This window comes from Streptomyces sp. NPDC090798 (genome assembly GCF_044768965.1).
In the GTDB taxonomy this organism is placed as follows: Bacteria; Actinomycetota; Actinomycetes; order Streptomycetales; family Streptomycetaceae; genus Streptomyces.
Map to the genome: position 1 here is coordinate 1 of NZ_JBIVXA010000014.1, position 57,260 is coordinate 57,260.

Genomic DNA, 57,260 nt, shown 5'->3' on the forward strand with positions numbered 1-57,260 from the left:
GCCTCGAACAGCTCCGGCAACGTCACATCCGGAACCTCACGAGCCGTGTCGTTCCAGTCGACGAGCACCCGCTGCCGCTCCTCGGCACCGAGAACATCGATCTCACGAACCAACCGGTCGGGTGCAGCAACGACCGCCTCCAGCACCCGCACCAGACGCTCCGCAAGGCCACGAACAGTGCCCTCCGCGAACAGATCCGTCCGATAGTCCAGCTGCCCCTCCAGACCGGCAGGCTCCCCACCGCCACCATGGGTCTCCCCCAGGCTGAACGACAGGTCGAACTTCGCCACCGCACCCTGAACGGATTCCACGTCAGCCCGGACACCAGGGAGGTCGAGACCCGATCGGAGATTGTTCTGGAACACCAACATGACCTGGAAGAGGGGGTGCCTGGCCATGGAACGGGCCGGGTTGAGGACCTCCACCAGCCGCTCGAACGGCACATCCTGATGCGCGTACGCCGCCAGATCGGCCTCCCGCACCCGCTCCACCACCTGCCGGAACGTCGGGTCACCAGCGACATCCGTCCGCAGGACCAGCGTGTTCACGAAGAACCCGACCAGGTCGTCCAGCGCGTCATCGGTGCGTCCCGCGACCGGGGTCCCGATCGGGATGTCTTCGCCGGCGCCCATCTTCGACAGCAGCACCGCCAGCGCGGCCTGCACCGTCATGAAGACACTCACACCACACGAGCGCGACAGCTCCACCAGCCGGGCATGCACCTCCGCCGGCACACGGAGCCCGACCGAACCGCCCTCGTGCGAGGCAACCGCCGGACGCGGGAAATCGACCGGCAGCTCCAACTGCTCAGGAAGGTCAGCAAGAGCCTCCCGCCAGAAAGCCACCTGCCCCGCAATCACACTCTCCGGGTCGTCCTCGTCACCCAGAACCTCACGCTGCCACAGCGTGAAGTCCGCGTACTGCACCGGAAGCAACTGCCACGCGGGCCCACGCCCCTCACGGCGAGCCGCATACGCCTCCGACAGGTCCTTCGCCAAAGGCGCCATCGACCAGCCATCAGCCGCAATGTGATGGACCACCATCACCAGCACCCACTCATCGGCAGCGTCCGCCACCTCCAACAGCCGCACCCGCCACGGCAGATCCCGCTCCAGGTCGAAGCCGTTGCCGGCCAACCCGGTCACGGCGGATGCGACACCATCGGCAGGCACCGATTCCACGATGACGTCGGGGACACCCGCGGCGCCATGCCGAATCTCCTGCCGCGGCTCACCGTCCACCTGCGGAAACACCGTCCGCAAGCTCTCATGGCGGACCGCGACGTCCGCCAGCGCGGCCCGCAACGCCTCCACATCCAGCGCCCCGCTCAGCCGCAGCACAAGCGGGATGTTGTACGTGGCCGACACGCCTTCCAGCTGACCCAGGAACCACAGTCGGCGCTGCGCGTAAGACAGCGGTAGGACTTCGGGCCGCACCCGCACACCCAACCGCTCCCTAACCCGACCACCCTCATCAAGCCGGTCGACGAGCCCTGCCACCGTCGGAACGTCGAACAGCGACCGGATGCTCACCTCGGCGCCCAGCACCGACCGGATCCGACTCACCAGCCGGGTCGCAAGCAGCGAATGACCACCCAGCTCGAAGAAGCTGTCGTCGATCGACACCGAATCCACACCCAGAACCTCGGCGAACAGACCGCACAGGATCTCCTCCCGCGGCGACCGCGGCCCGCGGCCCAAGCCGTCCATGGCGTACTCCGGCGCCGGCAGCGCCCGCCGGTCCAGCTTCCCGTTCAGGGTCAACGGCAGACCGTCCAGCACCACGATCGCCGAAGGCACCATGTAGTCCGGCAGCCGATCCCCCACGTACGCGCGCAGTACCCCCGGGTGCACGCCGGCCGGGTCCGTGCCGGCAGGCGGGACCACGTAGGCCGTCAGCCTCTTGTCGCCTGGGGTGTCCTCGCGGAGGATCACTGCGGCCTGCGCCACCTGGTCGTGCCCGGCCAGGATCGTCTCGATCTCGCCCGGCTCGATGCGGAAGCCACGTACCTTCACCTGGTCGTCGACGCGGCCGATGAAGTCCATGGTGCCGTCGGCGAGCCAGCGGACCACGTCTCCCGTGCGGTACATCCGCTCGCCCGGCCCGCCGAAGGGGTTGGCGACGAAGCGGCTCGCGGTCAGTTCGGGGCGGTTGAGGTAGCCGCGCGCCAGGCCGTCGCCGGCGATGTAGAGCTCGCCACTGACACCGGGGGCGACCGGCCGCAGTGCGTCGTCCAGGACGTAGAGCTGGGTGTTCCAGAGGGGCCGCCCGATGGGGACCGCGTTGTCCGGTACGTGGCCCGGGTCGCGGAGCGGGTTGACGGCGGAGAAGACGGTGGTTTCGGTGGGCCCGTACTCGTTCGCGACGACCGTGCTGGGACAGGCCTCCAGGACGCTGCGGACGGCGGTGGCCGAGACCACGTCGCCGCCGGCCCAGATCTCTCGGACGCCCTGGAAGCAGGCAGGGTGTTCCTCGGCGAGGACCCGGAACAGACCTGCGCTGACGAACAGACCCGTCACGTCCTGGTCGGCGATCACCTTGGCCAGATCGGCAGCGTCCAGCAGCCCCGCCGGTGCCACTACGACGCATCCGCCAGTGAGCAGCGGCGTCCATATTTCGAAGGTCGACGCGTCGAAGGCGTAGGGAGAGTGCATGAGCACTCGCTCGTGCCGGCCCGAGCACCAGTACTTGTCGGCGGCCAGGTGGACGACGTTGCGGTGTGTGTTGGCCACGCCCTTGGGTACTCCGGTCGAGCCGGAGGTGTACATCACGTACACCAGCTGCTCGGAGTCGACCTTGGCCCTCGGGATGTCCGCAACGCTGTTCGCCGCCGCGCCGACATCGACCGTCGCGGCGTCGGCCCCGTCGGCCTCGGGTGCCGCCTCTCCCTGGTCCGTGATCCGGATGACGGGTACGTCCGCGGTGAACCCGATGTCGTCCGGAGCCCTGTCGGTCAGCAGCACCATGGCGGCGGTGTCCCGCAGGATGAACTCGGAGCGTGTGGCCGGCTGGTTCGGGTCGATGGGTACGTACACGCCGCCGGCCTTGAGTACCGCGAGGGACGAGACCACCACGCCCACAGAGCGTCCTTGGAGGACCGCGACCCGGGATTCGGTGGTCACGCCGGCGCGGAGGAGTCGACGGGCCAGGCGGTTTGCCCTGGCGTCCAGGTCCTCGTACGTCAGGACGGTGTCGCCGCTGGTCACGGCGTGGGCGTGGGGTGTCCGCGCCGCCTGGGACTCGAAGAGTTCGTGGACGGCGACGTCGTGCGGGTAGTCGACGGTGGTGTCGTTCCAGTGGACGAGCATCCGCTCGCGCTCGTCCGGTTCGACCATGTCGGCCTGGCGCAGGGGGGCGCCGGGGTCCGTGATGAGCTGGTCGAGCAGGTGCAGGAAGCGGGCCTGGTGGCGGGCGACCTCCTCGGGGGCGTAGAGGTCGCGGTTGCCGTCGAAGTCGATCGTCGGTCCCCGGCCCTCGTCGGGGTCGCGGACGACGATGCAGAGGTCCGGCACCGGACCGCTCGAGAGGTTGTGCGGGACACCGTGGAGGTCGCCCAGGGATATGCCGTCGTTGAACGAGATGAAGTTGGCGACGACGTTCCAGATCCGTTGGGCCTGGTTTCCCCCGCGGATCTCGCGGATCAGGTTCTCGGACCGGAAGCGCTGATGGCGCAGTGCCTGGTTGACCTCGATCGTGGCTCGGCCGAGGAGATCGCTGAAGGACTCCTCGCCGGAGACCTTCAGGCGGAGGGGCAGTACGTCCGAGACCGTGGTGAGGGTTTTCCGGGCATGCGGCGACTTGCGCCCCATGACCGGAAGGCCGAGCACGATGTCCTGTTCGCCGGTCATGCGGCTGAGATAGACGAAGACAGCCGCGATGAAGACCACCGAGCGTGTCGTTCTGCGGGTGTGGGCGAGTTCGCCCAGCGTGGCGCTGTCGGCATGGTCCAGTTGAGTCGTCACCCGGGTGAAGCGGCCGTTGACGCTGGGCTCGCGGGACGCGAGCGTCGTCGGATGCGGGCGGTCCGCGAACTTGTTGAGCCAGTACTCGCGGTCGGCGGCGAACTTCGGGGAGGTGAGGTACTTCTCGTTCTCCTCGCGGAGCGGGCCGAGGTTCCTCGTGGCTTCGTCCGCGACCGGGGCGGCAGTCCCTGACAGGAGGGCCGCGTAGATCTCCCCCACGCGCTGCTGGAACAGTGCGCCGCCGTAGCCGTCCATGAGGATGTGGTGGAACCGGGCGTACCAGAAGTACCGTCGGCTGGATATCTCGAAGAGGGCGAAGGTCCAGAGCTGATCGGTGAGGATGTCCACACGCCGAACGAGGTCGGCCTGCATCCAGTCCCGCGCCGCGGTCTCGGGGTCGGGTTCACCGGAGACATCGATGAGCCGGACGACCGGCACGAGGGAGGGGTCGACGGTCTGCCGCACTCCGTCCGCTCCCTCGCTGAACCGCAGGTGCAGGGCCTCGGATTCGCGGAAAGCCTGCCTGCAGGCCTCCTGGAACAGGACGACGTCGATCTCGCCCCGGAACTCGACGTACTCGGCGATGTTGTAGGCATGCCCCGAGGGGTCCAGCTGGTGGCCGAACCAAATACCCGCCTGAGCAGCGGACAACTCCCAGTGCGCGCTCTGCTCCTCGGACACCCTCATCACCTCAAACTCGAAGCCAAAAAACTGGTACGGACAGCACGACGGCACCTTCGTGTGCTGGGTGTCGCCCTCGGACCTTCGTCTCGCGCTCGGCGACCTGCCGGACAGTCGGTCGGTCGGCCAGTCGGTCAGCCGGTCAGTCGAGGACTCTGCGCGCCTCGATCACGCTGAAGAACGAGTCCGCGAGTGGAGTGACGTTCGAGATGTGCAGGCCCGCGAGCCGGAGCAGGGCGCGGTACTGGCCGAGGGTGCGTTCCCGGCCGCCGAGGACGACCATCATTCCCAGGTCGCTCCACCACGCCGGATGCGGTTCGTTCGACTCCGGCAGGAGCATTTCGCAGATGAAGAGGCGGCCGTCCGCTTGCAGCGCCTCCCGGCTTCTGCGCAGGATCTCGATGGCTTCGTCGTCCTCCCAGTCGTGCAGGACGCTGCACATCAGGTGTGCGTCCGCCCTGGTCGGCAGGGCTCGGAAGAAGTCGCCCGCCGCGGTCTCGCAGCGGTCTCGCAGCGGGGACAGCTCTCCGGACAGCTCTGCTCTCTCCACCACGCTGGGCCGGTCGAAGAGGATTCCCCTGATGCGCGGATTCGCCGTCAGGATCGCCGCGAGGACCGCGCCCTTGCCTCCTCCGATGTCGAGGACGCACCGCACGCCGTCCCAGGCGGGGAGTGCGGCCAGGCCTGCGTAGAGACGGCTTGCCCGCTCCCGCATGCGCTCGTCGAACGTGGCGCCCACCGCGGAGTCGTGGTCCTTGTGCGCGAAGAACCTGGCCCCGAACTCGCTGTCGAAGGCCGGCCGGCCGGTGGACATCGTGTCGGCCGCACCGAGCCAGGCACGGTACGAGTCGACGTTGCTGAGAGTGGCCCGCATCGAGACGGGAGAGTCGCTCTGCAGCAAGCGGCCCAGCTGGGTGAGAGAGAACCGCCCCTCGCTGTCCTCGGTGAAGAAGCCGCAGCTGGCGAGGGTCCTCAGGAGCCGCTCCAGGGCCCCGGGGGCCACGTTGAACACCCTGGCCAGGTCCTTCACGTTCTTCGCCGAGTCGGAGAGCTCGTCCGCGATCGCCAGGCGTGCCGCGACGGAGAGCACGTACGGCAGTACGGCGACGATGCTGTCGTCGGCCATGCGGAGGAATTCGCGAACAATCGGGTCAGTCGCGGTGGCGATGACACGCTCTCGGTCCGTACTCACCCAGCTGTGCCTTTCGGTCATGACGTCAGTTCAAGAGGTCGGTTCAGGAGTGGGTGTCGCCCATGGCGTCCACCAGGCTCTTCGGGCGCATGTCCACCCACTTCTCGTTGATGTAGTCGAGGCAGGCCTGACGGTTGTCCTTGTCGTGGACGACGGTCCACCCTGCGGGCACTACGGCGAACGCGGGCCAGAGGGAGTGCTGCCCCTCGTCATTGACCAGAACTACGTAGGTGCCCTCGGGGTCCTCGAACGGGTTGGCCATGGTGAATTCCTTCCTTGCAGAACGGATTCCTCGGTGCCTGAACGAATCCAACGGATCTGTGCACCAGGTTCTCTATCGACCGACCGGCAGCAGGCGAAGTACCGCGCCGGCCACCGCTCCGTCGGGATCGACGGCGGTGACGACCGCGAGGTGGTCACGGTCGTCGCTGCGGCGCTGTGCAGTGCACAGCAGCGCCACGATTTGGAAGAGGGAGGCGGCGGCGGACGTGTCCCCGATCAGTGAGCCGATGTCGGGGCGGACGACCGCCTCCACGCCGAACACCTGTGTGAGGACCCGGGTCTCCGTCGACTCGGACGTGCCGCCGCAGCTGCTCGGCATGGCGGCCCGCACGTCCTGGGCGGACACCTCGGCGGCCTCGAGGGAAGCGGACACACAGCCATGGAGGGCCTCGGCGGGATCGCCGTTCACGTCGACGCGCGACGTGACCGACAACACCTCGGCCAGCACGGCGCGCCCTGCGGCCACCGCCTCCGCCTCCGATCGCTCCAGCAGCAGTACGGCCGATCCTTCACCCAGCTCCACCCGGTCCTCGGAGCCGGCTCGCCGGTGGTGTTCTAGCCAGGAGCGGGCTTGGGAGTACTCCTCGGTGGCGCCGACCACCACGGTGTCCGCGCGGTGCTGGATCAGCAGCCGCCGGCCGTACTCCAGGGCCATCAGGCCCGCCACCCGTCCGGCGGCGATGGTGCTGTTGGGCCCGCGGACGCCGTGGAAGATGGCACTGGCGGAGGCCGCCCTGTTCATCGCCATGTTCGGGATGGCCACGGGCGGTACGTCCTGGGGGCGGCGACCCTCGAAGGAAGCACGGGTCAAGTCCGCGTAGCCCTGCGCGCTGCCGGTCGTCGTGCCCAGCACCACGGCGGTGTTGAGGCCTCCGTCAAAGGCGATGTCGGGTACGTCCCGCAGCAGTTCCCGCACCGCGGTGATCACCAGTCCCGTGGCCCGGTCGAGACCCCTGGTTCCGGTTTTCCCCAGGACCTCCCGGACATGGAAGTCCGGCACCAGCCGGGCACCGGCGTCTGCCACGACCCCCCATTCGGCGGTGTCGGGGGGACGGGCGGTCTCGTGGCCGGCCGACAGTCCCCGCTCGAAGGCCTCGCGTCCGACACCGAACGGCGACACGGCCGACCAGGCGGTGATGACCGGACCGGTCGCCCGGTTCGTCTCGGTCCTTAACACGGCTGCTCCTTTGGTGGCTTCGGCGTCATCCCTGTTGTCTGCTTCCGCGCGCGCCGCTAGTCGTCGTGCCTGCCGAGGACCACCACCGCGTTGTTGCCGCCGAACGCCAGGGCGGTGTTCTGGACGATCCTGACGTCGGCTTCGACCGAGCGGTTGGGTACGCAGTCGACGGCGCATTCCGGGTCCGTCTCCCGGTGATTGGCCGTGGGCGGAATGAAGCCGTGGTGAATGGCGAGGGCGCCCGCCACCGCGCCGAGGGCACTCGCCGCACCCATGGTGTGTCCGATCATGGACTTGACCGCCGTCGTGCGCGGCATGCCGTCGCCGAAGACGTCGCGCATGGCCTGGACTTCGGTGATGTCGTTGGTCTTGGTTCCGGTGCCGTGCGCGGAGACGAGATCGACGTCCCCGGGCTTGATCCCGGCGTCGTCCAGGGCCAGCCGAATGCACCTCCCCACGCTCTCCCGTTCCGGGGCCACGGGGTGGTGGGCGTCGCAGTTCAGTCCGTAGCCCATGACTTCCGCGTAGACGCGTGCGCCCCGCGCCCGTGCGGATTCGGCGTCCTCCAGTACGAGCATGCCGGCGCCCTCGCCGAGCAGCAGGCCGTCGCGTTCGGCGTCGAACGGGCGGCACTCCGTCTCGGCGACCAGGCCGAGCCTGGTGAAGCCGGCCAGGTTCTTGCGGCACAGTGCGTCCGCTCCGCCCACCAGGGCGTACGCGCACTCTCCGGACCGCACGGCGTCCAGCCCGGCACCGATGGCGTAGTTTCCGGCGGCACAGGCGGTGGCGATGGATATCGCTTCCACGTCGCCGAGCCTCAACTCGCGCGCCACGTGCACGGAAAGCTGGGAAGCGGGCACCCGGCGGGCCAGCTCTGCCGGCATGTCTTCGAGGCTTCCGGGGAGGACCGCCTCGACCACGCCGTCCAGGTCCGGGATCCCGCCGTCCGTCGTTCCGACGGCGATGAAGCCGCGTCGTCGCTCCTGCAACTCGGCGGGGCTCAGACCGGCATCGGCCAAGGCCATGCGGGTTGCCGCGATGGCGAACCGGGCCGCCGGCCCGACTTCTTCGGGCGAGAGGTGAAGAATCCAGTCCTCCGGTGCGAACCCCGCCACCTGGTGTCCGCGTCGGTACGGAAAGCCTTCGGTGTCGAATCGCGTTATTTCCGTTGTGCCTACCCGGCCTGCCCGAAGTGCTCCGGCGAACTGCTCGACTCCGTTGCCGATGCTGGAAAGTACGCCCATGCCGGTGATGACCACACGTCGGCCCCTGCCGTCTGTCCTGTCCCCCGTGCCTGCCATTACCTGGCCTTGGCCGTATCGAGAAGCTCGAGCACCGTCTTCAGATCGACCATGCGCTTCAGATCCTCCCGGGCTATTTCGATGTCGAATTCGACCTCTATGTGGCTCTGTATCTCGACGGCGTTCATGGAGTCTGCGCCGTAGTCCTCCCGAAGCCGGCCGGTGAGGGTCAGCTCGTCTTCTTCCAATTCGAGAATGTCGCAGATGATTTCACGAACCCTGGCCTCGCGCTCGGCAGAGAGCACAGCCGCCCCTTCCCTTCAGTCCCGTGACAGCAAGAGAGTTACCGTTGACCAGAAATAGCCAAAATCATTTGGCCTGGAACGATCGCTCATAGGCGTCGCTGTGCAGGCCGTGCCGATAGGTTTCCACTCTGAGTACTTCTTCCAGGCGTACGTTGCCCAGCGCGACGTCGGCCCCGAAATGATCGAGCAGCGCAAACTGGCTCGGCTTGGTGGGCGCCTCGAAAATCAAGCGCTGCAACCCGAACTCGTCGGCCAGGGTGTCGGCCAGTTGGCCGTTCAGCCTGCCCCGGGAATCGAAGAGCCCCACGTCGGCGGCATTTTCCCGGCCCTCGACGACCAGGTGAGTGGCGCCCTCACTCAGCCACTGCGCGCCTTCCTCGATGAGTTCCTTCACCGTCACCTCGTCGAAGGAACCGGTGTGCTTTCCGCCTATCTCGTAGCTCACCGTGAGGCCGCGGGAGGCCGCCGCCTCCATCACGCGTCCGGGGTGGAGATCGGTGCGGGTGAATCCCTGGCCCGCTTCGATGGCCGTCAGGCCCAGCCGCCGGCACAGGTCGAGGTACTCCTCCAGGTGTCCGCGGTCCGCTGCTATCTCGAACATTCCGCCGCCGACCGTCACCGGCAGGTCGTGGTCCCGGGCGGCACGGATCTTCTGCTGCAGGCTGCTGTCCTCGATGAGCAGCCACGTCGCCATGGAGAGTTTGAGGCCCGCCATCAGCGCATGGCTCTGGCTGATGTGGCTCGCCACCGTCCCGACGTCGTAGCCCGGGTCGAAGGGGTACGTGCGGGGGGCTCGCCGGACGACGCCCAACGACTGGAGGAAAGCCCGTTGTGGGGAGGCCGCATCGTTCACTTCGGACACCATTGATCTTTCCTTCATTGAAAGGGGTCACCTTTCCAGACGAGTGCCCGCGCCGTTGTCGACCGCTCGTTTGTAGACCGCGGCGGCGCAGGCAATGTCTCCGATGGCTTGTCCGATGGGGTTGAAAAAGATGGTCTCTTCGGGTTTCTCCCGCCCCGGGCGCGAGCCCGTGACGAGGTCGGCGAGATCTGCGTGGCAGCGCTCGGGCCCGAAGGTGCCTTGCTGCGCCATGGTGTGCAGCAGCTTCCCGGGCCGCATCACCTGCTCGTAGCGGTCGACGACGATCTTGTCGCTCGTGAGGACCACGTCCGGCATCGGGTCGGCGAGCGAGATGTTCAGGAACAGGGAGCCGCGCGGTACCCATGCGGCGGGGATCCACGGCTCGGGCGCGGTGGTGACCACGAGGATGACATCGGCCCGGCGCAGGCACGTGGCGGCGTCGCCGTGGACCGTGACGGGGAGCTGGTGCTCATTCTGTGCCCAGCGGGCGAAGGCCTCCGCCTGCTGCGGGATGACGTCGTGGACGTCCACGGCGTCGGGCCTGCCCCACGTCTCGCAGAGGAGGGAGAGGTGCGTTCGCGCCAGGAGTCCGGTTCCCAGGACGGCGAGGCGCCTGCCCTCGGGCGCCAGGTGGCGGCAGGCCAGGGCGGAGACCGCCGCGGTCCGCCACGCGCTCACGACGGAGCCGTCCATGATCGCAACGGGGTAGGCGCTGTCGGCGTCGTTGAGCACGATGACGGCCGACGCCCGGGGGATCCCGCGGACTTTCTGGTTGTCGTGGGCGCTGCCGATCCACTTGATGCCGGAGAGGCGGACGTCGCCGCCCACGTATGCGGGCATGGCGATGATGCGGTCGGTCGGATGAGGGCGTTCAGGGCGCCGCAGGTAGGGCTTGAGCGGCTGCACCACGTCGTCCTCGGCCTGGGCGCGCAGAGCGGCTTCCATCGCCTCGACGAAGAGGGTGTACTCGCGGCCGACGGCGCGTTCGACCTCGGCGGCCGACAGGTACAGCAGCCCATCACGAGCGATGGGGTCCAACGCGTTCAAGATTCCCCCTGTATCCCGTTCCGTTCGCGGCCGGTTCGATCGCTCAGTTCTCGGCATTCGACCCGAGAGGTGAACGTTCCCCGCTTTCACCGGTGAGCCGGCGGATGGTGCGGTTCACCTCGTGCGCGAGTTCCCTCTCGTGCTCCACCAGATAGAAATGGCCACCGGGGAATCTGCGGGACGCGTAGAACCCTGTCGTAGCGTCCTCCCATCCCGCAACCTTATTCCAGGGAACGTCGGCATCGTCGATGCCGGCAAACGCGGTGACGGGCGTGGAGATCCTGCGCAGCGGCTGCGGAGAGTACTCCCGCACGAGACTGAAATCCGAACGAACGGCGGGCATGACCAGTTCGCGCAGTTCCGGCTGCAGCATCGGGGCGATGTCCGCACCACCGATCCTGCGCAGTTCGGCGATCAGCCCTTCGTCACTGTCGTCCGGCCATTCCCGCTCCGACGGCAGGTGGGGCGCCACCTGGCCGGAGACGATGAGTCCGAGCGGCCGGTGAGCAAAAAAGATCTCCAGGCGCCGCACCACCTCGAATGCGACCCAGGCGCCCATACTGTGACCGAAGAGGACAAGAGGGGGATCGTGAGCGAGGTGTGGTTGGAGAGCTTGGGCCACTTGGGCCGCGAGGTCGTCCATCCTGGATATGGGCGGCTCGGCGATGCGGTCCTGACGACCGGGATATTGAACGGTCAGCAGCTCGACTCCGGCGGGCAGCCACCGGGACCAGGAGTTGTAGAAACTGGCGGCGCCACCGGCATGCGGCAGGCACACGAGACGTAAGCGCGTGTCATGAGATCGTCCGACACGCCGGATCCACTCCGCTCCGGGAGTGAGGTGGTCAACAGGCATGCCCAACACGACATATATCTGGCGGAGTCCTGAGTTCACAGGGAACTTCCGCAATCGTTCCGGATGAACTCTCACCTAACGCCATACAGAGCGGCGAGCTGACGCTAGCACAGCGACGAACCATGCCATTCACCCCCGTGTGAGTCGGCACATGTGATGTTGCGGTTGTTAACCGGTGAAGATCATAGGCGAGTTGGGGCGACGAGGGCAACGATGTTCGACGCGCAACCACCGGTCACCTGTCGCGCCGATGACGCTCGGCGAACGGTCCCGACGCATGCCTGCCGTCAGAACGCCTTCCTCGTCCCGCCTTCGTGGATACGCTCCAGCACGCGCACGGCCTCTTCGAGGGCGTTCTCCGTGCTCAACTGCTCAGCGAGCCGCTCGGCGTTCCGGGCGATGCCGCCGTCGGTGGTCGTCGTGACGATGGTGGACGCCAGGGCCTCGCCCGTCAGCTCCCGGAACTTCACGGGCGCCGGCGACACTCCGAGCCCGTGGACGTGATCAGCCCACATCTGCTGCTCGTTGTGGAAGGGGCAGGCCATCTGGGGGATGCCGGCCGCCAGTGCGGCGTTGTACGTTCCCACCCCTCCGGCGTGCACGGCGGCGCGCACCCGCGGGAAGAGCCAGTCGTAGGGGACGTCCTCGACCACCATGATGTTCTCCGGCGGGTCGCTGATCCGCACGCCTCCCCAGCCCTCCACCACGACCGCGCGCTCCCCGGCTTTGTCAACCGCCTCGACGACCAGCTCACCGGTCTTCTCGGGGTCGCCGCCGAACATGCTGCCGAAGCCCACGGAGATCGGCGTCGTGCCGTCTGCCAGGAACTCCACCAACTCTGCCGGGGGCTGCCAGTCGGGGTGACGGGGAAGCGTCCAGAAGCCGGTGGTGTGCACCCAGTCGGGCCAGTCGGAGGCGGGCTTGAGGACGTGCGGGCTGAAGCTGTGGAGCACTGGTGTCGGGTTGCCGTGGGCATCGGTCCTGAAGTCGGTGGAGCCGTCCCGGGGCGGCAGCCCGAGCACGTCCGAGCGCCACGCCGACACCCAGTCGGAGATCGGCGGCGCGAGGGGCCCGTTGGCCCTGGCGTGATCCTCGAGGTTGGTCGCGGTGGGCCGCAGCCCCGGGCCCGGCGAGTACTCGCGGGAGACGACGTAGTGCGGGTAGAGGGAGGCCAGGACGTGCGGCACACCGAGCCGCTCGGCGATCTGGTGGACCACTTGCCGGGAGGACGGCGAGTAGACGATGACGTCGGCCCCGTCGGCCGCCACGTCCCACATCTCCCTCAGCATCACTGGGAAGACACGGGGAAAGAGCGCGGTCGTGGACTCCTGGAGCCGGCGCTGTACCGCGGGATCGTCGTTGTGCAGGTACAGCCCCCTGATGTCCGGGCGGGACTGAAGTCGGACCAGTTCGTCGTTGAGCGGGGCGAACGGCACACCGTACGTCTCGACGAAGGGGCCGTAGAGGCGCGGTCCGACCAATACGGCGGTGTGCCCCGCCCGGTTGAGTCCGTACGCCAGCGCCAGATACGGCTGAATGTCGCCGCGGCTTCCGTCCGCGACATACACCAAAACCTTCAATTCCATACCTTCCTGAACCGGACCTGGAACCGCACGCACGAAGACAGGCCGCAGAAGGAATCGAGGTGGTGTCTGCAACCGGCCGCCGCGTGGGAGGGAGAGGCGGCGCGGGCGCCGCACATGTGCTGCGATGCGCTGCGGCCCCGCCCGAAAACGTCCCGGCCTACTCTCCGGCGGGATCTTCTGAATCGTACAGACATTCCCCGGGAGAGCCACGAGATCGCGCCAACTTGGCTGCCGGGCGTGGTTGTTGGACGTCTCGCGGCCCGGGTGTCCGGGCAGACCGCCCGTGGACGGTTCCCGCCCGGACTGTGTCTGTGATCACTTGCAAAATGCCTCGACCGCAGGTCGAATCAAGGAGTTATGGTGCCATGGGCCACGGGGGCACACGAGGGGACAGGGCCATCCCCACCACGGGCGTCGCCGTCTTCCGGCACTCGTTCCCCCTGCGTGCTCCACCGGCTTCCGCCCCTCCCGGGGAGGCGGATCCGAGCATGTGACAACCGTCAAAGTGCCAGAGGGAGTCAGGAAACAGGTGCATCAGAGCGAAGGGCGGGTGGGTGAGGCGTCGGCCCCGATACACCATGGCGAAGTGCTCCAGGGCTTGTTTCCCGACCGAGGCACACTGCGCCGCGGCCTCGTGACCCTTCCCTGCCCGCTCCATTCCGTGCATGCACGGTTCACCTCGAACACCCGGGCCGATGTCGCCGTTTTCCCCGCCTGGCGGAACAAGGCGCGTACGGCCGCCCGGCTGACCCTGGCCGCCTACGGCTTACCCGTCGGCGGCGACCTGCGCATATCGAGCGACGTACCGCTCGGGCGCGGGTTCGGATCCTCCACGAGTGACGTACTGGCAGCGATCGGCGCCGTCCAGGACAGGTATGCGCTGCGCCTGTCCTCCGAGGCGAAGGCCCGGCTGGCAGTGCGCGCCGAGATCGCGTCCGACTCACTGATGTTCGACTCGACGGCCGTGCTCTTCGCCCATCGGGACGGCGATGTCATCGAGGACTTCGGCCATCCCCTTCCGGCGTTGCAGGTCCTGGGCTTCGGGTCGAGGCCGAGTCAGGGGGGCCGCGGAGTCGAGACCCTGTCCCTGCCTCCCGCCCGCTACACCGATGACGAGGTGCTGCGGTTCGCCGAACTGCGCGCCATGCTCCGCGAGGCCGTACTCGCCAAGGACGTGGAGCAGCTCGGGCGCGTGGCCACCGCCAGCACCGTGCTCAACCAGCGCCACCTCCCCATCCCACAGCTCGACCGGATCCTCGAGATCGCCGAGGAAGCACGGGCGTTGGGCCTCCAGATCTCGCACAGCGGGGACGTCGCGGGATTGCTCTTCGACCGCGACGACCCCGCACTCGACGTCCGCTCCACACATGCCGAGGCGTTGCTGCGTGACATCGGCATCGTCGAGTCATGGAAGTTCACCACAAACGGATGAATGGGATCATGTCAACCCATCAGTCAAGCGCTTACCCCTCGGTGATCGAGGCGGTGGAACTGCCGAAGATCATCCATGTCGGCGGCAACCTCTACGCCGCCGCGTTCACTTTGATGAAGCTCCTGCCGGCCCGCTACATCATCGACAGGGCCATGGCCGCCGGAGACCTGGCGCCGGGCACGCCGGTCATCGAGACGTCCTCCGGCACGTTCGCCCTGGGCCTCGCCCTGGTCTGCCGGCAGCGGGGGTTCCCGCTCACCATCGTCGGTGACCGGTCCATCGACGACGACCTGCGCAACCGCCTGGAGATGCTCGGCGCCGAGGTCGAACTCGTCGAGGACCGCGGGCAGCCCGGCGGCATCCAGGGGGCGCGGCTGACGAGGGTGGAGGAGCTGCGCCGGGCGAGACCCGGCAGCTTCGTCCCGCAGCAGTACACCAATCCTGACAACCCTGCCGCCTACGCCCCGGTGGGCCAACTGGTGTCCCGGACTCTGGGAGCGGTCGACTGCGTGGTCGGACCCGTCGGTTCGGGAGGTTCCACGTGCGGCATCGCCTCGACCCTGCGCTCGGACACGCCCGGGCTGCGCCTGATCGGCGTCGACACGCACGGCTCCGTCATCTTCAAGGCGCCGGAGGGGCCACGGCTGCTCAGGGGCCTGGGCAGCAGCATCGTTCCGGGGAACGTCGTGCACGCGGCGTACGACGAAGTCCATTGGGTGGTGCCCGGCGATGTCTTCCACGCCACCCGCGAACTCTACCGACGCCACGGCCTGTTCATGGGTCCGACCAGTGGCGCCGCCTTTCTGGTCGCCTCGTGGTGGGCGAAGCGGAATCCGGACGACAAGGTGCTGATGGTGCTCCCGGACGAGGGGTACCGCTACCAGTCGACCGTCTACAACGACGTCTGGCTGCGCGAACAGGGTGTCCGGTCCGCGCCGGCCGCTGCGGGGCCGCGGCTCGTGGAGCGGCCCGGCGAGGACGGCGGGAGCTGGTCCAGGCTTCTGTGGAACCGCCGTACGTACGACGACGTGGGCTCCTTCACCGACCTGGAGACGCAGGGGAGCATCGCATGACTCGGCCGATGCTCCTGCTCGTCGAGAGCAACACGACAGGAACGGGACGGCAGTTCGCCCAGCGGGCCAGGAGCCGGGGGATCCGGCCCGTCCTGCTGTGCGCGGACCCCGGGCGCTACCCGTACGTGGCCGAGGACGACGTGCGCACTCTCGTCGTCGACACCGCGGACGAACACGCTGTCCTCGCCGCCGCCCGGCGTCTGCAGGAGGACGGGGCGATAGCGGGGGTCACCTCCAGCTCGGAGTACTACGTGGCCACGGCCGCCGCCACCGCGCGCGCCCTCGGCCTGCCCGGCCCCGACGCCGACGCGGTGCGCGACTGCCGCGACAAGGCACGGCAGCGGCGCCTCCTGAGCGATGGAGGCGTGGCCGTCCCCGAACACGAGCGGGTCCGCGGCGCCGACGAGGCGCGCGCCGCCGCCGAGCGGATCGGGTATCCCGTCGTGCTGAAGCCGGTGCAGGGTTCCGGAAGCCTCGGGGTGCGACTGTGTGCGGATGGCGACGAGGTCGCGGCCCACGCCGCCGTCCTGACGGCCGCGGCGGTGAACGAGCGGGGTGTCCCGGTGCCGCGGGACGTCCTCGTCGAGGAGTACTTGCGCGGCGACGAGTACTCGGTGGAGGTGTTCGGACACACGGCGGTGGTCGTCGTCGCGAAGCATCTGGGCCCGTTGCCGGACTTCGTCGAGCTCGGCCACGACGTTCCCGCCGCGCTACCGGCGGCCGACGCGGCCGGTCTGCGGGAGCAGGCCGTGCGCGCGGTGAAGGCACTCGGACTCGGCTGGGGCGCCGCGCACGTCGAGCTGCGCATGGAGGACGGCGACGTCCGCGTCGTCGAGGTCAATCCCCGGCTGGCCGGCGGCATGATCCCGGAGCTGGTGCGGCACGTCCTCGGCGTCGACCTGGTGGACGGCCAGGTCTGTGCGGCCGTCGGTGCCGACCCAGCCGTCACACCGCAGTCAGCCTCAAGGACGGCGGCCATCCGCTTCCTCACCGCGGACCGCCAGGGATTTCTCGGCGACCGCATCCGGACCGAGCGCGCGCTGGCCGCGGCCCGTGGCGTGCCGCACACGGAGACGGCCGTGCTCTACCGGGCCCCCGACGCGCCCGTGGAACCTGCCCGCGACTTCCGGGGCAGGCTCGGACACGTCATCGCCACGGCCGGCGAAACGGCGCTCGCCCGAGGAGCCGCCGAGGGCGCGCTGCGCGAACTGGCAGGCGCACTACGACCGACGACCGGGGAGCCGCCCGCATGAGCACCCAGCACACCACCGGTACGGCAGCTGCCGCGGCGGGCTCCGGCGTGGACACCGGGAGACTGAGCACCGGACTGAACGACGAGGCCCATGCGATCGTCTACGACCAGTACCTGCCCGCCGACCGCACGGCCGACGGGCTCCACGAGGAGCTCCGCCTCATCAGCGAGGTCGACCGCGCCCATCTGGTGATGCTCGCCGAGCGCGGCATCGTGGCCCCCGCCCACGCGGCCGCGCTGCTCCAAGCGATCGACGACCTGCGCCGCACGGACTTCGCGACGGTACGGGCCAGACCCATGCCGCGGGGCGTCTACCTCGCGTACGAGGGCACCCTGACGGAGCAGCTCGGCGAGGAGATCGGCGGGGTGATGCACACCGGCCGGTCCCGCAACGACCTCAACGCGACGACGGCCCGGCTGCGCGGGCGGCAGCACTTCCTGCGCCTGGTGGAGGCGACAGAGGCGCTCGCCCGCGCCCTCCTGGAGCAGGCCGAGGAGCACCGGTCCGTCGTCATGCCCGCATACACCCACGGGCAGCCCGCGGTCCCCATCACGTACGGCCACTACCTGGTCGGAGTGGGCTGTTCCGTGCTCCGTGCGCTGGCGGACCTGCAGCACGCCGGGCGGGAACTCGATGTCAATCCGCTGGGTGCCGGGGCCGTCGGCGGTACGTCCGTGGCCATCGACCCGGAGCGTACGACCGAGCTGCTCGGGTTCACGGCGCCGGCTCCCAACTCGGTGGATGCGGTGGCCTCCCGGGACTTCGCGCTCAGGCTGCTGGGAGCCTCCAGTGGCCTGGGCGTCTCCGTCGCGCGCGTGGCACGGGACTTCGCGGCCTGGACGTCCGAGGAGGCCGGCCTCATACATCTCGCCGACGACCTCGTGGGCTCCAGCTCGATGATGCCGCAGAAGCGCAACCCGTTCCTCCTGGAGCACATCCAGGGGCGGGCGACGGCGAGCCTCGGCGCGTTCACGGCTGCCGCCTCCTCGATGGCCACGGCTACGTACACCAACGCCATCGCGGTGGGCACCGAGGCGCTGCGGCACACGTGGCCCGGTTTGGGGAACACGACGGACGCGGTGACGCTGCTGCGCCTCGTCGTACGGGGCGCGACGCCGAATGCGGAGCGCATGCTGCAGCGGGCCGTCGATGGCTTCACTCCGGCCACGTACCTGGCTGAGCGGCTGGTCGCCGAAGGGATGCCGTTCCGCAGCGCGCACCATTTGGTCGGCAAGACGGTGCTGCACGCCCTCGACACGTCGCGATCCCTCGCGGAGGCCGCCCGCGACGTTCCGGAGATCGCCCGCCTGGCGCCGCAGACTGTGGGCGGGGCGGACGACTGGCTGGAACCGACGGCTGTCGCGCAGGCTTCCGCGTACGGTGGTGGACCTGGCGGTGACACCATGGTGCGCGCGCTGGCCGAGCTCCGGTCCGAGCTCAAGGCAGCTCAGGTCGAGGGTGCCGAACGCAGGAACCGGTGGGCGGCCGGAGCGGCCATGCTCGATCAAGCAGTGGAAAGGTTGCTGTCGCCGCTCCCGGGCGCGTCTGTACAGCCGTGATGTGCCGCGGCCGGTGAACCGCGCACCAGGGCATGGGAAGGAGATGGCCCCACCGCGGCCTTCCGCCCCGCGAACTCGGAGTCTGAGAACCATATTTCGCGATCGGCACAGCGCATAGCGCATAGCGCATACAGCACCGCTATCGCGTTGGCGGGCACCAGGGGGCCCTGGACGGCACCCCCTCCGACGGCGTCCCACCGCTACGCGATCGCCCGTACCGCGGCCCCGGTGAGAGTGGTCGCGGTCCGTACGGCGCTGGTGATGGCCTCGTCGGGGTCGAGCCCGCACAGATCGGTGAGGGTGAAGAGCGCCTCGGCGCTCACGACCACCGCGAGGTCCCGCTTGAGTTGGGTGAACGCGTCCGGGTCCGCCGCTCCGAGCGTGTCCTCCAGGGGGACGAGCGCGTGGTCGATGAGTCCGAAGCGAATGCCCGGTCGCGTGGTCACCGTCTCGGGCCGGGTGATGGTGGCGGCGATCATCGCGCGTACCGAGCCCTGCCGGGCGAGGATGCCGCGGAGGAGGAACTCGCAGGCGAAGGCGACGCGTTCGACGGGGTCGGCGGAGTCCGCGACGGGCGCGAGCGCCTCGGCGGGGGGCGGCCAGACGCCGGCCAGAGCCTCGCTGATCAGCGACGGCAGGTCGGGGAAGTACCGATAGGCGGTGGCCTCGGAGACCAGAGCCGCGCGGGCGATCGCGGGCATGGTCACCTCGGCGCCCGTGCCGGTGAGATCCCTGGCGGCCGCCAGGATCGCCGTCCGCGTGCGCTGTTTCTGGTTGGTGCGGCCGGTGCCCGCCTGCGCCGTCATCGTGGAACTCCTCCTGTTGACTCACCCGCATTTTAGCAGTCACCACTCGTCGTGAGAGTTGACTTGCATTATGCCACCCGGCTTCTCTAATCTCATGAGAGTCAACTCTCACGAAGGAGAAGCGATGAGCACGGTTTCCGTGGTCGGGCCGGACGACGGCGAGACGATCCAGCTGGGCCCCACACAGATGCGCATCCTCGAGGACGGCAGCACCACCGGGCACCGCCTCGGCATCGGAGAGATCACCATCGCCCCGCACACCCAGGGCCCGCCGCAGCACCGTCACGCCCAGCACGACGAGGGCTTCTACGTCATCTCCGGCACCGTGCACTTCACCATCGGGGAGACGACCCACGTGGCCCCGGCCGGGACGCTCGCCATGATCCCGCCCGGCGCCCCGCACACCTTCGCCAACCTCGGTGACACACCCGCCGTGATGCTCAACACCTTCACGCCCGACCTGTACGTGCAGTACTTCCGCGACCTGCGGAACATGATCGCGGGCGGCCGGGAACTGACCCCGGAGTCGACCGTCGCGGTCATGAGCCGCTACGCCACCGTCCCCGCGACCGACTTCGCGTGACGGCAACCCCCTTCTCTCTCGACGCAGCCCACTTGAGGAGCACCGAATGACCCGCAGCACCCACACCCTCACGCTCGGCCAGGGCACCCTCGACGTCACCGTCGACCTCTTCGGGCAGGAGGGACGCCCCTTCCTGCTGCTGCACGGCGGCGGCGGCCCGCAGACCGTCACCCCGTTCGCCGGCATGCTGGCCGAGCAGCGTCCGGCCAGGGTGTTCACCCCCGTCCACCCCGGCTTCGACGGCACTGCCCGCCCCGAGTGGCTGACCGACGTCACGACCCTGGCCCAGGTCTACGCCCACCTGCTCGACGCACTCGACCTGCGGGACGTCGCCGTCGTCGGCAACTCGATCGGCGGCTGGATCGCCGCCGAACTCGCGGCCCTGGGCAGCCCTCGGATCAGCAGCGTCACCCTCGTCAACGCCGTCGGCATCGCCGTCCCCGGCCACCCGATAGCCGACACCTTCTCCCTGACGCCCGTCGAGCTGTCCCGCCTCTCCTTCCACGACCCCTCGAAGTTCCGCTTCGACCCCAGCGCACTGACCGAGGCGCAGCGCGCGGTCATGGCCGCCAACCGTGCCACCTTGCAGGTCTATTCGGGCCCGCACGCCATGGCCGACCCCACCCTGCCCGACCGCCTCGCCAAGGTCACCCACCCGACCCTGGTCGCATGGGGCGCGAGCGACCAGGTCGTGGACGCCGACTACGGACGCGCGTACGCGCGGGCCATCCCCGACGCGGAGTTCCGTCTGCTGGAAGGCACCGGGCACATGCCCCAGACCGAGACGCCCGAGCGGTTCCTCCCGGTGCTCTGGGACTTCGCCGAGGCCCACACCACCGACCGGCCGCGGCACTGACTCCGGAAAGGGCGGCCGACGTGTCTCAACCCGACCGCAGCAGACCCTCGTTGGTCCTGGCCGTCTGCTGCCTGAGCGTGCTGCTGGTCAGCCTCGACACCACCATCCTCAACGTCGCCCTGCCCTCGGTCCAGGACGACCTGCACAGCTCCGTGTCGGGCCTGCAGTGGACCCTCGACGCGTACACCATCGTGCTGGCCTCGCTGCTCATCCTGGCCGGCTCCACGGCCGACCGCGTCGGGAGACGGCGTGTCTTCCTTCTCGGACTCGTGTTGTTCACCGGCGGATCGGCGCTGTGCAGCCTGGCACCATCGCTGGACTGGCTGATCCTCTTCCGCATGGCGCAGGCGGTGGGTGGCTGCATGCTCACCCCGGTCGCCATGGCCATCATCGCCAACGCCTTCCCCGGGCCGCGGGAGCGGGCAAGGGCCATCGGCGTGTGGGGCGGGGTGGTGGGCATCAGCATGGCGGCCGGGCCGATCCTCGGCGGCGTACTGGTGCAGACGGCCGGGTGGCGGTCGGTGTTCTGGCTGAACGTGCCGATCGGGCTGGCCGCACTCCTGCTCGCCGCCCTGTTCGTCCCGGAATCACGCGCGCCACGGCCCCGCAGGGTGGACCCGGTGGGCCAACTGCTGGTGATCACCGCGCTCGGCACACTGACGTACGCCATCATCGAGGCACCGGGCCGGGGCTGGACCTCCCCCGCCATCGTGGCCTGCCTGATCACCGCGGCCGGCGCGCTTGCCGCCTTCATCCCCTACGAGAAGAGGCGCGACGAACCGCTGGTCGACCCGCGCCTCTTCCGCAGCGCGCCCTTCAGCGGGGCGACGGTGATGGCGGTGTGCGCCTTCACCGCGCTCGGCGGCTTCCTCTTCGCCAACACCCTCTACCTGCAACAGGTGTTGGGGCTCAGCGCCCTGAGCACCGGGGTGCACCTGCTGCCGATGGCGGTGCTGTCCCTGGTGTGCCCGCCACTGGCCGGGCGGATCGTGGGCAGCCGCGGCCCGCGCATCCCGCTGCTGCTCGCCGGGGCCGGCATCACCGTCGGCGGCCTGCTGGCTCTCCCCGCCACCCGATCCGCCGACCGCTCGGACATCCTGCTCTACGCGGCGTACGCACTGTTCGGACTGGGCTTCGGCTTCGTCAACGCGCCCATCACCCACACAGCGGTCTCGGGCCTGCCACGCGCCCAGGCCGGGGTGGCCGCCGCAATCGCCGCGACCAGCCGCCAGGTCGGCGCCGCGCTCGGCATCGCGGTGACCGGCGCCGCGATCGCCGCCGGGGCACGCCCGGCCGCCTGGTGGATCATCGCCGGCTGCGGTCTGGCCATCCTCGCCCTGGGCATCCTGACCACCGGCCCCTGGGCAGCCCGCACGGCCGAAGGAAACGATCCGTCCGAACGCGTCCGGGTTCCGCGCGATCTCCTGGATGCCCGTTGATGCCCGCTGCACGAACCATCACGGTCAGCGACGTTCCCGCCGCGGCCTCGGCGAAGAGGAGGCAGCCGGCCCCCGAAGAGTATGGATCGTCAAAGTCCTCTCGGTGCAAGTGAGTTGACGGCATATGACCCCGATGCCCTCCGCTATGCTCGGCCCCGAACGAAATAACGAACGAACGACGACCGATCGAACGACAGCCGGGGCGGGCGCCCAGTCCACCGGGAAGGAAACGTGAGAGAGCGCGTGATATCCGGAGATGGCGATCACCAGGCGGCGACGCGTTCGGAACACGGCTCAGGGCGGCTGATCGCCGGTCGGTATCTGCTTCACGACGTTCTGGGCAGAGGCGGGATGGGCACGGTCTGGCGCGCCCACGACCAGTTGCTGGACCGCCCGGTCGCGGCCAAGGAACTGCACATCCTCAGCCAGGGCGACGAGGAACAGCGCGTACGGGTGCGCCGCGCGGTCCGTGAGGCGCGCGCGGTCGCCCGGGTGTCGCATCCCCATGTGGTGGGTGTTCATGACCTGGCCGAGTCCGAGGACCGGCTGTGGATCGTCATGGAACTCGTCGAGGGGCCCTCGCTGGCCCACCGGATCGCCGAGAGCGGACCGCTCACGCCGCAGCACACCGCCGCTCTGGGTGTGCAACTGCTCGACGCGCTGGAGGCCGTGCACGCGGACGGCACCCTGCACCGTGATGTCAAGCCCGCCAACGTCCTGCTGCGCCGCGACGGCAGCGCCGTCCTCACCGACTTCGGTATCGCGGCCCTGGACGACGGCGAGTTCCTGACGACCACCGGTGAACTGATCGGCTCCCTCGAGTACATGGCACCCGAGCGCGTGATGGGGTCGCCGGTCGGCCCGGCCTCCGACCTGTGGTCCCTGGGCGCGACCCTCGCCACGGTCTGCGGCGGGCAGTCCCCGTTCCGCAGGCCGGCCCGGCCCGCGACGCTGCACGCGGTGGCGTACGAGGAAGCCGTCCTGTCGGAGCGGCTCGGCCCGCTGCGCCCGGTCGTCGAGGCGCTGCTGCGCAAGTCCCCCGACGAGCGCCCTTCGGCGGCCACCGCGCGTTCCGCGCTACGGCGCGTCGCGGCGGGGGATGCGGACGCCGGGCCACTGCCGGCACCGACCGTGCGCGAGTTCCGGCCTTCAGTCGCATTGACCGACGCGGACACCGTGACCAGCGGCCAGGGGCGACTCGTCCCGGCCGGGGAGCCCGTACCGACGGCCCTGCACACCACGTCGCTCAAGCCCCCGTCCCGCCCGAGGGGACCGAAGCGGCTGTGGTGGGTACTGGCCGGTACGGCGGTGCTGGTGGCGGGCGTCGGCGGCGGTCTTCTCCTCACCGGGGTGCTGCCGTTCAAGGAGGACCCGAAGACGACGGCCACCAGTCAGGTCGTCCGTTCGACGAACGGCTGGCAGCCGGTGACCGGAGTGTCCGTCCAGCGGGGGGACCCGGTCACCGTGCGGTACGTCTCCGGAGAATGGACGGTCGACCACCGGAACATACCGGTGACCGGGCCGACCGGTTACGACGCGGCCACGGACCAGTCGCTGGACGGGGCGAAGAGCTGCAAGATCAAACCCGCGGCCCCGTTCGGCACCCTGCTGGCACGTCTCTCCGACAAGCGGGACGCCCCCGTCCACACCGTCGGGCGGAAACTGGCTTTCCGGGCAGCTCAGAACGGCCCCCTGCAACTGGGGATCAACGACGCCGCCGGGTCCTGCTCCGAGGACAACAGGGGCACGCTGACCGTAGAGGTGAGCGTCACCCACCAACCCTGACGGGCGGCCGCCGCGCACCGAGCGCACGTGGGCTCCTCCCTCGCCATGCCACCTGGTCCTCCCCCCGCCGTCATGCAACCTGTCTGCAACCAAGCCAGGAGTTGACTGGGCCGGACCGACCGACCCTCGCGCGAAGCGGTGGCATCCGTTTCCGCGCATCAAGGCAGGGACACGCCATGGACCAGCAGGAGACGACGGACGCCGCCCCGCGCGTGGAGCTGACACCCTCGGCCGCCGAGTTGCTGCGGCGGCTGCGGGCGGTCCACGGACCGTTGATGTTCCACCAGTCCGGCGGCTGCTGCGACGGCAGTGCGCCCATGTGCTACCCGGAGGGCGAGTTCCGCACCGGCGGCTCCGACGTGCTGCTCGCCGAGCTGGACGTCGAGGGGCTCGACGAGCCGGTGACGTTCTGGATGTCGAAGAGCCAGTACGAGCTGTGGAGCCACACGCGGCTGATTGTCGACGTCGTGGCGGGCCGCGGCAGCGGTTTCTCTCTGGAAGCACCCGAAGGAGTGCGTTTTCTCATCCGTTCCCGCGTCGTAGACGCCTAGGCCCTGCGGAGGTCGTCGCGGTCTGCTGCAATCCCCCTGAGTCCTATGACAGTTGACGAGACCTCAGGGGGCACCGTGACACCTCGTGACGGACGACTCAGAACAGCACTGACGGTTCTCACGGCATGGAGCGCGCTGGCCGGTGCGGCCCTGGTGGGGGCGGCCCCGGCCAGCGGCGTGGAAGGCGTCCACACCCAAAACGGCACGGCCGCGGACGCGAAGGCCCTCGCCGGCAAGGCCGTCGCCCCCGGCATCACGTACAAGGAGTTCGACGTCCCGGCCGCCCGGGGCGTGGCGCGCGCACACGTACTGAGCGTCGATCTGAGCAATCGTCATGTGCGCGTCGATCTCCTCCACTCCGCGGCCGTGGCCTCCCGGGCGGCCGTCTCCCGGCTGGCCGAGGCGCAGGGCGCCGTCGCCGGCGTCAACGGTGACTTCTTCGACATCTCCGAGGACCAGCATCCGGGAGTCGAGGCCACGGGCGCGACCGTGGGTCCGGCGATCGCGAACGGCCGCACCCTGAAGGCGGCGGTCCCGGACGGTCAGCGCTTCGGCCCCGCCCTGCCGCCCGGCACGACCACGAAGGACGTGCTCGGCGTGGGCCTGGACGGCCGGGCCCGGCTGGACAGTCTGGCCCTCGACGGTTCCGTGCACAGCTCCCGGGGGCGGTGGGCGCTCGGGGGGCTCAACCAGTACGCGCTGCCGCAGGGTTCCATCGGCGCGTTCACCTCGGCCTGGGGCGGAGTCTCCCGGAAGCGGGCCGTCTGCGGCACCGACATCGACCGCGCCGCGCCCTGCAGCGCGGACACCTACGAGGTGACGGTCCGCCGCGGCCACGTCGTGTCGGCGGTCACCACACCCGGCAGCGGTCCCATCGCGTCCGGCACCACCGTGCTGGTGGGGCGAGAGGCGGGCGCGCAGCAGTTGCGCGAGCTGGCGAAGGGGCAGACGGTCCGCATTCAGCACGCGCTCGTCGCGGCCGGCACCCGGATGCGGTACCGCTTCGCGATCGGCGGCTATCCGGTCCTCACTCACGGGCAGCCGCTGCCCGGTCTGAACAACACCACCTCGGCCGTACGGACCGCCGTGGGCATCGCGAACAGGGGGCGGCGCCTGCTTCTGCTCGCCCTCGACGGCGCGGCCGCCTACCGCGGCGGACTGACCGTCGCCGAAGTGGCGCACACCATGCGGACGTTGGGCTCCGTCGACGCCTTCAGTCTGGACGGCGGCGGCTCCACGACCATGGTCGCGCGGATGCCGGGAGCGGGCGCGGTGAGCGTCCTCAACCACCCCTCCGGCGGCGCCGAACGCCCGGTCCCCAACGGCATCGGCGTGTTCTCACACAGCTGACGCCGGGCTGACACGCACCTGGACCCGCACGTCAGGGGCGCAGGCTGCTCACGATGTCCGCCGTCGCGGTGAGCCCGTTCTGAATGGTCGGCGCCATGCTGGTGGTCGACAGATAGAAGCCGAGCAGTACGCAAACCACCGCGTGCGAGGGTTTCAGCGCGCCGTTGCGCAGGAAGACCACCGCGAGGATCAGGAGCAGTACCACCACAGAGATGGAAATGGCCATCGTCAACCTCCTCCGCCACGTCGACACCGCGGCTTTCGGCCGCAAGTGTCGCGTAGCGGAGGGTTCGTCCGGGCGGCTGACGTGTCCTCCGAACGTGTGATGTCTACGCCCACTCGCACACCAGCGCGTGCACCTGCTCGTGCGCGTCCACTCGCGTGCGCCGTACGCGCACGCGCCTACTCGTGCGCGCCTACTCGTGCGCGTCGAGGAAGACTTCGAGCCCGGCGAGGTCGTCGGTGTTGAAGTAGTCGAGGTCGGCGGCCAGCAGTTCGCCCCACAGGGCCTCGCGCGCCGGGCCCGCCAGGTCGGGCGTGGCCCAGAACCGCACCTTCTGGTGCCGCCGGTGCGCCGCCGCGATGATGCCGCGCAGCTTCGCACGCTCGGCGTCGGGGAACGGGCCGTCCCCCAGCCAGGTGAAGTTGAGCGTCCAGTTGTCCGAGATCAGCGGGACGAAGGAGGCAGGGGCCGCACTGCCGAGGTCGGTGAGCCGGCCGTCGTAGAAGGCGCGCCGCACGCTCTGCGCCTCCATGGGCGTACGGGCGGCGCGGTCGCCGGAGATCACCGCGGTGACCGGCCCCGGGCGCACACGGCCGTGCGCGTAGGTGGTGAACAGGTGCGGGTAGCGGCTCAGATGGCGGTCGAGTTCGAGGTACGTCGACGAGCCCTCGGTCTTGATGTCGATGAGGAGTTGCAGGGGCCTGCGGTATCCCCGGTAGATCGAGCCGTGGTTGGCCTTCACGCGGGCGGCGAGCGGGGCGAGATAGAGGGATTCGAGGGTGCGGGTCGGGTCGAGGTCGACCGGGTCGTGGGCGACGAGGAGCTGGTCGCCGACGAGGTAGACGTCGGCCTCGACGCTGCCGAAGCGGTGGTCGAGGGCGTCGAACAGGGGTCGCGGGTGCTCGTAGTCGTTGTGGGCGTGGGCACGCCACAGGGGGCGCCTGTGGTGCTTCTCCTCCCCCGCCAGTGCTCGCGAGGCGGGCAGGGCGACCGAGCCCGCCAGGGCGGCGCCGAGGGTGGTGAGGGCTCTGCGACGGGTGGTGAGGGCCATGCTCTGCCTCCCTTTGAAGGATGCGCTACGGACCTCAGCGAGTATGCGGTCCTCGGAGGCCCAACAAACCTTGCGGTGAGGGGAGTTGGCCGGACTGCCGCTGTCCGTTCACTTCACCCGCGGTGCGCACGCCGAGAGGCCCGCCCCTGGTGGGGCGGGCCTCTGGCGGATGTCCGTCAGGGGGCTTGCAGGTCCACCAGTTCGGCCAGTGCCGCGCGGTGGGCTCCCGCCGTACCGTACGCGATCGAGTCCGCCTTGGCCCGCTTCAGATACAGGTGAACCGGGTGCTCCCAGGTCATCCCGATGCCGCCGTGCAGTTGGAGGGCTTCCTCGGCGGTGTGGACGGCGACGGGCGCCGCGTACGCCTGGGCGACGGCGACCGACACGTCGGTGTCCGTGCTGCCGGTCGCGAGCGCGTCGGCGGCACCGCGGGCGGCGGCGCGTGTGTTGACGACCTCCAGCCACAGCTGCGCGAGCCGGTGCTTGAGCGCCTGGAATCCGCCGACGGGCCGGTTGAACTGCTTGCGTTCCTTGAGGTAGCGGACCGTCTCGGTCAAGCACCAGTCGGCGAGGCCGAGTTGCTCGGAGGCGAGCAGTCCGGCGCCGCTGCGCAGGGCCCGCCGTACAGCGGGTTCGGCGGCGCCGAGGCGACGTGCCCGCACCCCGTCGAAGGCGACCGTGGCGAGCGGCCGGGTGAGGTCGAGGGACACCTGCGGGGTGAGGGTCACGGCGTCCCCGTCCACCGCGTACAGCCCGCCGTCGTCCGCCGGAACCAGCAGCACGTCGGCCACCGCCGCGTCCGCGATCCCCGTCAGCTCCCCGTGCAGGAGGCCGCCCTCGTTCCGTACGGCCTTGTGGGCGCCGCCGGGTGCCACGGACAGCGCGACGGCGAGCGCGCCGATCATCCGGCCCGACGCCAGCACCGTCAGCAGCCCGGCGGCCTCCTCGCCCTCGCAGGCCAGCAGCGCCTCGGTGGCGACGACGGCACTGGTCAGATACGGCACAGGCGCGACCGCACGCCCCAGCTCCTCCAGCACCACGGCGACTTCACGGTGGGTGGCGCCCTGGCCGCCCAGCGACTCGGGTACGAGCAGGCCCGCCAGGCCCATCCCGTCCGAGAGCGCCTTCCACAGCTCGGGGTCGTGCGGGGTGTCCGTCTCGGTGCGGGCGATGACGGCCGCCGCGTCGCAGTGGTCGGAGAGGAGGTCGCGGACGGCGGCGCGCAGCGCCTCTTCCTCCTCCGAGTACAGCAGGTCGGGCTGGGTGCTCCGTGTTGTCGTCATCATCATCGGGTCAGGTCCTTCCACGCGACGTCCTTGTCGGTGCGCGGCTCGGACGGCAGGCCCAGCACGCGTTCGGCGACGATGTTCAGCAGGACCTCGCTGGTCCCGCCCTCGATGCTGTTGCCCTTGGAGCGCAGATAGCGGTAGCCGGCGTCGCGGCCGGTGAAGTCGACCAGTTCCGGCCGGCGCATCGTCCAGTCGTCGTACAGCAGGCCTTCCTCGCCGAGGAGTTCGACCTCCAGGCCGCTGATCTCCTGGTTGAGGCGGGCGAATCCGAGTTTCATCCCGGAGCCCTCGTGGCCGGGCTGGCCCAGGGCGAGCTGCTGGCGCAGCCGTTCGCCGGAGAGCCGGGCGACCTCGGCCTCCACCCACAGCTTCAGCAGCCGCTGGTGCAGATCGTGGGTGCGCAGTTCGGGCCGCTCGCGCCAGGTCCTGGAGACCGGGCCGATCATGCCGCCCTCGCGCGGGATGCGCATACCGCCGATGGAGACGCGCTCGTTCATGAGCGTGGTCTGCGCGACCCGCCAGCCGTCGCCGACCTCACCCAACCGGTGCGCGTCGGGAATGCGGACGTCGGTGAGGAAGACCTCGTTGAACTCGGCTTCGCCGGTGATCTGGCGCAGCGGCCGCACCTCGACACCCGGGTCGGTCATGTCGCAGATGAAGTACGTGATGCCGCGGTGCTTGGGCACGTCCGGGTCGGTGCGGGCGATGAGGATGGCCCAGCGGGCGAGGTGGGCGCTGGAGGTCCACACCTTCTGCCCGTTGACCACCCAGTTGTCGCCCTCCCGGACGGCACGCGTACCGAGCGCGGCCAGGTCGGATCCGGCGCCGGGCTCGCTGAAGAGCTGGCACCAGACCTCCTCACCGACCCACAGCGGCCTGAGGAAGTCCCGCTTCTGCTCCTCCGTGCCGAAGCCGAGGATGGTCGGCGCGGCCATGCCGAGGCCGATGCCGATGCGCCGCGGGTCGTTGTCGGGGGCGCCCGCGGCCTCCAGTTCGGCGTCCACGACGGCCTGGAGGGCGCGCGGGGCGCCGAGCCCGCCGAGGCCCTCGGGGTAGTGCACCCAGGCGAGTCCCGCGTCGAAGCGGGCCTTGAGGAAGTCGAGCCGGTCCGTGGTCGCGGGCGGATGAGCCGCCAGCAACTCCTTGGTACGGGTGCGCAGTTCGGCTGCGTCGGTCATGCGGCTGCTCCGTTCTCGAGAGAGGGCACCACGACGACCCGGCCGGTGGTGACACCGTCGCCGACCCGCTGCACGGCCGCCGCGCCGCCGCCCAGCGGCACGCGCTCGCTGACCAGTGGCTTGATGGCGCCGCGCGCGGCCAGTCCGGTGAGCTGCTCGTGGCAGTGCTGGATCAGCTTGGGGTTCTTGGTGCCGTACAGGCCCCAGTGCAGGCCGAGGATCGCGTAGTTCTTCACCAGGGCGTGGTTGAGTGCCGGGCTGGGGATCGAACCGCTGGCGAAGCCCACGACGACGATCCGGCCCTCGAAGGCGACGACCTTGGTGGACTGGGTGTACGCCTCACCGCCGACGGGGTCGTAGATCACGTCGGCACCCCGGCCGCCGGTGGCTTCCTTCACGGCGGCGATGACGTCCTGGGTCCGCCGGTCGATGACGACGTCGCAGCCCAGCTCGCGCGCCACGGCCACCTTGTCGGCTCCGCCGACCACGCCGATGACGGTGGCGCCCGCCGCCTTTCCCAGCTGCACGGCCGCGCTGCCGACCCCTCCGGCGGCGGCGTGGACGAGCAGCGTCTCGCCGGCTTCGAGACGGGCGCGGCGGTGCAGACCGAACCACCCCGTCTGGTAGCCGATGTGCAGGGCGGCCGCCTCGGCGTCGTCGAGGGTGTCGGGCGCGGGCAGCAGGGCGGCGGCGTCCGCGACGGTGTACTCGGCGAAACCGCCGTGCGGCAGCGCGGGGTTGGCCAGCACGCGGCGCCCGTCCTCGGTCTCGCCGCAGATCTCCACACCGGGCGTGAACGGCAGTGGCGGCCTGACCTGGTAGTGCCCGCGGCACATCAGCACGTCCGGGAAGTTGATGTTCGCCGCGCGCACCTTGAGCAGGACCTGCCCCTCACCGGGCACCGGTCGCTCCACGTCCTGGAGCTGCATCACCTGGCTCGGTTCGCCGAGCTGGTGTACTTGCCATGCCTGCATGCGGGGCCTCCACGGGACTGCTCTGTATGACCGGGCTCGACCGCATACTAAGCGGTCGCTTGCCGATCAGGGAACAGTCGTGTGCGTCACGCCCTCACGAACGGGCCGGACGCGCCCGCACGTGCATCCGCTCCCCCTGTGGCCCGAACAGGCTCAGGAACTCCACGGGCCCCTCCCCCGTCGACCCGAACCAGTGCGGCACCCGCGTGTCGAACTCGGCGGCCTCCCCGGGTCCGAGCACCACGTCGTGGTCGGCCAGCACGAGCCTCAGCCGCCCCGACATCACGTACAGCCACTCATAGCCCTCGTGGGTCCGGGGTTCCGGCTCGAGCTTGCGCTGCGGTTCGAGCACCTTGTACGCCTGGAGTCCGCCGGGCTGCCGGGTGAGCGGCCAGTGGGTGCGCCCGCCGCGCACGATCGGCTGGGCGCGTACGCGCGGGTCGCGCACCGGCGGCGCGCCGACCAGCTCGTCCAGCGGCACCTCGTGGGCCTGGGCGATCGGCAGCAGGAGCTCCAGGCTGGGCTTGCGCAGCCCCGACTCCAGCCGCGACAGCGTACTCACGGAGATGCCGGTCGCCTCGGACAGCCCGGCGAGTGTCGCGCCCCGCTCCTTGCGGATGCGCCGCAGCCTCGGCCCGACCTCGGCCAGCACCTCGTCCGTCCGGGAATCGTCATCCATACCCTTGCTCATGCCCTTATTGCAGATTCGGCAAGGCCGTTTGTCAATGCGGCACTGGTCGGGCGACCGTCTGCGGTGGAGGTGGTCACCATGACCGATATGACCGAGGGGACCGAGGGGTACGAGGCCGTCGTCGTCGGAGGCGGCGCGGCCGGCCTGTCCGCCGCACTGGTCCTCGGCCGGGCCCGGCGCCGCACGCTCGTCGTCGACGCGGGCGAGCCGCGCAACGCGCCCGCCGCGCATCTGCAGGGCTATCTGACCCGGGACGGCATGCCGCCCGCGGAATTCCTCGCCGCGGGACGCGAGGAGATCGCGCGGTACGGCGTCGAGCTGGCCCGGGACCGGGCGGTGGACGTGTCCCGGCAAGGCAGCGGCGAGTTCCTTGTGACGCTCGCGGCCGGACGGACCGTGCACGCGCGGCGGCTGATCCTCGCCACCGGGCTGGCGGACGAGCTCCCGGCGGTCCCGGGTGTCGCCGAGCGCTTCGGGCGGGACGTGCTGCACTGCCCGTACTGCCACGGCTGGGAGGTCCGCGACGAGTCCTTCGGGGTGCTGGCCGCCACGCCGATGAGCGTGCACCAGGCGCTGATGGTCTCCCAGTGGTCGAAGGGCGTCACCCTGTTCCTGCACAAGGTCGCCGAGGAGGAGCTGACGGCCGACGACACGCGGCGGCTCGCCGCGGCCGGGGTCGTCGTGGTGCCCGGTGAGGTCGCGGGGCTCCTCGTCGAGGACGACCGGCTCACGGGGGTCCGGCTCGCGGACGGCACCGTCCACGACCGCTCGACGCTCTTCGTGGCGCCGCGCGCGGTCCCCCGCAACGACCTGTTCGAGCGGCTGGGCGCCGAGCTGCGCGAGACCCCGTTCGGCACGTATCCGGTGGTCGACGAGACGGGCCTGACGACCGTCCCCGGCGTCTGGGCGGCGGGCAACGCGGTGGGCTTCGCCGAGCAGGTCGTGAACGCCGCGAGCGCGGGCTACCGGGCGGCGGCCACGCTCAACGGCGAGCTGCTCTTCACCGACCTCGACGCCGCCCAGGACGGGTCCCGGCCCCGGAGCTGAACCGCCCGGGTGTGGGCGGCGCCCCTCCGTAGCACCATGGCTCCATGCTGCTCGCCCGGCTCGCCCATGTGTCCCGGGAGGTCGCCGCCACCTCGGCGCGGTCCCGGAAGACCGCCCTGCTCGCCGAGCTGTTCCGGGACGCCGACGCGGACGACGTGCCGATCGTGATCCCGTATCTGGCGGGCCGTCTCCCGCAGGGGCGGCTCGGCATCGGCTGGAAGCTGCTGAGCGGGCCGGTGCCGCCCGCGCCCGAGCCCTCGCTCACGGTGCGGGACGTGGACGCCCGGCTGACGGAGGTCGGCGCGGTCACGGGTACCGGCTCGCAGGCGGAGCGCAGACGGCTGATGGACGAGCTGCGGGCGGCGGCCACCGAGGACGAGCAGCGGTTCCTGTCCGGGCTGCTCACCGGCGAGGTACGGCAGGGCGCGCTGGACGCGGTCGCGGTCGAGGGGCTCGCCGAGGCGACCGGCGCGCCCGCCGCGGGCGTACGGCGGGCGGTGATGCTCGCCGGATCGCTGCAAGAGGTGGCACAGGCGCTGCTGACGGACGGCCCGGGGGCCCTGGACGGCTTCCGGCTCACGGTGGGCCGCCCGGTGCTGCCCATGCTCGCCCACACCGCCACGACCGTGTCCGAGGCCGTGGCGAAGCTGGGCGTGTGTGCCGTCGAGGAGAAGCTCGACGGCATCCGCGTACAGCTGCACCGCGACGGCGACGACGTACGGATCTACACCCGAACCCTCGACGACATCACCGACCGGCTGCCCGAACTCACCTCCGCCGCGATGGAGTTGAAAGGCACCCGGTTCATCCTGGACGGCGAGGTGATCGCGCTGGACGAGGACGGGCGGCCACGTTCCTTCCAGCAGACGGCCGGGCGGGTGGGCTCGCGGGTGGATGTGGCCACGGCCGCCAAGAGCGTGCCGGTCTCCCCCGTCTTCTTCGACGCGCTGTCGGTCGACGGACGGGATCTGCTGGATCTGCCCTTCGCCGAACGGCACGCGGAGCTGGCGCGGCTGGTGCCCGAGCCGATGCGGGTGCGGCGCGCCCTCGCCCACCGCCCCGAGGACATCCCCTCGGCGGAACGGTTCCTCGCCGAGACTCTGGAGCGCGGTCACGAAGGTGTCGTGGTGAAGGCCCTGGACGCCCCCTACAGCGCGGGCCGGCGCGGGGCCTCATGGCTGAAGGTCAAGCCCGTGCACACCCTCGACCTGGTGGTCCTGGCGGCCGAGTGGGGCCACGGGCGGCGCACCGGCAAGCTCTCCAACCTGCACCTGGGGGCCCGCGCCGCGGACGGCTCCTTCGCGATGCTCGGCAAGACCTTCAAGGGCATGACGGACGCGATGCTGGCCTGGCAGACCGAGCGCCTCCAGGAGCTGGCCGTCGAGGACAGCGGCCACGTGGTCACCGTACGGCCCGAACTCGTCGTGGAGATCGCCTACGACGGTCTGCAGAAGTCCACCCGCTACCCGGCCGGGGTCACCCTCCGCTTCGCCCGCGTGGTGCGCTACCGCGAGGACAAGACGCCCGCGGAGGCCGACACGGTCGAGACCCTGCTCGCCGCACACCCGGAGGTGGCCCCGTGACGGGCAAGCGCAGTGCGGGACTGCTGCTGTACCGGCGCGCCGACGACGGCCCCCAGGTGCTGCTCGGCCATATGGGCGGCCCGTTCTTCGCGCGACGGGACGCCGGGGCGTGGACCGTGCCCAAGGGCGAGTACGAGCCCGCGGAGACCGCCTGGGACGCGGCGCGCCGCGAGTTCCAGGAGGAACTGGGGCTGGCGCCACCCGACGGCGAGGCCGTCCCGCTCGGCGAGGTCAAGCAGACCAACGGCAAGGTCGTCACGGCCTGGGCCATCGAGGCGGACCTCGACCCGGCGACCGTGGTCCCGGGCACCTTCGAGATGGAGTGGCCGCCGAAGTCGGGGCGGCGCCAGGAGTTTCCCGAGCTGGACCGGGTGGAGTGGTTCGGCCTGGACCGGGCCAGGGAGCTGATCGTGCCGGCGCAGGCGGCGTTTCTCGACCGGCTGGCGGAGCACTCGGACTTATAGAGACTTATGGAGAACAGCCCGCTCGAAGAACAGCCCGCTTCAGGAGGTCGGCCATGCCCATCGCGACGGTGAACCCGGCGAACGGCGAGACGCTCAAGACGTACGACGCACTCGGCGCCGAGGAGATCGAGCGCAGGCTCGCCACGGCCGAGACCACGTTCCACGTCTATCGCACCACGTCCTTCGCCGAGCGGGCGCGGCTGCTGCACAGGGCCGCCGACCTCCTCGACGAGGAAAGGGACGACATCGGCCGAGTGATGACCACGGAGATGGGCAAACCCGTCAAGCAGGCCCGCGCGGAGGCCGCCAAGTGCGCGAAGTCGATGCGCTGGTACGCCGACCACGCCGAGGAGCTGCTCGCCGACGAGGAGCCCGCCGACTCCGACGCCAAGGACTCCGGCGCCTCCCGCGTCCTGGTGCGCTACCGGCCGCTGGGCCCGGTGCTGGCCGTCATGCCGTGGAACTTCCCGCTCTGGCAGGTGGTCCGGTTCGCCGCGCCCGCCCTGATGGCGGGCAACGTCGGCCTGCTCAAGCACGCCTCGAACGTGCCGCAGACCGCCCTCTACCTGGAGGACCTGTTCCGCCGGGCGGGCTTCCCCGAGGGCTGCTTCCAGACGCTGCTGATCGGCTCGGGCGCCGTGGAGGACATCCTGCGCGATCCCCGGGTCAAGGCGGCGACACTGACCGGGAGTGAACCGGCGGGGCGCGCGGTGGCCTCGGTCGCCGGGGACGAGGTCAAGAAGACGGTGCTGGAACTGGGCGGCAGCGACCCGTTCGTCGTCATGCCGTCCGCCGACGTGGACCGGGCGGCGAGGACCGCGGTGACGGCCCGGGTGCAGAACAACGGGCAGTCGTGCATCGCCGCCAAGCGGTTCATCGTGCACACGGACGTGTTCGACGCCTTCACCGAGCGCTTCACGGCGGCCATGAAGGCGCTGAAGGTCGGCGATCCGCTGGACGAGGACACCGACATCGGCCCGCTCTCCACCGAACAGGGCCGCGATGACCTGGAGGAACTCGTCGACGACGCGGTGGAGAGCGGTGCGACCGTGCTGTGCGGCGGCGAGCGCCCCGAAGGCTTCACGGAGCGGGGCTGGTACTACGCGCCGACCGTCCTCACCGACATCACCCCCGAGATGCGCGTCCACCAGGAGGAGACCTTCGGGCCGGTCGCCACGCTCTACCGCGCCGCCGATCTGGACGAGGCGGTGGCGCTCGCGAACGACACGCCGTTCGGGCTGAGTTCGAACGTCTGGACGAACGACGAGGCCGAGGTGGACCGGTTCGTACGCGACCTGGAGGCGGGCGGCGTGTTCTTCAACGGGATGACCGCCTCCCACCCGGCGTTCCCGTTCGGCGGGGTCAAGCGGTCCGGCTACGGACGTGAGCTGTCGGGGCACGGAATCCGCGAGTTCTGCAACATCACCACGGTATGGCACGGAGCGTAAGCGTTCCGCGGCTACGATCCCCCTGTGAACCGCGAAGTGACCCTGCCTCTGATCGTCGACGACCGCGGCACGTTGCAGGTGGCGGCCGCCGACGTCAGCAAACTGCTGCGCACGGTGGGCGGCCGGTGGCTGCACCTGGTGGAGGCCGGCCAGGACGGACTCGACGAGGACACGGTGGCGACGCTGACCATCGAACTCGCCAAGCTCGCCGACCGCATCGACGTGGCCTGCATCGCGCACAGCAGCGGGACGACGTCCGACTGACGGCGCGCGCCCGCCCGGTCCACGCGCCGGGCCGACGCGCCCTCAGGCCGTCCGCTGGTCGAGTTCCCACAGGGCGTGCCAGAACCTCTCCTCGTAGCTCTGCAGCAGTCGCCCGTACCGGAGGACCTCGGTCTCCCCGATCCGCCCCGCGTCCAGCCCCGCCTGTACAGCCGTGAGCGCCTTCCGCTCCAGCTCCGGGACGGGTGCCGCGAAGAAGTCGAAGAAGCCGCACACCTCGCCTCCGAAGCCGTAGTGACGGCGCAGGGCTTCGGCGATCGCCGAGCAATAGCCGCCCCACGTGGTGAAGTTGGCGCTCAGGGCGAGCACCACGTCGGCGGGTGAGCCGTTCAGGGCCAGCCAGGCGACGTACGCGGGATAGGCCTGGCAGTCCGCGAGCGGCTCGTAGGCCGCCGCCCGCGCCTCGTCCACCCCGCAGGCGTCAGCGAACACACCCAGCCGGTCCTGGGCCAGAGCCTCACCCTCCGCGAGCATGGCGAAGAAGGCCGCGCTCTGCGGCTCGACGTCCGGACGCTCGGCCAGATGCAGGAACGCGCGGCGGTCCGCGGCGATCACATGGCGCTGTTCGAGGGCGAGGGCGGCGAGCGTGGAACGCTGGGCCGCGCCCCGGGTGATGAGGGGCAACAGCCGGTTGGCGTGGGGGTCCGGGGCGAGCTTCCCCGTGGTGTCCTCCAGCAGTTCCCTGGCCGTGCGCACCATGGCGTACTCCTTCGGTTCGGCCGTCCCGGGGCCTCTTCCCTCGTGCTCCGACGCCCTCCCAAAAATCCCCGGAATGGAGTAACCCGACGAGAGATCCCCACGCTTCCGGGTGATCGTGGGTGGACCACCCCGGTGGGTGAACCACCCCCGTGGGTGAACCACTCTTCCGCCGGGGGACGAGAGTTCCCCGGAAGGCGAAAGAAGGCGCGCGTCATGGCGACTTTGTGCAGACCTTCGGTCTCCGTGCCGGAATACGTGATCACGATGGAGGAGACGCTGGAGCTGGCTCGCTCCCGTCACGAGGACCACCCACAGCTGCCGTTGGCACTCCGACTGATCGAGAACACCGGTGTCCAAACCCGGCACATCGTGCAGCCCATCGCGGAGACGCTGAAACACCCGGGCTTCGAGGAACGCAACAAGGTTTACGAAAGTGAGGCCAAGGCCCGCGTTCCCGCCGTCATACAGCGGGCGCTGGACGACGCCGAGCTGCTCACGGCCGACATCGACATGATCATCTACGTGTCGTGCACCGGGTTCATGATGCCCTCGCTCACGGCCTGGCTGATCAACTCGATGGACTTCAGCAGCGACACCCGGCAGATACCCATAGCCCAGCTGGGCTGCGCGGCCGGCGGCGCCGCGATCAACCGGGCCCACGACTTCTGCACGGCGTACCCCGACGCCAACGCGCTCATCGTGGCCTGCGAGTTCTGCTCACTCTGCTACCAGCCGACCGACCTCAGCGTCGGCTCGCTGCTCTGCAACGGCCTGTTCGGCGACGGCATCGCCGCCGCCGTCGTCCGCGGCAACGGCGGCACCGGCATCCACCTGGAGCGAAATGGCTCCTATCTGGTCCCCAAGACCGAGGACTGGATCATGTACGACGTCCGCGCCACGGGCTTCCACTTCCTGCTGGACAAGCGGGTTCCCGGGACGATGGAACCGCTCGCCCCCGCCCTCCACGCCCTCGCGCGACAGCACGACTGGGACGCCTCCGACCTGGACTTCTACATCATCCACGCGGGCGGCCCCAGGATCCTCGACGACCTCAGCAAGTTCCTCGAGGTCCCGCCGGAGGCCTTCCGCTTCAGCCGGGCCACCCTCACCGAGTACGGGAACATCGCCAGCGCCGTCGTCCTGGACGCGCTGCGCCGATTGTTCGACGAGGGCGGCGCCGAGCACTCCGCACGCGGACTGCTCGCGGGCTTCGGCCCCGGCATCACCGCGGAAATGGCTCTGGGCCGCTGGCGCAACGCCAACGACGAGACGGTGTGACCGGAATGACCGAGAAGACGATCACCGGGCCACTGCCGCCCGTCCGGCACTGGCCCGCCCTCGACCTGAAGGGCGTGGACTTCGACCCGGTCCTGACCGAGCTGATGCGCGAGGGACCGATCACCCGGATCCAGCTGCCCAACGGCGAGGGCTGGGCCTGGCTGGTGACCCGCCACGACGATGTGCGCATGGTCGCCAACGACCCACGGTTCGGCCGCGAGGCGGTCCTGGACCAGTCGGTCACCCGGCTCGCCCCGCACTTCATCCCGGCCCGGGGCGCGGTGGGCTTCCTGGACCCGCCCGACCACACCCGGCTGCGCCGCTCGGTGGCCGCGGCCTTCACGGCGCGCGGGGTGGAACGGGTCCGCGAGAAGGCCCGGCGCACGCTCGACGTGATGGTCGACGAGCTGCTGCGGGTCGGACCGCCCGCCGATCTCACCGAGGCGGTCCTCAGCCCCTTCCCCATCGCGGTCATCTGCGAGCTGATGGGCGTCCCGGCCCACGACCGGCGGGGCATGCACACCTGGACGCAGCTGATCCTGTCCTCCTCGCACGGCGCCGAAGTCAGCGAGAAGGCCAAGGACGAGATGGGCGCCTACTTCAGGAAGCTCATCGGCGCCCGGAGCCGCAGCAGGGACGAGGACGTCACCTCGCTGCTGGGCGCCGCCGTGGGCCGGGACGAGATCGATCTGGAGGAGGCCGTCGGACTCGCCGTCCTCCTCCAGATCGGCGGCGAGGCGGTCACGAACAACAGCGGGCAGATGTTCTACCTGCTCATGACCCGCCCGGCACTGGCCGACCGGCTGCGCTCCGACCCGGAGATCCGCCCCCAGGCCATCGACGAGCTGCTGCGTTACATCCCGCACCGCAACACGGTCGGCCTGTCGCGGATCGCGAGGCGGGACGTCGAGATCAGGGGCGTACTGATCCGGGCCGGCGACCCGGTCTACGTCTCGTACCTGGCCGCCAACCGGGACCCGGAGGTCTTCCCGGACCCGGAGCACATCGACTTCGAGCGCAGCCCCAATCCGCACGTGGCGTTCGGTTTCGGCCCGCACTACTGCCCTGGCGGGATGCTGGCCAGGCTGGAGTCCGAGCTCCTGGTCGACGCGCTTCTGGGCCGGATGCCGGGGCTGCGGCTCGCCGTCCCCCCGAGTCAGGTCCCGTTCAGAAAAGGCGCGTTGATCCGTGGCCCCGAGGCCCTGCCTGTGACGTGGTGAGCGACCGATGACCATGACCGAAGGACTCCTCGTACCACCCGGTCACGGCCGGGTCGTACAAACCCCCGCCCAGCACGTGACGTTCAAGGTGACCGGCTCGCACTCGCGCGCCGCGTCCACCTTCGAGGTGCTGGTACCACCCGGGTTCGACGTCGGCGCCCATGTGCACACGCGCAGCGAGGAGCTGTTCTACGTGCTCGAAGGCGAGCTGGACGTGCTCGCCTTCGAGCCCCGGATCCGGACCCCCGACAACTGGCAGAAGTGGGAGTCGAGTTCGGGCACCCGGGTGGTACGGGCAACCCCGGGCACGGTCATCGTCGTGCCCCCGGGCTGTCCCCACGCCTTCTCCAACCCCACCGAGACCCAGGCGAAGATGTTCTTCCAGGCCTCCCCGCCCCCGGACCACGAGCGCTACTTCGAGGAGCTGCTCGAGATCCTGGGTTCGGGCGGCCCACCCGACCATACGGCCATCGAGGAACTGAGGGCGAGGTACGACATCGAGCAACTCACCCCTCTGAAACTCCGGTGAGGGCAGCGCGTCCGAAACTCCGGTGAGGGCAGCGCGCCCCTCAGGGCGCGAATCACCGCTAGCGGATCGGCATGCCGGACAGCGTCCGGGCAATCACCAGCCGCTGAATCTCGCTCGTACCCTCGAAAATGGTGTAAATGGCCGCATCCCGGTGCATCCGCTCCACCGGATACTCGCGGGTGTAGCCATTTCCACCCAGGATCTGGATCGCCTGACCGGTGACCTTCTTCGCCGTCTCACTGGCGAACAACTTGGACATCGACCCCTCGGCCGCGGTGAACGGCTTCCCGTTGATCGCCATCCATGAAGCCCGCCACACCAGCAGACGCGCAGCATCGATCGACGTACGCATGTCGGCGAGCTGGAACGCGACACCCTGATTGTCGACGATCGGACGCCCGAACTGCTCACGCGTCATCGCATAGTCGAGTGCGACCTCGTACGCGGCGCGGGCCGTGCCCACCGCCATGGCCCCGACGGCCGGACGCGACGCCTCGAACGTGGCCATCGCCGCGTTCTTCACCCGCTCACCGGCCTTCGCGCGCTCCCGGGCGCGGGCCAGTCGCTCGTCCAGCTTCGCCTTGCCGCCGAGCAGGCAGGAGCCGGGGATGCGAACGTTGTCGAGGACGACCTCGGCGGTGTGCGAGGCGCGGATGCCGTGCTTCTTGAACTTCTGGCCCTGGGAGAGGCCCGGCGTGTTCGGCGGCACGATGAAGGAGGCGTGCCCCTTGGAGCCGAGGTCCGGGTCGACGACCGCGACGACGACATGGACATTGGCGATGCCACCGTTGGTCGCCCAGGTCTTGGTGCCGTTGAGCACCCACTCGTCCTTGGCCTCGTCATAGATGGCACGCGTACGCATCGAGGCGACGTCGGAGCCGGCGTCGGGCTCGGAGGAGCAGAAGGCCGCGACCTTGACATCGCCCGCGTCGCCGTACATCTGCGGGATCCAGGTGCCGATCTGCTCCTCGGTGCCGTTGGCGAGGACGCCCACGGCGGCGAGGCCGGTGCCGACGATCGACAGGGCGATGCCCGCGTCGCCCCAGAACAGTTCCTCCATGGCCATGGGTATGCCGAGACCGGTCGGATCGAAGTACTGCTGGGCGTAGAAGTCCAGGGAGTAGATGCCGACCTTCGCGGCCTCCTGGATGACCGGCCAGGGAGTCTCCTCGCGCTCGTCCCACTCGGCGGCCGCGGGGCGGATCACATCGGCGGCGAACCCGTGGAGCCAGTCGCGGACCTCCCTCTGTTCGTCGTTGAGCTCCATGGTGAACTCGGCCATGTCCCCTCCAGCACTGCACTAAAGTGTTACTTGCGGTAACTGGAGTCTGTTACTGATCAGTAGTAAAAGTCAACTCCCACGTTCCGCTCGGCAGCCCGTTCGATACGCATGGGCCGATGAGTGTTACTTTGCGCAGGCGTCACCGAATCACCACGGGTGGGGAGAGATCATGGACACCACACAGCGGACCGATCAGCAGAGGTCCGCCGACCGCCGCCGGCGCGAGCTGCTGGAAGCCGCCGACAGAGTGGTGCTCCGCGACGGCCCCGGGGCCTCGATGAACGCCATCGCGGCCGAGGCGGGCATCACCAAGCCGATCCTGTACCGCCACTTCGGCGACAAGGGCGGACTCTACGCGGCCCTGGCCAAGCGGCACACCGACGCCCTCCTCGGAGCGCTGCGGGCCGCCCTGGACGCGCCCGCGGAGCGCCGCGAGCGGGTGGAGGCCACGCTCGACACGTATCTCGCGGCCATCGAGGCACACCCTCAGGTCTACCGCTTCCTGATGCACCCCACGGAGGGCGCCTCGTCCGCCGACCAGGGCTTCGACCTGGGCAAGCACTCCGCGCCGCTGCTGCGCCGCATGGGCGAGGAGTTGGCCGAGGTCATCGAGGAACGGGTGGATCTCGGACCGGGCAGCCAGCAGCTGGCGCGGGTGTGGGGGCACGGGATCGTCGGCATGATGCATGCCGCCGGGGACTGGTGGCTCGGTGAGCAGCCCTGCTCCCGGGCCGAGTTGGTACGGAGCCTGGCCGACCTGCTGTGGGGCCGGCTGGCCGCGGCCGGCGACCGTGTCGGGGGTCCTGGGTTCTGAGGTCGGGTGTCGGCCGCGGGTTGTTCGTGGCTGGTCGCGCCGAAAACAACCCGCAGCCGACCCGCAACGCTCAGCGCCCCCAAGACGCCCGCGCCGCCTGTCTCATCACCCGGCGCCGGCGCCACCCGCTCAGCCGGTCCACGTACAGACCACCCTCCAGGTGGTCGTACTCGTGCTGCAGGCACCGGGCGAACCACCCCGTGCCATGCACCGACACCGGCTCCCCGTCCACCGTGAAACCCTCGACGACGGCGTGGTCGTAACGCTCCGTCCCCGCTTCCAGGCCGGGCAGGGAGAGACAGCCCTCCGGCCCGCGCAGGACCACTCCGTCCACCTCGACGAGACGGGGGTTCACCACGTGTCCCACATGGCGGACATCCTCGTCGTCCGGGCAGTCGTACACGAAGACCCGCGAAGGGACGCCGACCTGGTTCGCGGCGAGGCCGACGCCCTGGGCGGCGTACATCGTCGCGAACATGTCCTCGACGAGTTGGGCGAGTTCGGGACCGAAGTCCGTGACGTCTTCACACGGTGTGTGCAGAACGGGGTCGCCGAGCAGAGTCACCGGCCGGACGCGCCCTCGGGTGCCGGGGATGGAGCCGTGTCGCATGGCGGCAAGGGTACGGTCCTCATGGGCGCGCGAACGTCGCGCGGGCACCGTGGAGGTGCCGCGATTCGGGCACGTGAGTGGATCTCGATAGGCTGAGGCCCACACGGTGCCGGGGGCTCAGGCGCGGCGCGTACGCAAGGAGGATCGAGAAACGATGTCAGGCAACTCGGACCCGCTGACGCCGCGGGCCAAGCTGGCCGTGACGGCGGGCAAGGCGGCGGCGGCCGTCTCGCGGGCCGCCGGACGCGGCAGCGGATCGGTGATCGGCGGCCGGGTGGCACTCAAGCTCGACCCCGATCTGCTGGCTAGGCTCGCCACCCACCTGGACGTGATCCTGGTGTCGGCGACCAACGGCAAGACCACGACCACCCGGCTGATCGCGGAGGCGCTGCGCGCCGCGGGCCCGGTCGTGTCCAACGCGCTGGGCGCCAACATGCCGGCCGGTATCACCTCGGCTCTCGCCGGGGGTTCGGACGCGAAGTTCGCGGTCATCGAGGTCGACGAGAAGTACCTCGCGGGTGTCGCCCGCGACACCGACCCGAAGTGCATCGCCCTGCTCAACCTCTCCCGCGACCAGCTCGACCGGGCCGCCGAGACCCGGATGATGGCCGAGCACTGGCGCGAGGGTCTGGCCGGTTCCAAGGCCGTCGTGGTCGCCAACGCCGACGACCCGCTCGTCGTGTGGGCCGCTTCCTCCTCGCCGAACGTCATGTGGGTGGCGGCCGGTCAGATGTGGAAGGACGACGCCTGGTCCTGCCCGTCCTGCGGCGGCGTGATGCAGCGCCCCGGCGACGACTGGTTCTGCGGCGACTGCGGCTTCCGCCGTCCGACGCCGACCTGGGCGCTGTCCGGCGACCACGTCCTCGACCCGCACGGCTCCGCGTGGCCGATCCATCTCCAGCTGCCCGGCCGGGCCAACAAGGCGAACGCCGCCTCGTCGGCGGCCGTCGCCGCGGTCTTCGGGGTGCCCCCGCAGGTCGCACTGGAGCGCATGTACCAGGTGCAGGCGGTCGCCGGACGCTACGACGTGGTGCAGTTCATGCAGCGCGACCTGCGTCTGCTTCTCGCCAAGAACCCCGCGGGCTGGCTCGAGACGTTCTCCCTGATCGACCCGCCGCCGACCCCGGTCATCCTGTCCGTGAACGCGCGGGGCGCCGACGGTACCGACACCTCCTGGCTGTGGGACGTCGACTACACCCGTCTGACCGGGCACCCGATCTTCGTGCTCGGCGACCGCAAGCTCGACCTCGCCGTGCGTCTCGAGGTCGCCAACCAGTCCTTCCAGGTCTGCGAGAACCTCGACCAGGCGGTGCAGCTCGCCCCGCCCGGTCGTATCGAGGTCATCGCGAACTACACCGCATTCCAGGATTTGAGGCGTCGTGTCGGCAACTGAGCAGCCACGGAGGACCAAGAGAATGAGTGACAACAGCCTGCGCCTGGTGTGGATCTACCCGGACCTGCTGAGCACCTACGGCGACCAGGGCAACGCCCTCGTCGTGGAGCGCCGGGCCCGCCAGCGCGGTCTCGACGTCGCCCGTCTCGACGTCCGCAGCGACCAGCCGATCCCGACCTCCGGCGACATCTACCTGATCGGCGGCGGCGAGGACCGGCCGCAGCGGCTCGCCGCGGAGCGCCTGCGCCGCGACGGAGGCCTGCACCGCGCGGTCGGCAACGGCGCGATCGTGTTCTCGGTGTGTGCCGGCTACCAGATCCTCGGCCACGAGTTCATCAACGACCTCGGGCAGCGCGAGCCGGGCCTCGGCCTGCTCGACGTGGTCTCGACGCGTGGCGAGGGAGAGCGGTGCGTCGGTGACGTGCTCGGAGACATCGACCCGCGCCTGGGTCTGCCGCAGCTGACCGGTTTCGAGAACCACCAGGGTGTCACCCACCTCGGCCCCACCGCGCGCCCGTTCGCGCAGGTGCGGCTCGGCAAGGGCAACGGCACCGGCGACGGCACCGAGGGCGCGTACAACGACACGGTCTTCGGTACGTACATGCACGGTCCCGTGCTCGCCCGCAACCCGCAGATCGCCGACCTGCTGCTGAAGCTGGCGCTCGACGTGAACGCGCTGCCGCCGATCGACGACCGCTGGTACGAGGCGCTCCGGGGCGAGCGCATCGCCGCGGCGCAGCAGCCCGCCTGAACGATCGGCCAACAACGGACAAACGGTGCGAGATGTCCACAGGGCGCGCTCGAGGGATACCTCAAGCGCGCCCGAGGCGTATCCGGCACTGTGTACCCAGGTCGGGCCCGCCTGACCGCGTCTCCGCTCACTTGTGCGGCCGCGTCCACCAGGCGGACGCCCGCTACGGCACCACCCCGTCCCGCCGGTAGGGTGACCGGGATTCCAGCCGGACAGCGTGGTCCGGTACCCGGCCCACGTTGAGAAGGTATTTCGGGCTATGCGCATTGGTGTCCTCACGTCCGGCGGCGACTGCCCCGGCCTGAACGCCGTCATCCGGTCCGTCGTGCACCGCGCCGTCGTGGACCACGGCGACGAGGTCATCGGCTTCCGGGACGGCTGGAAGGGGCTTTTGGAGTGCGACTACCTGAAGCTCGACCTCGACGCGGTGAGCGGCATCCTGGCTCGCGGCGGCACCATCCTCGGCTCCTCCCGGGTCCAGCCCGCGCAGCTGCGTGACGGTGTTGCGCGGGCCAAGGGCCATGTCGAGGAGCTCGGCCTCGACGCGATCATCCCGATCGGCGGCGAGGGCACGCTGAAGGCGGCCCGGCTGCTCTCGGACGGCGGCCTGCCGATCGTCGGCGTGCCGAAGACCATCGACAACGACATCGCCGTCACGGACGTGACCTTCGGCTTCGACACGGCCGTCGGTGTCGCGACCGAGGCCCTGGACCGGCTGAAGACCACCGCCGAGTCCCACCAGCGGGTGCTGATCGTGGAGGTCATGGGCCGCCACACCGGCTGGATCGCCCTGCACTCCGGCATGGCCGCGGGCGCGCACGCCATCGTCGTCCCCGAACGCCCCTTCGACATCGAGGAGTTGGCCGCGCGGGTCGGCGAGCGCTTCGAGGCGGGCAAGCGGTTCGCGATCGTCGTCGCCGCGGAGGGGGCGAAGCCTCGCCCTGGCACCATGGAGTTCGACGAGGGCGGCAAGGACGTCTACGGGCACGAGCGTTTCGCCGGCATCGCCCGGCAGCTCTCCCTGGAGCTGGAGGAGCGCCTCGGCAAGGAGGCCCGGCCGGTGATCCTCGGGCACGTCCAGCGCGGGGGGACGCCGACGGCGTACGACCGGGTGCTCGCCACGCGGTTCGGCTGGCACGCGGTGGAGGCCGCGCACCGCGGCGACTTCGGGAAGATGACCGCGCTGCGGGGGACGGACATCGTCATGGTGTCGCTCGCGGAGGCGGTGGAGAGCCTGAAGACGGTTCCCGAGGAGCGGTACGCCGAGGCGGAGTGCGTGCTCTGAGGATTCGTTCTCGGCTGCGGCAACATCGTGGCTTGTCGCGCCCACGCGGCGGAGCCGCACGGTGACACAGCCCCGCGCCCCTGACGGGGCGCCGCACTGACCCCGGTCACAGTTGTGGCCGGGGTCGGTCCTACTCTGGTTCGGACAGACAGCGCACAACGTACGAATCAGGAGCCGGCGGATGGATCACAGCGGGCACGGCATGACCATGGATCTGCCGCCGTTCACGCTGGGGCGGGGGCTCGTGTGGTCCGCGGACCCGTTCTTCCTCGTCGCCTGCCTGGTGGGACTCGGCCTGTACGGCTGGGGGGTCGTGCGGCTCGCGCGGCGCGGCGACAAGTGGTCGGCCGGTCGGACCATCGCCTTCGTGCTCGGCGTGCTGACCGTGATGGTCGTGATGTGCACCAGGCTGAACGACTACGGCATGGTCATGTTCAGCGTGCACATGGTGCAGCACATGGTGATCAGCATGCTCTCGCCGATCCTGATCCTGCTCGGGGCGCCGATCACGCTGGCGCTGCGAGCGCTGCCGGTGGCCGCCACCCGAGGCAGCAAGGGTCCGCGTGAACTGCTGCTGATGTTCCTGCACAGCCGCTACATGCGGATCATCACGCACCCGGCGTTCACGATCCCGCTGTTCATCGCGAGCCTGTACGCGCTGTACTTCTCCCCCATCTTCGACTTCCTGATGGGCTCCAAGACCGGGCACATCGCGATGATGTGCCACTTCCTCGCCGTCGGCCTGGTCTTCTTCTGGCCGATCATGGGCGTCGACCCCGGACCGCACCGGCCGGGCTACCTGATGCGGATGCTGGAGCTGTTCGCGGGCATGCCGTTCCACGCGTTCTTCGGTATCGCGCTGATGATGGCGTCCGCGCCGATGGTTGACACGTACAAGAACCCGCCCGCCTCGCTCGGCATCGACGCGCTCGCCGACCAGAACGCCGCGGGCGGTATCGCCTGGGCGTTCAGCGAGATCCCCTCCGTCCTCGTGCTGATCGCGCTGCTCTTCCAGTGGTACGCCTCCGAGAAGCGGCAGGCCCGCCGCACGGACCGGGCCGCCGACCGCGACGGCGACAAGGAACTCGAGGCGTACAACGCCTATCTGGCCTCACTCAACGCACGCGGCCGCTGAATTAACTTTGCAATTCACCTTGCGTGAAGGGCTTTTCGGTTCAGTAGCATGGGGGGACAACGGGGGAAACCGCAGGGGGAGCGGTCATGTCAATTCGTGCGTCCATGCAAAGGGCGGGGATTTCCGCCGCCCGAAGGCTCGCTCTACTGCTGGTTTCGGTACTGATGGTCAGCGGGTGCAGCAAATCCGATCAGTTGTTCGTGGTACGGGCCGTGGCGGCGGGCGTTTCCTCGGTCTCCCCCTTCTTCAAGGAGGACCGACAGCTCGGCACGGACATCCACCTGCCCGAGGCCCGGCCCAGCGGTGGTGTGCAGGCCAGTAACAGCCCCGGACTGTACGGCGGGGCCCCCGACGGCAGCGACGGCAGCGGTTCACCGGCGCCGGCGCCCGAACCCAGTACCGCACCCGGCACCGGCGTGTGGGGCGGCACCACGAAGCCCGGCACCTGCGCCGTGGCGAAGTTGAAGAAATTCCTCACCGACCCCAAGAACTCGGCGAAGGCGCAGGAATGGGCGCGGGTCCTGCATATAAGCACCGATCAGATCCCGGGTTATATCGATCAACTCACACCCGTCGTACTGCGTCACGACACTCTCGTGACGAATCACGACTACGAGAACGGCAAGGCGGTTTCGTACGCCGCGCTGCTACAGGCCGGAATCGCCATTCTGGTCGACCAACAGGGACTGCCCGCGGTGAAGTGCTCCTGCGGCAATCCGCTGCTCCCCTTCGAGGGAAAGGTCTCGAAGACCGACGTGCGGTTCAAGAACGGCAACAAGCAGTGGGCCGATTACCGGCAGGACCGCGTCGTGGTGGTCGAGCCGCCACCCGGGGCGCGGGAGATCCACAAGCTCCAGCTCGTCGACGTGCACGACCCCGGCCGGGGGATCGCCCGCCCGGTGGGCAGCGACGGCAGCCAGGACAAGTCCTTCAACACCCGCCAGAAGCACGCCGTGCCACCCGTCACCGGACTGACCTTCGCCGAAGCGACCCGGCAGCTGACCGACGCGGGGCTGGGAATGTCGTACGTCGGTGACACGCTGCCGGCCGACGGCGCCCAGGTGACGGCGTCCCGGCCGACCGAGGGCAGCGAGGTCGCCTGGGGCACGTCGGTCGTCCTGTCCGCGCGGTCCGACAGCCCGCCCGAGAGCGGCGGTGACCCGGCCACGCCGTCGGATTCCGGCACGGGCACGGGCGGCACGAACGGCACCAACGGAGCGGGCTCGGATCCCGGGACGACCCCGCCTACACCGTCCGGAGGATCGTCCGGCCCCTCGTCCGGTGCCGCGTCGTCGGGCAGCGCCTCGCCGTCCGACAGCGGCACCGGGTCGGGTGCCCCTACGGACACGGTCACCTCCACCCCCTCGAAAACCGCCACGCCCACGGACACGAGCGGCGGAACGGGCGGCGGCACGACGTCCGCCCCCTCGCACACCTCTCCGACCGGCTCACCGACGAGCAGTGCCCCGACCACCCCCTCGGCCACTGCCCCGACCGTGCCGACGACCGAACCGACCTCGCACGAACCGACCTCGACCAGGCCCACCGTCAGCAGCGCGCCGCCGACGAGTGAGCCCGTGTCGAGCACACCGCCCGCCCCGGTCGACCCGGGTACGAGCGACTCCGCTCCCGATGGGTCCACCGGGAGCGCGGCCTGACCCGCGTACGACAACGCAGAACCCGGGGGGCAACCGGATGACAGCAGGATCAGCGCAGTCGGGAGTGGGCCGGATCATCAACGGCCGGTATCTGCTTCTGAAGCAGGTCGGCTCCGGCGGGATGGGCCATGTCTGGCTCGCCCACGACCAGCGGCTCGACTGTGACGTGGCGCTCAAGGAGATCAGGTTCCGCGATGTGCGGGAAGGGAGTGAGGAGCACGAGTCGCGGATCGCGCGCGCCCGCGCCGAGGCCCGGCACGCGGCGGTGCTGCGCGGCCATCCGCACGTGGTGACGGTCCACGACGTCCTGGAGCACGACGGCCTGCCGTGGATCGTGATGGAGTACGTGGCGGGCGCGGAGGACCTGCGGGCCTGGCTCGCCCGGCGCGGCCCGCTGGCCCCCGACGAGTGCGCCCGCGTCGGCCTCGCGGTGCTGGACGCGCTGACCGCCGGGCACGAGCGCGGCATCATGCACCGGGACGTCAAACCGGCCAACATCCTGCTCGCCCCGGACCGCGTGGGCACCCCCGGCGCGCGCATCCTCCTCACCGACTACGGCATCTCGGTCCAGCCGGACTCCCCCGAGACCCGCTGGACCCGTACCTCCGTCCTGGTCGGCACGGCCGGCTATCTGGCACCGGAGCGGGCACAGGGCGGCCAGCCGACCGCGGCATCCGACCTGTTCTCGCTGGGCTGCACCCTGTACTTCGGTGTGGAGGGCCAGGGCCCCTTCGACCGCGACAGCCACCTCGGAGCGCTCACCGCGGTGGTCGCGGAGGAGGCGCCGCCGTCCCCGCGGGCCGGCGCGCTGGGGCCGGTCATCGACGCGCTGCTGATCAAGGACCCGGCCCTGCGGATCTCCGCGGAGCGGACGGCGGCGGCCCTGGCCCGGATCATCCTGCCCGAGCCTCATCCGCCGACCCAGGTCGACAACGGCTCGCAGCCCGCGTGGGCGGGGCTCGTCACCTCCGACGGGCCCGGGGGTCCGGCGCCACCGGGCCTCGCGCCCGGCGGCCCGTCCCGGGACCACGACTACGCGCCGCCCACGCCCGCCTGGAACCAGGGACCGGCCACGCCCGTCCAGGCGCCGGGGCCGGCCGCCCCCGGCCGGGAGCAGAGCTCGGTGGGACCGGCCCGGGACCAGGGTTTCGCTGCGCCGGGTTCGTACGTCCCCACGGCCCAGGCCTGTCCCGCGCCGGCGCACCACGCGGCGTACACACCCATGGCGCAGGCGGTCGGCAGCCGTGCCGGTGCCCCGGCCGCGTACGCCCCTCGCCCGGGCCAGGGTTTCGGTCCGCCGACCCCGCACCCCTCGCAGCCCGGCGCCGGTTTCGGTCCGCCCAGTTACCTGGGACCCCCCGTACCCGACCCGGATCCCGGCGGGGGGCGCCGCAGGCGGACGCCGCTCCTCCAGGTGACCGCGGCACTGCTCCTCGCGCTGTCGCTGACGGCGGGAGTGATCTGGGGTGTGGCGCGGTACGGCAGGGCGCAGACGCCCGCAGCCCCCTACGGCGCCCAGGTCGGGCTCTCCGCACCGCTCAAGAAGGGCGACTGCGTACTGAGCGACCCGTCCCCCGCACCGTCCTCGGGGACCCCACGTCTGCAACTGGATCCGAGCTGCGGAGCGCTGCGCCCCGACGGGCAGGTGATGGAGCTGTACAAGGCCCGCTCCTTCGAGGAGGCCCGCAGCGACGGAGCGGACCAGTGCGCGGAGCGGACGAAGGCGACCGCCGACAAACTCGCCTGGCACGTCCAGAGCCTGGCCGTGGTGCCCACTCGCGAGGGCTTCGACGCCACCGGCGGGAACGTCGCATGCCTGCTGGTCGGGAAGCACGGCCCGGTGTACGGCAGGCTCGGCGACCTGCGCCCGTACGGGATGGCGTTCGAGGACGCGACCCAGATGCAGCAGGGCGACTGCCTGGGCCATGCCCGCGGGGACGCGAGCGAATACACCCACTACGAGCTCGTCTCCTGCGACCAGGACCATGTGGGCCAGGTCTTCCGGATCACGCACCTCACCACCCTCACACCCGGCAGGAAGCCCGACGCCGAGGCGGACGAACAGTGCAAGGCCGACGCCCCGCCGCAGCAACTCGGCTATCCCGCCGACACCTATGTGAGTCATGGCCTGCGCAGCACAGGACTGTGGAGGAAGGGGTACTACCTGGTGGTCTGCAGCATCGAGCGTCTGGACAAGGCCCTCATGCACGGGGGCGAGTAGCCCACCCGGCCCTGGCGAACCTCGTCCCTTCGGGTGAAAATGGGCGCAGGCCACGGCCCGCGTCGCGGACCCCGCCGGGAGAAGGGTGTAGTGCGATGCCCGGTTCGACGAAGGCGATGGGGGTGCTCACCGTCGGCGGACTCGTCATGGTGACGGCCTACACGGTGGCGCTCGGCAGCAACGGCTGGCTGTGGTTCGGCTGGGTGGTGCTCGGTCTGCTCACGGTCGGCATGGTGGCCTCGCGGGGCGCCTGATGCGCCCGGGTCGGTGTCACTCCCTGGGCAGCGGTCCCGCCGAGTGCACCCCCGGCTGGTACTTCGGCAGCCGGGCGGTGATCTTCATGCCCGCTCCCACGGCGGTCTCGATGACGAGGCCGTACTCGTCCCCGTAGACCTGGCGGAGCCGGTCGTCGACGTTGGACAGTCCGATGCCGCCGGAGGGGCTCACCTCCCCGGCGAGGATGCGGCGCAGCCGGTCGGGGTCCATTCCGGTGCCGTTGTCCTCGATCACGACCAGCGCCTCGGCGCCCGCGTCCTGGGCGGTGATGCTGATGTGGCTCTTGTCCGTCTTGCCCTCCAGTCCGTGTTTGACGGCGTTCTCCACGAGCGGTTGGAGGCAGAGGAAGGGCAGCGCGACCGGCAGCACCTCGGGGGCGATCTGCAGGGTGACCGAGAGGCGGTCGCCGAAGCGGGCTCTGACCAGCGCCAAGTAGTGGTCGATGGCGTGCAGTTCGTCGGCGAGGGTGGTGAAGTCGCCGTGCCTGCGGAACGAGTAGCGCGTGAAGTCGGCGAATTCCAGGAGCAGTTCGCGGGCTCGCTCGGGGTCGGTGCGGACGAACGAGGCGATCACCGCCAGCGAGTTGAAGATGAAGTGCGGGGAGATCTGGGCACGCAGGGCCTTGATCTCGGCCTCGATCAGACGGGTGCGGGACTGGTCGAGGTCGGCGAGTTCCAGTTGCACGGAGACCCAGCGGGCGACCTCGCCCGCGGCGCGGACGAGGACGGCGGACTCGCGGGGCGCGCAGGCCACGAGCGCTCCGTGGACGCGGTCGTCGACGGTGAGCGGTGCGACGACGGCCCAGCGCAGGGAGCAGTCGGGCTCGTCGCACTTCAGCCGGAAGGCCTCGCCGCGGCCGGTCTCCAGGGGGCCGCCGAGCCGTTCCATGATCTCGGTGCGGTGGTGCTCCCCCAGGCCGTCCCAGGCGAGGACGGTGTCCTGGTCGGTGAGGCACAGGGCGTCCGTGCCGAGCAGGGTGCGCAGTCGGCGGGCGGACTTGCGGGCGGTCTCCCCGGTGAGGCCCGCGCGCAGTGGGGGCGCGGCCAGCGAGGCGGTGTGCAGGGTCTCGAAGGTGGCGTGTTCGACGGGAGTGCCGAGCCCGCCGAGGTTCTCGGGCCGCGCGGTACGCCTGCCGAGCCAGAACCCGGCGGCCAGCAGCGGGAGCACGGCGACGCACAGGCCCGCCAGGAATCCGCTCACGCCGTCACCGCCCCGCTCGACGACACGCTCACGCCTTGGCCTCCCCGCGTGCGTCGGCGTCTGCGCGCCTGTCCCCTGCGGCCAGTTCTTCCGGCAGGTGGAAGCGGGCCAGGATCGCCGCCGTCCCGGCCGGCACCCGTCCGGCCGTGGCCAGCGACACCAGGACCATGGTGAGGAACCCGAGCGGCACCGACCAGAGCGCGGGCCAGGCGAGCAGTGCGTGCAGCACGCCCGAGCCCGGGTAGCCCGCCATGGTGGCGGCGACGGCGACGAAGGCCGCGCCGCCGCCGACGAGCATTCCGGCCGCCGCGCCCGGCGGGGTCAGCCGCCGCCACCAGATGCCGAGGACGAGCAGCGGGCAGAAGGAGGACGCGGACACGGCGAAGGCGAGTCCGACGGCGTCGGCGACGGGCAGTCCACCGACGATCACGCTCGCCGCGAGCGGCACCGCCATGGCCAGTACGGTGCCCAGCCGGAAGTGGCGTACCCCGCGCGAGGGCAGCACGTCCTGGGTGAGGACCCCGGCCACCGCCATGGTCAGTCCGGACGCGGTCGACAGGAACGCCGCGAAGGCCCCGCCCGCCACCAGCGCGCCCAGGAGATCCGCGCCGAGGCCGCCGATCACGCGGTCGGGCAGCAGCAGGACGGCGGCGTCGGCGTTCCCGGCGAGGCTCAGTTCGGGGGCGTACAGGCGGCCGAGCGCCCCGTAGACGGGCGGCAGCAGATAGAACGCGCCGATCAGGCCGAGGACGGCGACCGTGGTGCGGCGGGCCGCGACACCGTGCGGGCTGGTGTAGAAGCGGACGACGACGTGCGGCAGTCCCATGGTGCCGAGGAAGGTGGCGAGGATCAGTCCGTACGTGGCGTACAGCGGTCGTTCCTCGCGGCCCGCCGCCAGCGAGGTCGACATGCCGCCGTTGCTGCCCCGGTCGGCGGCCGGGACGGGGTCGCCCTGGGCGAAGGTCAGCCGGGTGCCGCGCTCGATGTGGTGGACGCCCGCGGGGAGTCGCAGCCGCTCACCGTCGTAGCGGTGGCCGTCGACCGTGCCGGTGGCCGTGACGCCCAGCGGGTCCGAGAGCTTCAGGTCGAGGCTGTCGTCGACGCGGACGACGCGCTGCTCGCGGAAGGTCGCGGGTTCGGCGAAGGCCGGGCGCGGGGCGCCGTCGGCCTGCCAGGCGAGGACCAGGAAGAGTGCGGGGACCAGCAGGGCGGTGAGCTTCAGCCAGTACTGGAAGGCCTGTACGAAGGTGATGCTGCGCATGCCTCCGGCGGCGACGGTGGCGACCACGACGACCGCGACGAGCACCCCGCCGAACCAGTCGGGCGCGTCGGTCAGGACGGCCAGCGTCAGCCCGGCGCCCTGTAGTTGGGGCAGCAGGTAGAGCCAGCCGACCCCGACCACGAAGGCACCGGCGAGGCGTCGCACGGCCGGTGAGCCGAGGCGTGCCTCCGCGAAGTCGGGCAGGGTGTACGCGCCGGAGCGGCGCAGCGGGGCCGCGACGAACAGGAGCAGCACGAGATAGCCGGCCGTGTAGCCGACGGGGTACCAGAGCATGTCGGGGCCCTGGACCAGGACGAGGCCCGCGATGCCGAGGAAGGAGGCGGCGGAGAGGTACTCGCCGCTGATCGCGGCCGCGTTGAGCCGGGGGCCCACGGTGCGTGAGGCGACGTAGAAGTCGGAGGTGGTCCGGGAGATGCGCAGGCCGAACGCGCCGACCAGGACGGTCGCCACGACGACGAGGGCGACGGCGGGGACGGCGTAGTTCTGATTCACGGCTCAGCGGTCCTCATTCACGTCTCTACAGCCCTCGTCCATGACTCAGCGGTCCTCGTTCTCGGCTCAGCGGTCTTCGACGAGGCGCACGAAGTCCTTCTCGTTGCGCTCCACGCGCCGCACGTACCAGCGGGCGAGCAGGACCAGGGGCGGGTAGACGCAGAAGCCGAGCACGGCCCACTCCAGGCTCGCGCCGTCCGGCATCGCGGCGAAGACCAGGGGCAGTGGCCCGACCAGCAGGACCAGCACGGCGAACACCATGATTGCCGCGCGGAGTTGACTGCGCATCAGGGAGCGGACGTAGGTGTGGCCGAGCGTGGTCTGTTCGTCGATCTCGGTCCTGGGCCGGTAGTAGCCGGAGGTGCGGCGGGTGCGCCGGGGCACTCCGGTGACGACCACCCGGCGTTCGGTCGGGTCCTGCGGCACGCCGTTTCCCCCTCTCAGCTCGTGGTCCGGCGCATCAGCAGATCGCGCAGTTCGCGGGCGTGCCGACGGCTGACCTGGAGTTCGACGGAGTCGACGAGGACGCTCACGGTGCCCGCGTCCAGGCGGAGTTCGCCGATGTGGCGCAGGGCGACGAGATGGCGCCGGTGGATGCGGACGAAGCCGCGTGCGCGCCAGCGTTCCTCCAGGGTGGAGAGCGGGATGCGGACGAGATGGCTGCCCTGGGCGGTGTGCAGGCGTGCGTAGTCGCCGTGCGCTTCGACGTGGGTGATGTCCTCGACGGCCACGAAGCGGGTGACGCCGCCGAGTTCGACGGATACGTGGTCCGGGTCGGGCTCGTGGACGGGTATCCGCGGTGCGGTCTCCTGGAGTTGGGCGGCCCGCCGGACGGCTTCGGCCAGCCGCTCCCGCCGTACCGGCTTGAGGACGTAGTCGACGGCCTTGAGGTCGAAGGCCTGGACGGCGAAGCCCTCGTGGGCGGTGACGAACACGACGAGCGGCGGCGAGGCGAAGCCGGTGAGCAGCCGGGCGAGGTCGAGTCCGTCGAGTCCGGGCATGTGGATGTCGAGGAAGACGACGTCGATGGCCTCGGGCCCGTCGGGTCCGGATTCCAGGGCCCGGTTGATCCGGCGCAGCGCCTCGGTCGCGTCGCCGGCGCCCTCGGCGCTGGAGATCCGGGGATCGGTGTTCAGGAGGTAGAGGAGTTCCTCGAGGGACGGTTGTTCGTCGTCGACGGCGAGCGCGCGCAGCATGAGAGTGGAGTGTAGGAGCGATCGGCATGCCTGGACATGTGCGGGACGTGGACGTCGTCGCCGGACATGCGGACGTTGTCGCTGGTTGCGTGGACGTTGTCGCTGGATACAGTGCCGCCATGAACAGCAAGCCCGCGATGTTCGACGAACTCGACCGCAAGATCATCACGGCCCTGATGGCCAACGCCCGGACGAGCTTCGCCGAGATCGGCACGGCGATCGGACTGTCGGCCACCGCGGTGAAGCGCCGTGTCGACCGGCTCCGCGAGACCGGTGTGATCACCGGGTTCACGGCCACGGTGAAGCCGACGGCGCTCGGCTGGCGCACGGAGGCGTACGTCGAGGTGTACTGCGAGGGCGCGGCGCCGCCCCGACGGCTCGCGGAGGTGGTCCGCAACCATCCGGAGATCACCGCGGCCATGACCGTGACGGGCGGCGCGGACGCGCTGCTCCATGTGCGCGCCACGGATGTCGACCACTTCGAGGAGGTGCTGGAGCGGATCCGCACCGAGCCCTTCATCCGGAAGACGATCAGCTACATGGTGCTGTCGCATCTGCTGCCGGAGGCCCCGGAGGCGGGCGCCACCCACGCGGCCCCACAGGATGCGCTGGACGCATCAAACCTGCGTTGACCTGAGTGATTGCGCAGCGATGCTGCGCACACACGCAGCTCTCGTCTCTTGTCGCCCGTATCCCCCGTTTCCTACCTTGGAGGCACCCCAGTCGACACCGCAGGAAGCGGAGGAACCTCTCTGTGCCCGACAGCCGTGTGCCGCGCCCTCGGCGCTTTCTCGTCTGCGAACCCAGACACTTCGCCGTGCAGTACGCGATCAATCCCTGGATGCATCCCGACGCCCAAGTGGACGTCGATCTGGCCCGTGCCCAGTGGGCGGCGCTGATCAGCGCCTACCGGGCCCACGGCCACACCGTGGACACCGTGGAACCCGTGGCGGATCTTCCGGACATGGTGTTCGCGGCCAACTCCGCGCTCGTCCTGGCGGGCCGGGTCTTCGGGTCGTACTTCCACGCGCCGCAGCGCCGCCCCGAGTCCACCGCGTACGAGACCTGGTTCAAGGCGGCCGGTTTCGACGTCTACCGTCCCGAGTCCGTCTGCGAGGGCGAGGGCGACCTCGTCCCGGTGGGCCGGTACGTGCTGGCCGGCACCGGATTCCGGACGACCCCCGAGGCGCACCGCGAGGTGCAGGAGTTCTTCGGCGTCCCGGTGGTCAGCCTCCAACTCGTGGACCCGCGCTTCTACCATCTGGACACGGCGCTCTTCGTCCTGGACGACGGACCCGAGGCGAACATCGCGTACTACCCGGAGGCGTTCTCGCCCGGCAGTCGCGAGGTCCTGGCCCGGCTCTTCCCGGACGCGGTGCTCGCGACCCGTGAGGACGCCTACACCTTCGGCCTGAACTCCGTCTCCGACGGCCGCCACGTCTTCATCGCGCCGCGCGCCGAGGCCCTAGCCGACCGGCTCGCCCGCCACGACTACGTCCCCGTCCCCGTCGACCTCTCCGAGTTCCACAAGGCCGGCGGTGGCATCAAGTGCTGCACCCAGGAGATCCGCTCATGACCGCTCCCGCCCGTACGCTCGCGTCCTCCGCCGCCGGTCCGCGCTCCTCCGCCGACCTGATCCGCGCCGAGGAGCCCGTCCTCGCGCACAACTACCACCCCCTTCCCGTGGTCGTCGCCCACGCCGAGGGCACCTGGGTCGAGGACGTCGAGGGCCGCCGCTACCTCGACATGCTGGCGGGCTATTCGGCCCTCAACTTCGGCCACCGCAACCCGGTGCTGATCGACGCGGCGCACCGTCAGCTGGACCGGCTGA

General features: G+C 70.3%; 53 protein-coding genes (1 of these 53 running past the window's edge). 29 read left to right on the forward strand and 24 right to left on the reverse strand.

Features of this window, described 5'->3' with window-relative positions:
* From ACIQTP_RS28100 to ACIQTP_RS28145, 10 genes are all read right to left on the reverse strand, one after another.
* On the reverse strand, positions 1-4,643 hold a 4,643-nt coding region (locus ACIQTP_RS28100), incomplete at its 3' end, for an amino acid adenylation domain-containing protein (RefSeq protein ID WP_403404667.1).
* Positions 4,644-4,785: 142 nt separating this feature from the next.
* Positions 4,786-5,769 carry a methyltransferase gene (locus ACIQTP_RS28105; protein WP_403404670.1) on the reverse strand — a complete coding sequence of 328 codons (984 nt, stop codon included), beginning with the start codon at positions 5,767-5,769 and terminating at the stop codon, positions 4,786-4,788.
* A 109-nt stretch (positions 5,770-5,878) separates the two neighbouring features.
* Complete coding sequence (locus ACIQTP_RS28110) at positions 5,879-6,097, reverse strand: MbtH family protein (protein ID WP_402052244.1); 219 nt, start codon at positions 6,095-6,097, stop codon at positions 5,879-5,881.
* Positions 6,098-6,169: 72 nt separating this feature from the next.
* Positions 6,170-7,294 carry a beta-ketoacyl synthase N-terminal-like domain-containing protein gene (locus ACIQTP_RS28115; protein ID WP_403404674.1) on the reverse strand — a complete coding sequence of 375 codons (1,125 nt, stop codon included), beginning with the start codon at positions 7,292-7,294 and terminating at the stop codon, positions 6,170-6,172.
* Between the two features lie 56 nt (positions 7,295-7,350).
* Positions 7,351-8,595 (reverse strand): beta-ketoacyl-[acyl-carrier-protein] synthase family protein, encoded by a 1,245-nt coding sequence (locus tag ACIQTP_RS28120; protein ID WP_403404677.1) that lies wholly within the window; start codon positions 8,593-8,595, stop codon positions 7,351-7,353.
* Positions 8,595-8,840, reverse strand: coding sequence for an acyl carrier protein (locus ACIQTP_RS28125; RefSeq protein ID WP_403404680.1), 246 nt, complete (start codon positions 8,838-8,840; stop codon positions 8,595-8,597). The genes ACIQTP_RS28120 and ACIQTP_RS28125 overlap by 1 nt, the downstream gene beginning before the upstream one ends.
* Positions 8,841-8,904: 64 nt before the next feature.
* Complete coding sequence (locus ACIQTP_RS28130; protein WP_402052232.1) at positions 8,905-9,705, reverse strand: phosphosulfolactate synthase; 801 nt, start codon at positions 9,703-9,705, stop codon at positions 8,905-8,907.
* A 24-nt stretch (positions 9,706-9,729) separates the two neighbouring features.
* A complete protein-coding gene (gene sbnB, locus ACIQTP_RS28135) occupies positions 9,730-10,749 on the reverse strand; it encodes a 2,3-diaminopropionate biosynthesis protein SbnB (protein WP_403404683.1) in 1,020 nt (339 codons plus the stop codon).
* 43 nt (positions 10,750-10,792) lie between these two features.
* On the reverse strand, positions 10,793-11,605 hold the full coding sequence (locus ACIQTP_RS28140; protein WP_403404686.1) for a thioesterase II family protein: 813 nt from the start codon (positions 11,603-11,605) through the stop codon (positions 10,793-10,795).
* Positions 11,606-11,892: 287 nt separating this feature from the next.
* Positions 11,893-13,185, reverse strand: coding sequence for a glycosyltransferase (locus ACIQTP_RS28145; protein ID WP_403404688.1), 1,293 nt, complete (start codon positions 13,183-13,185; stop codon positions 11,893-11,895).
* A gap of 667 nt (positions 13,186-13,852) precedes the next feature.
* Between ACIQTP_RS28145 and ACIQTP_RS28150 the strand changes: the two genes are divergently transcribed.
* From ACIQTP_RS28150 to argH, 4 genes are read left to right on the forward strand one after another with little or no spacing between them, the layout of a single operon-like run.
* Entirely contained in the window at positions 13,853-14,623 is a 771-nt protein-coding gene (locus ACIQTP_RS28150) for a kinase (RefSeq protein ID WP_403404691.1), read from the forward strand.
* An 8-nt stretch (positions 14,624-14,631) separates the two neighbouring features.
* The gene (locus ACIQTP_RS28155) at positions 14,632-15,696 is read left to right on the forward strand and encodes a PLP-dependent cysteine synthase family protein (RefSeq protein ID WP_403404693.1); all 1,065 of its coding nucleotides are present in this window, start codon (positions 14,632-14,634) and stop codon (positions 15,694-15,696) included.
* Positions 15,693-16,949: an ATP-grasp domain-containing protein gene (locus ACIQTP_RS28160; RefSeq protein WP_403404696.1), complete on the forward strand. Its 1,257-nt coding sequence runs from the start codon at positions 15,693-15,695 to the stop codon at positions 16,947-16,949. Before ACIQTP_RS28155 ends, ACIQTP_RS28160 begins: the two co-directional genes overlap by 4 nt.
* The gene (gene argH / locus ACIQTP_RS28165) at positions 16,946-18,508 is read left to right on the forward strand and encodes an argininosuccinate lyase (protein ID WP_403404699.1); all 1,563 of its coding nucleotides are present in this window, start codon (positions 16,946-16,948) and stop codon (positions 18,506-18,508) included. The genes ACIQTP_RS28160 and argH overlap by 4 nt, the downstream gene beginning before the upstream one ends.
* Positions 18,509-18,708: 200 nt before the next feature.
* Here argH and ACIQTP_RS28170 read toward each other — a convergent pair whose 3' ends face one another.
* Complete coding sequence (locus ACIQTP_RS28170) at positions 18,709-19,314, reverse strand: TetR/AcrR family transcriptional regulator (protein ID WP_403404702.1); 606 nt, start codon at positions 19,312-19,314, stop codon at positions 18,709-18,711.
* A 124-nt stretch (positions 19,315-19,438) separates the two neighbouring features.
* Here ACIQTP_RS28170 and ACIQTP_RS28175 point away from each other — a divergent pair, with 124 nt between their 5' ends.
* From ACIQTP_RS28175 to ACIQTP_RS28200, 6 genes are all read left to right on the forward strand, one after another.
* Positions 19,439-19,897 carry a cupin domain-containing protein gene (locus tag ACIQTP_RS28175; RefSeq protein ID WP_403404705.1) on the forward strand — a complete coding sequence of 153 codons (459 nt, stop codon included), beginning with the start codon at positions 19,439-19,441 and terminating at the stop codon, positions 19,895-19,897.
* Positions 19,898-19,943: 46 nt separating this feature from the next.
* A complete protein-coding gene (locus tag ACIQTP_RS28180; protein WP_403404707.1) occupies positions 19,944-20,753 on the forward strand; it encodes an alpha/beta fold hydrolase in 810 nt (269 codons plus the stop codon).
* Positions 20,754-20,773: 20 nt separating this feature from the next.
* Positions 20,774-22,192 (forward strand): DHA2 family efflux MFS transporter permease subunit, encoded by a 1,419-nt coding sequence (locus ACIQTP_RS28185; RefSeq protein WP_403404710.1) that lies wholly within the window; start codon positions 20,774-20,776, stop codon positions 22,190-22,192.
* 243 nt (positions 22,193-22,435) lie between these two features.
* Positions 22,436-23,977 carry a serine/threonine-protein kinase gene (locus ACIQTP_RS28190; RefSeq protein WP_403405158.1) on the forward strand — a complete coding sequence of 514 codons (1,542 nt, stop codon included), beginning with the start codon at positions 22,436-22,438 and terminating at the stop codon, positions 23,975-23,977.
* A 176-nt stretch (positions 23,978-24,153) separates the two neighbouring features.
* Positions 24,154-24,528, forward strand: coding sequence for a DUF779 domain-containing protein (locus ACIQTP_RS28195; protein WP_054228938.1), 375 nt, complete (start codon positions 24,154-24,156; stop codon positions 24,526-24,528).
* Between the two features lie 75 nt (positions 24,529-24,603).
* Entirely contained in the window at positions 24,604-25,878 is a 1,275-nt protein-coding gene (locus ACIQTP_RS28200) for a phosphodiester glycosidase family protein (RefSeq protein WP_403404714.1), read from the forward strand.
* A 31-nt stretch (positions 25,879-25,909) separates the two neighbouring features.
* Here ACIQTP_RS28200 and ACIQTP_RS28205 read toward each other — a convergent pair whose 3' ends face one another.
* From ACIQTP_RS28205 to ACIQTP_RS28230, 6 genes are all read right to left on the reverse strand, one after another.
* Entirely contained in the window at positions 25,910-26,104 is a 195-nt protein-coding gene (locus ACIQTP_RS28205) for a hypothetical protein (RefSeq protein WP_054228939.1), read from the reverse strand.
* Between the two features lie 190 nt (positions 26,105-26,294).
* Positions 26,295-27,152, reverse strand: coding sequence for a phosphatidylinositol-specific phospholipase C/glycerophosphodiester phosphodiesterase family protein (locus ACIQTP_RS28210; RefSeq protein WP_403404717.1), 858 nt, complete (start codon positions 27,150-27,152; stop codon positions 26,295-26,297).
* Between the two features lie 176 nt (positions 27,153-27,328).
* Positions 27,329-28,441: an acyl-CoA dehydrogenase family protein gene (locus tag ACIQTP_RS28215; RefSeq protein WP_403404720.1), complete on the reverse strand. Its 1,113-nt coding sequence runs from the start codon at positions 28,439-28,441 to the stop codon at positions 27,329-27,331.
* Positions 28,438-29,619: an acyl-CoA dehydrogenase family protein gene (locus tag ACIQTP_RS28220; RefSeq protein WP_403404723.1), complete on the reverse strand. Its 1,182-nt coding sequence runs from the start codon at positions 29,617-29,619 to the stop codon at positions 28,438-28,440. Before ACIQTP_RS28220 ends, ACIQTP_RS28215 begins: the two co-directional genes overlap by 4 nt.
* Complete coding sequence (locus ACIQTP_RS28225; protein WP_403404726.1) at positions 29,616-30,593, reverse strand: NADPH:quinone oxidoreductase family protein; 978 nt, start codon at positions 30,591-30,593, stop codon at positions 29,616-29,618. The genes ACIQTP_RS28220 and ACIQTP_RS28225 overlap by 4 nt, the downstream gene beginning before the upstream one ends.
* 94 nt (positions 30,594-30,687) lie before the next feature.
* Positions 30,688-31,272: a helix-turn-helix domain-containing protein gene (locus ACIQTP_RS28230; RefSeq protein WP_403404729.1), complete on the reverse strand. Its 585-nt coding sequence runs from the start codon at positions 31,270-31,272 to the stop codon at positions 30,688-30,690.
* A gap of 90 nt (positions 31,273-31,362) precedes the next feature.
* On the opposite strand from ACIQTP_RS28230, the gene ACIQTP_RS28235 reads away from it, so the two are divergent.
* From ACIQTP_RS28235 to ACIQTP_RS28255, 5 genes are read left to right on the forward strand one after another with little or no spacing between them, the layout of a single operon-like run.
* Positions 31,363-32,331 (forward strand): NAD(P)/FAD-dependent oxidoreductase, encoded by a 969-nt coding sequence (locus tag ACIQTP_RS28235; RefSeq protein ID WP_403404732.1) that lies wholly within the window; start codon positions 31,363-31,365, stop codon positions 32,329-32,331.
* A gap of 44 nt (positions 32,332-32,375) precedes the next feature.
* Positions 32,376-33,914 carry an ATP-dependent DNA ligase gene (locus ACIQTP_RS28240; RefSeq protein ID WP_403404735.1) on the forward strand — a complete coding sequence of 513 codons (1,539 nt, stop codon included), beginning with the start codon at positions 32,376-32,378 and terminating at the stop codon, positions 33,912-33,914.
* Positions 33,911-34,378 (forward strand): NUDIX domain-containing protein, encoded by a 468-nt coding sequence (locus ACIQTP_RS28245; RefSeq protein WP_403404737.1) that lies wholly within the window; start codon positions 33,911-33,913, stop codon positions 34,376-34,378. The genes ACIQTP_RS28240 and ACIQTP_RS28245 overlap by 4 nt, the downstream gene beginning before the upstream one ends.
* Before the next feature lie 53 nt (positions 34,379-34,431).
* A complete protein-coding gene (locus ACIQTP_RS28250) occupies positions 34,432-35,826 on the forward strand; it encodes an NADP-dependent succinic semialdehyde dehydrogenase (protein ID WP_403404740.1) in 1,395 nt (464 codons plus the stop codon).
* Positions 35,827-35,850: 24 nt separating this feature from the next.
* Entirely contained in the window at positions 35,851-36,090 is a 240-nt protein-coding gene (locus tag ACIQTP_RS28255) for a DUF6213 family protein (RefSeq protein ID WP_054228947.1), read from the forward strand.
* 42 nt (positions 36,091-36,132) lie between these two features.
* Here the strand turns inward: ACIQTP_RS28255 and ACIQTP_RS28260 are convergent, their stop codons facing one another.
* The gene (locus tag ACIQTP_RS28260; RefSeq protein ID WP_403404743.1) at positions 36,133-36,807 is read right to left on the reverse strand and encodes a transcriptional regulator; all 675 of its coding nucleotides are present in this window, start codon (positions 36,805-36,807) and stop codon (positions 36,133-36,135) included.
* A gap of 213 nt (positions 36,808-37,020) precedes the next feature.
* On the opposite strand from ACIQTP_RS28260, the gene ACIQTP_RS28265 reads away from it, so the two are divergent.
* From ACIQTP_RS28265 to ACIQTP_RS28275, 3 genes are read left to right on the forward strand one after another with little or no spacing between them, the layout of a single operon-like run.
* Positions 37,021-38,085, forward strand: a complete 1,065-nt coding sequence (locus ACIQTP_RS28265; protein ID WP_402052167.1) for a type III polyketide synthase — start codon at positions 37,021-37,023, stop codon at positions 38,083-38,085.
* Positions 38,086-38,090: 5 nt separating this feature from the next.
* Positions 38,091-39,305: a cytochrome P450 gene (locus ACIQTP_RS28270; RefSeq protein WP_403404746.1), complete on the forward strand. Its 1,215-nt coding sequence runs from the start codon at positions 38,091-38,093 to the stop codon at positions 39,303-39,305.
* Between the two features lie 7 nt (positions 39,306-39,312).
* Positions 39,313-39,834 (forward strand): cupin domain-containing protein, encoded by a 522-nt coding sequence (locus ACIQTP_RS28275; protein WP_403404749.1) that lies wholly within the window; start codon positions 39,313-39,315, stop codon positions 39,832-39,834.
* Positions 39,835-39,892: 58 nt separating this feature from the next.
* Here the strand turns inward: ACIQTP_RS28275 and ACIQTP_RS28280 are convergent, their stop codons facing one another.
* A complete protein-coding gene (locus ACIQTP_RS28280; protein WP_403404751.1) occupies positions 39,893-41,116 on the reverse strand; it encodes an acyl-CoA dehydrogenase family protein in 1,224 nt (407 codons plus the stop codon).
* Between the two features lie 169 nt (positions 41,117-41,285).
* Here ACIQTP_RS28280 and ACIQTP_RS28285 point away from each other — a divergent pair, with 169 nt between their 5' ends.
* The gene (locus tag ACIQTP_RS28285) at positions 41,286-41,930 is read left to right on the forward strand and encodes a TetR family transcriptional regulator (RefSeq protein WP_054228952.1); all 645 of its coding nucleotides are present in this window, start codon (positions 41,286-41,288) and stop codon (positions 41,928-41,930) included.
* A 70-nt stretch (positions 41,931-42,000) separates the two neighbouring features.
* Here ACIQTP_RS28285 and def read toward each other — a convergent pair whose 3' ends face one another.
* Complete coding sequence (gene def / locus ACIQTP_RS28290; protein ID WP_403404755.1) at positions 42,001-42,540, reverse strand: peptide deformylase; 540 nt, start codon at positions 42,538-42,540, stop codon at positions 42,001-42,003.
* 154 nt (positions 42,541-42,694) lie between these two features.
* Between def and ACIQTP_RS28295 the strand changes: the two genes are divergently transcribed.
* From ACIQTP_RS28295 to ACIQTP_RS28325, 7 genes are all read left to right on the forward strand, one after another.
* On the forward strand, positions 42,695-43,933 hold the full coding sequence (locus ACIQTP_RS28295) for a MurT ligase domain-containing protein (protein ID WP_054228954.1): 1,239 nt from the start codon (positions 42,695-42,697) through the stop codon (positions 43,931-43,933).
* Between the two features lie 22 nt (positions 43,934-43,955).
* Entirely contained in the window at positions 43,956-44,684 is a 729-nt protein-coding gene (locus ACIQTP_RS28300; protein WP_148008030.1) for a type 1 glutamine amidotransferase, read from the forward strand.
* Positions 44,685-44,943: 259 nt separating this feature from the next.
* Entirely contained in the window at positions 44,944-45,969 is a 1,026-nt protein-coding gene (locus ACIQTP_RS28305) for a 6-phosphofructokinase (RefSeq protein WP_402052149.1), read from the forward strand.
* 181 nt (positions 45,970-46,150) lie between these two features.
* Positions 46,151-47,104: a cytochrome c oxidase assembly protein gene (locus ACIQTP_RS28310; RefSeq protein ID WP_403404760.1), complete on the forward strand. Its 954-nt coding sequence runs from the start codon at positions 46,151-46,153 to the stop codon at positions 47,102-47,104.
* Between the two features lie 86 nt (positions 47,105-47,190).
* Complete coding sequence (locus tag ACIQTP_RS28315) at positions 47,191-48,762, forward strand: DUF6777 domain-containing protein (protein WP_403404763.1); 1,572 nt, start codon at positions 47,191-47,193, stop codon at positions 48,760-48,762.
* 37 nt (positions 48,763-48,799) lie between these two features.
* Positions 48,800-50,983 carry a protein kinase gene (locus ACIQTP_RS28320; RefSeq protein ID WP_403404765.1) on the forward strand — a complete coding sequence of 728 codons (2,184 nt, stop codon included), beginning with the start codon at positions 48,800-48,802 and terminating at the stop codon, positions 50,981-50,983.
* 95 nt (positions 50,984-51,078) lie between these two features.
* Positions 51,079-51,237: a hypothetical protein gene (locus ACIQTP_RS28325; protein ID WP_181652315.1), complete on the forward strand. Its 159-nt coding sequence runs from the start codon at positions 51,079-51,081 to the stop codon at positions 51,235-51,237.
* Between the two features lie 16 nt (positions 51,238-51,253).
* Here the strand turns inward: ACIQTP_RS28325 and ACIQTP_RS28330 are convergent, their stop codons facing one another.
* The 4 genes from ACIQTP_RS28330 to ACIQTP_RS28345 form a co-directional block, all read right to left on the reverse strand.
* A complete protein-coding gene (locus ACIQTP_RS28330) occupies positions 51,254-52,459 on the reverse strand; it encodes a sensor histidine kinase (protein ID WP_402052134.1) in 1,206 nt (401 codons plus the stop codon).
* A gap of 28 nt (positions 52,460-52,487) precedes the next feature.
* Positions 52,488-54,233: a cation acetate symporter gene (locus ACIQTP_RS28335; protein WP_403404769.1), complete on the reverse strand. Its 1,746-nt coding sequence runs from the start codon at positions 54,231-54,233 to the stop codon at positions 52,488-52,490.
* 66 nt (positions 54,234-54,299) lie between these two features.
* Positions 54,300-54,659, reverse strand: coding sequence for a hypothetical protein (locus tag ACIQTP_RS28340; RefSeq protein WP_403404772.1), 360 nt, complete (start codon positions 54,657-54,659; stop codon positions 54,300-54,302).
* A 14-nt stretch (positions 54,660-54,673) separates the two neighbouring features.
* Positions 54,674-55,429 carry a LytR/AlgR family response regulator transcription factor gene (locus ACIQTP_RS28345; RefSeq protein WP_403404775.1) on the reverse strand — a complete coding sequence of 252 codons (756 nt, stop codon included), beginning with the start codon at positions 55,427-55,429 and terminating at the stop codon, positions 54,674-54,676.
* A gap of 119 nt (positions 55,430-55,548) precedes the next feature.
* Here ACIQTP_RS28345 and ACIQTP_RS28350 point away from each other — a divergent pair, with 119 nt between their 5' ends.
* From ACIQTP_RS28350 to rocD, 3 genes are all read left to right on the forward strand, one after another.
* Entirely contained in the window at positions 55,549-56,061 is a 513-nt protein-coding gene (locus ACIQTP_RS28350) for an Lrp/AsnC family transcriptional regulator (RefSeq protein ID WP_067378689.1), read from the forward strand.
* Positions 56,062-56,183: 122 nt separating this feature from the next.
* On the forward strand, positions 56,184-57,005 hold the full coding sequence (gene ddaH, locus ACIQTP_RS28355) for a dimethylargininase (RefSeq protein WP_389597551.1): 822 nt from the start codon (positions 56,184-56,186) through the stop codon (positions 57,003-57,005).
* Positions 57,002-57,260: the start of an ornithine--oxo-acid transaminase gene (rocD, locus tag ACIQTP_RS28360; protein WP_403404779.1), read on the forward strand. The gene runs 992 nt beyond the window's last position; 259 of the gene's 1,251 nt are visible here — the first part of the coding sequence; it begins with the start codon at positions 57,002-57,004; its stop codon lies beyond the right edge, outside the window. The genes ddaH and rocD overlap by 4 nt, the downstream gene beginning before the upstream one ends.

Coding starts and splice junctions, on each gene's coding strand:
- ACIQTP_RS28350 (WP_067378689.1), top strand. CDS start 55,549: ATGAACAGCAAGCCCGCGATGTTCGACGAACTCGACCGCAAGATCATC.
- ACIQTP_RS28265 (WP_402052167.1), top strand. CDS start 37,021: ATGGCGACTTTGTGCAGACCTTCGGTCTCCGTGCCGGAATACGTGATC.
- ACIQTP_RS28210 (WP_403404717.1), bottom strand. CDS start 27,152: ATGGCCCTCACCACCCGTCGCAGAGCCCTCACCACCCTCGGCGCCGCC.
- ACIQTP_RS28275 (WP_403404749.1), top strand. CDS start 39,313: ATGACCATGACCGAAGGACTCCTCGTACCACCCGGTCACGGCCGGGTC.
- ACIQTP_RS28225 (WP_403404726.1), bottom strand. CDS start 30,593: ATGCAGGCATGGCAAGTACACCAGCTCGGCGAACCGAGCCAGGTGATG.
- ACIQTP_RS28310 (WP_403404760.1), top strand. CDS start 46,151: ATGGATCACAGCGGGCACGGCATGACCATGGATCTGCCGCCGTTCACG.
- ACIQTP_RS28220 (WP_403404723.1), bottom strand. CDS start 29,619: ATGACCGACGCAGCCGAACTGCGCACCCGTACCAAGGAGTTGCTGGCG.
- ACIQTP_RS28195 (WP_054228938.1), top strand. CDS start 24,154: ATGGACCAGCAGGAGACGACGGACGCCGCCCCGCGCGTGGAGCTGACA.
- ACIQTP_RS28305 (WP_402052149.1), top strand. CDS start 44,944: ATGCGCATTGGTGTCCTCACGTCCGGCGGCGACTGCCCCGGCCTGAAC.
- ACIQTP_RS28205 (WP_054228939.1), bottom strand. CDS start 26,104: ATGGCCATTTCCATCTCTGTGGTGGTACTGCTCCTGATCCTCGCGGTG.
- ACIQTP_RS28260 (WP_403404743.1), bottom strand. CDS start 36,807: ATGGTGCGCACGGCCAGGGAACTGCTGGAGGACACCACGGGGAAGCTC.
- ACIQTP_RS28120 (WP_403404677.1), bottom strand. CDS start 8,595: ATGGCAGGCACGGGGGACAGGACAGACGGCAGGGGCCGACGTGTGGTC.
- ACIQTP_RS28215 (WP_403404720.1), bottom strand. CDS start 28,441: ATGATGATGACGACAACACGGAGCACCCAGCCCGACCTGCTGTACTCG.
- ACIQTP_RS28160 (WP_403404696.1), top strand. CDS start 15,693: ATGACTCGGCCGATGCTCCTGCTCGTCGAGAGCAACACGACAGGAACG.
- ACIQTP_RS28315 (WP_403404763.1), top strand. CDS start 47,191: ATGTCAATTCGTGCGTCCATGCAAAGGGCGGGGATTTCCGCCGCCCGA.
- ACIQTP_RS28285 (WP_054228952.1), top strand. CDS start 41,286: ATGGACACCACACAGCGGACCGATCAGCAGAGGTCCGCCGACCGCCGC.
- ACIQTP_RS28140 (WP_403404686.1), bottom strand. CDS start 11,605: ATGCCTGTTGACCACCTCACTCCCGGAGCGGAGTGGATCCGGCGTGTC.
- ACIQTP_RS28170 (WP_403404702.1), bottom strand. CDS start 19,314: ATGACGGCGCAGGCGGGCACCGGCCGCACCAACCAGAAACAGCGCACG.
- ACIQTP_RS28230 (WP_403404729.1), bottom strand. CDS start 31,272: ATGGATGACGATTCCCGGACGGACGAGGTGCTGGCCGAGGTCGGGCCG.
- ACIQTP_RS28250 (WP_403404740.1), top strand. CDS start 34,432: ATGCCCATCGCGACGGTGAACCCGGCGAACGGCGAGACGCTCAAGACG.
- ACIQTP_RS28345 (WP_403404775.1), bottom strand. CDS start 55,429: ATGCTGCGCGCGCTCGCCGTCGACGACGAACAACCGTCCCTCGAGGAA.
- ACIQTP_RS28110 (WP_402052244.1), bottom strand. CDS start 6,097: ATGGCCAACCCGTTCGAGGACCCCGAGGGCACCTACGTAGTTCTGGTC.
- ACIQTP_RS28295 (WP_054228954.1), top strand. CDS start 42,695: ATGTCAGGCAACTCGGACCCGCTGACGCCGCGGGCCAAGCTGGCCGTG.
- ACIQTP_RS28155 (WP_403404693.1), top strand. CDS start 14,632: ATGTCAACCCATCAGTCAAGCGCTTACCCCTCGGTGATCGAGGCGGTG.
- ACIQTP_RS28180 (WP_403404707.1), top strand. CDS start 19,944: ATGACCCGCAGCACCCACACCCTCACGCTCGGCCAGGGCACCCTCGAC.
- ACIQTP_RS28235 (WP_403404732.1), top strand. CDS start 31,363: ATGACCGATATGACCGAGGGGACCGAGGGGTACGAGGCCGTCGTCGTC.
- ACIQTP_RS28130 (WP_402052232.1), bottom strand. CDS start 9,705: ATGGTGTCCGAAGTGAACGATGCGGCCTCCCCACAACGGGCTTTCCTC.
- ACIQTP_RS28300 (WP_148008030.1), top strand. CDS start 43,956: ATGAGTGACAACAGCCTGCGCCTGGTGTGGATCTACCCGGACCTGCTG.
- ACIQTP_RS28325 (WP_181652315.1), top strand. CDS start 51,079: ATGCCCGGTTCGACGAAGGCGATGGGGGTGCTCACCGTCGGCGGACTC.
- ACIQTP_RS28270 (WP_403404746.1), top strand. CDS start 38,091: ATGACCGAGAAGACGATCACCGGGCCACTGCCGCCCGTCCGGCACTGG.
- def (WP_403404755.1), bottom strand. CDS start 42,540: ATGCGACACGGCTCCATCCCCGGCACCCGAGGGCGCGTCCGGCCGGTG.
- ACIQTP_RS28280 (WP_403404751.1), bottom strand. CDS start 41,116: ATGGCCGAGTTCACCATGGAGCTCAACGACGAACAGAGGGAGGTCCGC.
- ACIQTP_RS28175 (WP_403404705.1), top strand. CDS start 19,439: ATGAGCACGGTTTCCGTGGTCGGGCCGGACGACGGCGAGACGATCCAG.
- ACIQTP_RS28320 (WP_403404765.1), top strand. CDS start 48,800: ATGACAGCAGGATCAGCGCAGTCGGGAGTGGGCCGGATCATCAACGGC.
- argH (WP_403404699.1), top strand. CDS start 16,946: ATGAGCACCCAGCACACCACCGGTACGGCAGCTGCCGCGGCGGGCTCC.
- ACIQTP_RS28105 (WP_403404670.1), bottom strand. CDS start 5,769: ATGGCCGACGACAGCATCGTCGCCGTACTGCCGTACGTGCTCTCCGTC.
- ACIQTP_RS28240 (WP_403404735.1), top strand. CDS start 32,376: ATGCTGCTCGCCCGGCTCGCCCATGTGTCCCGGGAGGTCGCCGCCACC.